This window comes from Sphingomonas sp. C3-2 (assembly GCF_033025475.1).
Classification (GTDB): Bacteria; Pseudomonadota; Alphaproteobacteria; order Sphingomonadales; family Sphingomonadaceae; genus Sphingobium_A.
Map to the genome: position 1 here is coordinate 739218 of NZ_CP130322.1, position 57143 is coordinate 796360.

The 57143-nt window shown below is 58.5% G+C and carries 53 protein-coding genes and 1 pseudogene (1 of these 54 only partly in view); 23 read left to right on the top strand and 31 right to left on the bottom strand.

The features are described from left to right. The 4 genes from QYC26_RS03570 to QYC26_RS03585 form a co-directional block, all read right to left on the bottom strand. Positions 1 to 991, bottom strand: the 5' end (the start) of a protein-coding gene (locus QYC26_RS03570; protein WP_317514023.1) for an arylsulfatase. The gene continues 1352 nt to the left of window position 1, outside the view; 991 of the gene's 2343 nt are visible here — the first part of the coding sequence; its start codon is at positions 989 to 991; its stop codon lies beyond the left edge, outside the window. A gap of 51 nt (positions 992 to 1042) precedes the next feature. Beyond that, positions 1043 to 2071, bottom strand: coding sequence for a zinc-binding dehydrogenase (locus QYC26_RS03575; protein WP_317514024.1), 1029 nt, complete (start codon positions 2069 to 2071; stop codon positions 1043 to 1045). 137 nt (positions 2072 to 2208) lie between these two features. Further along, positions 2209 to 2499, bottom strand: a complete 291-nt coding sequence (locus tag QYC26_RS03580) for a hypothetical protein (protein WP_317514025.1) — start codon at positions 2497 to 2499, stop codon at positions 2209 to 2211. 25 nt (positions 2500 to 2524) lie between these two features. Next, on the bottom strand, positions 2525 to 4684 hold the full coding sequence (locus QYC26_RS03585; RefSeq protein ID WP_317514026.1) for a TonB-dependent receptor: 2160 nt from the start codon (positions 4682 to 4684) through the stop codon (positions 2525 to 2527). Positions 4685 to 4966: 282 nt separating this feature from the next. Between QYC26_RS03585 and QYC26_RS03590 the strand changes: the two genes are divergently transcribed. Continuing rightward, positions 4967 to 6496, top strand: a complete 1530-nt coding sequence (locus QYC26_RS03590; protein WP_317514027.1) for a helix-turn-helix domain-containing protein — start codon at positions 4967 to 4969, stop codon at positions 6494 to 6496. Positions 6497 to 6558: 62 nt separating this feature from the next. Here QYC26_RS03590 and QYC26_RS03595 read toward each other — a convergent pair whose 3' ends face one another. Together QYC26_RS03595 and QYC26_RS03600 are read right to left on the bottom strand one after the other, a co-directional pair. Next, positions 6559 to 7119 (bottom strand): IS5 family transposase, encoded by a 561-nt coding sequence (locus QYC26_RS03595; protein WP_317514028.1) that lies wholly within the window; start codon positions 7117 to 7119, stop codon positions 6559 to 6561. A 29-nt stretch (positions 7120 to 7148) separates the two neighbouring features. Next, positions 7149 to 7280: pseudogene (locus QYC26_RS03600) on the bottom strand (transposase); the annotation flags it as partial. Between the two features lie 82 nt (positions 7281 to 7362). Here QYC26_RS03600 and QYC26_RS03605 point away from each other — a divergent pair. Further along, a complete protein-coding gene (locus QYC26_RS03605) occupies positions 7363 to 7788 on the top strand; it encodes a hypothetical protein (protein WP_317514029.1) in 426 nt (141 codons plus the stop codon). Positions 7789 to 7909: 121 nt separating this feature from the next. On the opposite strand, the gene QYC26_RS03610 is transcribed toward QYC26_RS03605, so the two are convergent. Next, complete coding sequence (locus QYC26_RS03610; RefSeq protein ID WP_317514030.1) at positions 7910 to 8449, bottom strand: hypothetical protein; 540 nt, start codon at positions 8447 to 8449, stop codon at positions 7910 to 7912. A 184-nt stretch (positions 8450 to 8633) separates the two neighbouring features. Here QYC26_RS03610 and QYC26_RS16775 point away from each other — a divergent pair, with 184 nt between their 5' ends. The 5 genes from QYC26_RS16775 to QYC26_RS03630 all read left to right on the top strand — a co-directional run bounded on the left by QYC26_RS16775 (position 8634) and on the right by QYC26_RS03630 (position 11677). Then, positions 8634 to 8876, top strand: a complete 243-nt coding sequence (locus QYC26_RS16775) for a helix-turn-helix domain-containing protein (RefSeq protein WP_411197624.1) — start codon at positions 8634 to 8636, stop codon at positions 8874 to 8876. A 70-nt stretch (positions 8877 to 8946) separates the two neighbouring features. Next, positions 8947 to 10020 carry a hypothetical protein gene (locus tag QYC26_RS03615; protein ID WP_317514031.1) on the top strand — a complete coding sequence of 358 codons (1074 nt, stop codon included), beginning with the start codon at positions 8947 to 8949 and terminating at the stop codon, positions 10018 to 10020. Between the two features lie 102 nt (positions 10021 to 10122). Then, positions 10123 to 10683 carry a site-specific integrase gene (locus QYC26_RS03620; RefSeq protein ID WP_317514032.1) on the top strand — a complete coding sequence of 187 codons (561 nt, stop codon included), beginning with the start codon at positions 10123 to 10125 and terminating at the stop codon, positions 10681 to 10683. A 35-nt stretch (positions 10684 to 10718) separates the two neighbouring features. Next, positions 10719 to 11060: a DUF3768 domain-containing protein gene (locus tag QYC26_RS03625; protein WP_317514033.1), complete on the top strand. Its 342-nt coding sequence runs from the start codon at positions 10719 to 10721 to the stop codon at positions 11058 to 11060. A gap of 2 nt (positions 11061 to 11062) precedes the next feature. Next, a complete protein-coding gene (locus tag QYC26_RS03630; RefSeq protein WP_317514034.1) occupies positions 11063 to 11677 on the top strand; it encodes a hypothetical protein in 615 nt (204 codons plus the stop codon). Here QYC26_RS03630 and QYC26_RS03635 read toward each other — a convergent pair. Further along, positions 11642 to 11905, bottom strand: a complete 264-nt coding sequence (locus QYC26_RS03635) for a helix-turn-helix transcriptional regulator (protein WP_317514035.1) — start codon at positions 11903 to 11905, stop codon at positions 11642 to 11644. The two genes, QYC26_RS03630 and QYC26_RS03635, sit on opposite strands and share 36 nt — an antisense overlap. Positions 11906 to 12013: 108 nt before the next feature. Here QYC26_RS03635 and QYC26_RS03640 point away from each other — a divergent pair, with 108 nt between their 5' ends. From QYC26_RS03640 to QYC26_RS03650, 3 genes are read left to right on the top strand one after another with little or no spacing between them, the layout of a single operon-like run. Then, positions 12014 to 13039, top strand: coding sequence for a lysozyme inhibitor LprI family protein (locus tag QYC26_RS03640; protein WP_317514036.1), 1026 nt, complete (start codon positions 12014 to 12016; stop codon positions 13037 to 13039). Then, positions 12985 to 14136: a DUF2939 domain-containing protein gene (locus QYC26_RS03645; RefSeq protein WP_317514037.1), complete on the top strand. Its 1152-nt coding sequence runs from the start codon at positions 12985 to 12987 to the stop codon at positions 14134 to 14136. The genes QYC26_RS03640 and QYC26_RS03645 overlap by 55 nt, the downstream gene beginning before the upstream one ends. Positions 14137 to 14160: 24 nt before the next feature. Beyond that, positions 14161 to 14574, top strand: coding sequence for a lysozyme inhibitor LprI family protein (locus tag QYC26_RS03650; protein WP_317514038.1), 414 nt, complete (start codon positions 14161 to 14163; stop codon positions 14572 to 14574). 167 nt (positions 14575 to 14741) lie between these two features. Here the strand turns inward: QYC26_RS03650 and QYC26_RS03655 are convergent, their stop codons facing one another. The 5 genes from QYC26_RS03655 to QYC26_RS03675 all read right to left on the bottom strand — a co-directional run bounded on the left by QYC26_RS03655 (position 14742) and on the right by QYC26_RS03675 (position 21466). Further along, positions 14742 to 15020, bottom strand: coding sequence for a hypothetical protein (locus tag QYC26_RS03655; protein ID WP_317514039.1), 279 nt, complete (start codon positions 15018 to 15020; stop codon positions 14742 to 14744). A gap of 109 nt (positions 15021 to 15129) precedes the next feature. Further along, positions 15130 to 15495, bottom strand: a complete 366-nt coding sequence (locus tag QYC26_RS03660) for an endonuclease NucS domain-containing protein (RefSeq protein ID WP_317514040.1) — start codon at positions 15493 to 15495, stop codon at positions 15130 to 15132. Between the two features lie 62 nt (positions 15496 to 15557). Next, the gene (locus tag QYC26_RS03665; RefSeq protein ID WP_317514041.1) at positions 15558 to 16304 is read right to left on the bottom strand and encodes a hypothetical protein; all 747 of its coding nucleotides are present in this window, start codon (positions 16302 to 16304) and stop codon (positions 15558 to 15560) included. Next, entirely contained in the window at positions 16304 to 18817 is a 2514-nt protein-coding gene (locus QYC26_RS03670) for an N-6 DNA methylase (protein ID WP_317514042.1), read from the bottom strand. The genes QYC26_RS03665 and QYC26_RS03670 overlap by 1 nt, the downstream gene beginning before the upstream one ends. Before the next feature lie 9 nt (positions 18818 to 18826). Next, on the bottom strand, positions 18827 to 21466 hold the full coding sequence (locus QYC26_RS03675; RefSeq protein ID WP_317514043.1) for a DEAD/DEAH box helicase family protein: 2640 nt from the start codon (positions 21464 to 21466) through the stop codon (positions 18827 to 18829). 617 nt (positions 21467 to 22083) lie between these two features. Between QYC26_RS03675 and QYC26_RS03680 the strand changes: the two genes are divergently transcribed. Beyond that, complete coding sequence (locus QYC26_RS03680; protein WP_317514044.1) at positions 22084 to 23604, top strand: hypothetical protein; 1521 nt, start codon at positions 22084 to 22086, stop codon at positions 23602 to 23604. Between the two features lie 530 nt (positions 23605 to 24134). On the opposite strand, the gene QYC26_RS03685 is transcribed toward QYC26_RS03680, so the two are convergent. The 7 genes from QYC26_RS03685 to QYC26_RS03710 all read right to left on the bottom strand — a co-directional run bounded on the left by QYC26_RS03685 (position 24135) and on the right by QYC26_RS03710 (position 31172). Next, positions 24135 to 25472, bottom strand: coding sequence for an anti-phage deoxyguanosine triphosphatase (locus QYC26_RS03685; protein ID WP_317514045.1), 1338 nt, complete (start codon positions 25470 to 25472; stop codon positions 24135 to 24137). A gap of 63 nt (positions 25473 to 25535) precedes the next feature. Continuing rightward, a complete protein-coding gene (locus QYC26_RS03690) occupies positions 25536 to 26195 on the bottom strand; it encodes a hypothetical protein (RefSeq protein WP_317514046.1) in 660 nt (219 codons plus the stop codon). Further along, positions 26195 to 26818 carry a 7-cyano-7-deazaguanine synthase gene (locus QYC26_RS16780; protein WP_411197625.1) on the bottom strand — a complete coding sequence of 208 codons (624 nt, stop codon included), beginning with the start codon at positions 26816 to 26818 and terminating at the stop codon, positions 26195 to 26197. Before QYC26_RS16780 ends, QYC26_RS03690 begins: the two co-directional genes overlap by 1 nt. After that, the gene (locus QYC26_RS03695; RefSeq protein WP_317514047.1) at positions 26815 to 28143 is read right to left on the bottom strand and encodes a nucleoside 2-deoxyribosyltransferase; all 1329 of its coding nucleotides are present in this window, start codon (positions 28141 to 28143) and stop codon (positions 26815 to 26817) included. Before QYC26_RS03695 ends, QYC26_RS16780 begins: the two co-directional genes overlap by 4 nt. After that, a complete protein-coding gene (locus QYC26_RS03700) occupies positions 28144 to 28515 on the bottom strand; it encodes a hypothetical protein (RefSeq protein WP_317514048.1) in 372 nt (123 codons plus the stop codon). A 387-nt stretch (positions 28516 to 28902) separates the two neighbouring features. Continuing rightward, positions 28903 to 30072, bottom strand: coding sequence for a site-specific integrase (locus QYC26_RS03705; RefSeq protein WP_317514049.1), 1170 nt, complete (start codon positions 30070 to 30072; stop codon positions 28903 to 28905). Between the two features lie 497 nt (positions 30073 to 30569). Beyond that, positions 30570 to 31172 (bottom strand): hypothetical protein, encoded by a 603-nt coding sequence (locus QYC26_RS03710; RefSeq protein ID WP_317514050.1) that lies wholly within the window; start codon positions 31170 to 31172, stop codon positions 30570 to 30572. Positions 31173 to 31226: 54 nt separating this feature from the next. Here QYC26_RS03710 and QYC26_RS03715 point away from each other — a divergent pair, with 54 nt between their 5' ends. Then, positions 31227 to 32933, top strand: coding sequence for a DUF2075 domain-containing protein (locus QYC26_RS03715; protein ID WP_317514051.1), 1707 nt, complete (start codon positions 31227 to 31229; stop codon positions 32931 to 32933). 389 nt (positions 32934 to 33322) lie between these two features. On the opposite strand, the gene QYC26_RS03720 is transcribed toward QYC26_RS03715, so the two are convergent. Genes QYC26_RS03720 through QYC26_RS03730 form a run of 3 tightly spaced genes read right to left on the bottom strand, consistent with a single transcriptional unit; the run spans position 33323 to position 38782 of the window. Then, on the bottom strand, positions 33323 to 36601 hold the full coding sequence (locus QYC26_RS03720) for an error-prone DNA polymerase (protein ID WP_317514052.1): 3279 nt from the start codon (positions 36599 to 36601) through the stop codon (positions 33323 to 33325). Next, positions 36598 to 38040, bottom strand: a complete 1443-nt coding sequence (locus QYC26_RS03725) for a DNA polymerase Y family protein (RefSeq protein ID WP_317514053.1) — start codon at positions 38038 to 38040, stop codon at positions 36598 to 36600. The genes QYC26_RS03720 and QYC26_RS03725 overlap by 4 nt, the downstream gene beginning before the upstream one ends. A gap of 31 nt (positions 38041 to 38071) precedes the next feature. Beyond that, a complete protein-coding gene (locus QYC26_RS03730; RefSeq protein ID WP_317514054.1) occupies positions 38072 to 38782 on the bottom strand; it encodes a hypothetical protein in 711 nt (236 codons plus the stop codon). A 250-nt stretch (positions 38783 to 39032) separates the two neighbouring features. Between QYC26_RS03730 and QYC26_RS03735 the strand changes: the two genes are divergently transcribed. Continuing rightward, entirely contained in the window at positions 39033 to 39785 is a 753-nt protein-coding gene (locus QYC26_RS03735; RefSeq protein ID WP_317514055.1) for an SDR family NAD(P)-dependent oxidoreductase, read from the top strand. 5 nt (positions 39786 to 39790) lie between these two features. Here QYC26_RS03735 and QYC26_RS03740 read toward each other — a convergent pair whose 3' ends face one another. From QYC26_RS03740 to glmU, 4 genes are all read right to left on the bottom strand, one after another. Continuing rightward, on the bottom strand, positions 39791 to 40807 hold the full coding sequence (locus tag QYC26_RS03740; protein ID WP_317514056.1) for an NADP-dependent oxidoreductase: 1017 nt from the start codon (positions 40805 to 40807) through the stop codon (positions 39791 to 39793). 124 nt (positions 40808 to 40931) lie between these two features. Beyond that, positions 40932 to 41330, bottom strand: coding sequence for a nuclear transport factor 2 family protein (locus tag QYC26_RS03745; protein WP_317514057.1), 399 nt, complete (start codon positions 41328 to 41330; stop codon positions 40932 to 40934). Between the two features lie 82 nt (positions 41331 to 41412). Beyond that, positions 41413 to 43236: a glutamine--fructose-6-phosphate transaminase (isomerizing) gene (gene glmS, locus QYC26_RS03750; RefSeq protein WP_317514058.1), complete on the bottom strand. Its 1824-nt coding sequence runs from the start codon at positions 43234 to 43236 to the stop codon at positions 41413 to 41415. A 7-nt stretch (positions 43237 to 43243) separates the two neighbouring features. Continuing rightward, positions 43244 to 44596, bottom strand: coding sequence for a bifunctional UDP-N-acetylglucosamine diphosphorylase/glucosamine-1-phosphate N-acetyltransferase GlmU (gene glmU / locus QYC26_RS03755; protein WP_317514059.1), 1353 nt, complete (start codon positions 44594 to 44596; stop codon positions 43244 to 43246). A gap of 86 nt (positions 44597 to 44682) precedes the next feature. On the opposite strand from glmU, the gene QYC26_RS03760 reads away from it, so the two are divergent. The 8 genes from QYC26_RS03760 to phoB all read left to right on the top strand — a co-directional run bounded on the left by QYC26_RS03760 (position 44683) and on the right by phoB (position 52714). After that, positions 44683 to 45366 (top strand): HAD-IA family hydrolase, encoded by a 684-nt coding sequence (locus tag QYC26_RS03760; protein ID WP_317514060.1) that lies wholly within the window; start codon positions 44683 to 44685, stop codon positions 45364 to 45366. A gap of 58 nt (positions 45367 to 45424) precedes the next feature. Then, entirely contained in the window at positions 45425 to 46648 is a 1224-nt protein-coding gene (locus QYC26_RS03765) for an ATP-binding protein (protein WP_317514061.1), read from the top strand. A gap of 81 nt (positions 46649 to 46729) precedes the next feature. Next, entirely contained in the window at positions 46730 to 47776 is a 1047-nt protein-coding gene (locus tag QYC26_RS03770; protein ID WP_317514062.1) for a substrate-binding domain-containing protein, read from the top strand. Between the two features lie 74 nt (positions 47777 to 47850). After that, on the top strand, positions 47851 to 49230 hold the full coding sequence (pstC, locus tag QYC26_RS03775) for a phosphate ABC transporter permease subunit PstC (protein WP_317514063.1): 1380 nt from the start codon (positions 47851 to 47853) through the stop codon (positions 49228 to 49230). Then, entirely contained in the window at positions 49223 to 50521 is a 1299-nt protein-coding gene (gene pstA / locus QYC26_RS03780) for a phosphate ABC transporter permease PstA (protein WP_317514064.1), read from the top strand. The genes pstC and pstA overlap by 8 nt, the downstream gene beginning before the upstream one ends. Positions 50522 to 50526: 5 nt before the next feature. Next, positions 50527 to 51294 carry a phosphate ABC transporter ATP-binding protein PstB gene (gene pstB, locus QYC26_RS03785; RefSeq protein ID WP_317514992.1) on the top strand — a complete coding sequence of 256 codons (768 nt, stop codon included), beginning with the start codon at positions 50527 to 50529 and terminating at the stop codon, positions 51292 to 51294. 13 nt (positions 51295 to 51307) lie between these two features. Beyond that, positions 51308 to 52012 (top strand): phosphate signaling complex protein PhoU, encoded by a 705-nt coding sequence (gene phoU / locus QYC26_RS03790; RefSeq protein WP_317514065.1) that lies wholly within the window; start codon positions 51308 to 51310, stop codon positions 52010 to 52012. 6 nt (positions 52013 to 52018) lie between these two features. Continuing rightward, on the top strand, positions 52019 to 52714 hold the full coding sequence (gene phoB / locus QYC26_RS03795; RefSeq protein WP_317514066.1) for a phosphate regulon transcriptional regulator PhoB: 696 nt from the start codon (positions 52019 to 52021) through the stop codon (positions 52712 to 52714). 76 nt (positions 52715 to 52790) lie between these two features. Here phoB and QYC26_RS03800 read toward each other — a convergent pair whose 3' ends face one another. Then, a complete protein-coding gene (locus QYC26_RS03800) occupies positions 52791 to 53792 on the bottom strand; it encodes an inorganic phosphate transporter (protein ID WP_317514067.1) in 1002 nt (333 codons plus the stop codon). After that, positions 53792 to 54499 carry a DUF47 domain-containing protein gene (locus QYC26_RS03805; RefSeq protein ID WP_317514068.1) on the bottom strand — a complete coding sequence of 236 codons (708 nt, stop codon included), beginning with the start codon at positions 54497 to 54499 and terminating at the stop codon, positions 53792 to 53794. Before QYC26_RS03805 ends, QYC26_RS03800 begins: the two co-directional genes overlap by 1 nt. A 116-nt stretch (positions 54500 to 54615) precedes the next feature. On the opposite strand from QYC26_RS03805, the gene QYC26_RS03810 reads away from it, so the two are divergent. Both QYC26_RS03810 and QYC26_RS03815 read left to right on the top strand, forming a co-directional pair. Then, complete coding sequence (locus QYC26_RS03810) at positions 54616 to 54951, top strand: hypothetical protein (protein WP_317514069.1); 336 nt, start codon at positions 54616 to 54618, stop codon at positions 54949 to 54951. 157 nt (positions 54952 to 55108) lie between these two features. After that, positions 55109 to 56008, top strand: a complete 900-nt coding sequence (locus QYC26_RS03815) for an SDR family NAD(P)-dependent oxidoreductase (RefSeq protein WP_317514070.1) — start codon at positions 55109 to 55111, stop codon at positions 56006 to 56008. 8 nt (positions 56009 to 56016) lie between these two features. Here the strand turns inward: QYC26_RS03815 and QYC26_RS03820 are convergent, their stop codons facing one another. Both QYC26_RS03820 and epsC read right to left on the bottom strand, forming a co-directional pair. Then, on the bottom strand, positions 56017 to 56364 hold the full coding sequence (locus tag QYC26_RS03820; RefSeq protein WP_317514071.1) for a DUF2794 domain-containing protein: 348 nt from the start codon (positions 56362 to 56364) through the stop codon (positions 56017 to 56019). Then, positions 56361 to 57059, bottom strand: a complete 699-nt coding sequence (epsC, locus tag QYC26_RS03825; RefSeq protein ID WP_317514072.1) for a serine O-acetyltransferase EpsC — start codon at positions 57057 to 57059, stop codon at positions 56361 to 56363. Before epsC ends, QYC26_RS03820 begins: the two co-directional genes overlap by 4 nt. Positions 57060 to 57143 lie beyond the last annotated feature (84 nt).

A 57143-nucleotide genomic window follows, 5' to 3' on the forward strand; every position in this document is an offset into this window, starting at 1 on the left:
TGATCTGTCGCCGCGCGGGCGTCAGGCTCGCCCAGGCGGGAATATAGGCGGGGCGCGGCGTCAGGCCTGTGTTGCCCGGAATGACGCCCATCCGTTTTTCCCGCGCCAGGGTTTCGGTCCTGACCTGGTCCCAGCCCTGGTCGAACATCCCCTTGAACCTGGCGATCCAGTCGGCGGGGGCCTGATGCGGAGCGTGCGCCGAGCCGGGGGCAAGGTAGATGAAGAAGGGTTTGTCCGCATCGGCTGCCTGCTGGTTGTGAATCCAGTCTAGCGCATCGTCGACCAGCATCTTGTCCAGCAGCTCGTCCTTCGCGCCGTGGACCGGCGTGGTGCCACGATAGAGGGTCGGCGAGAACTGGTTGGTCTGCCCGCCGACGAAGCCGTAGAAATATTCAAAGCCCAGCCCGGTCGGCCACTGGTCGAACGGCCCGGCGCGCGAGGTCGCGCCTGGCTGGATATTATGATGCTTGCCGAACATCGCCGTGTTGTAGCCGTTCAGGCGCAGCGTTTCGGCCACCGTCGCCGCGCTTTTGGGGATCACGCCGTTATAGCCGGGGAAGCCCATGGCGAAATCGGTGATCGCGCCCGTGCCGACCACATGGGAATTCCGCCCGGTCAGCAGTGCCGCGCGCGTGGGCGAACACATGGCGGTGGTGTGGAAGCGATTATATTTGAGCCCGCCCGACGCCAGCCTGTCCAGATTGGGTGTCGGGATCGGCCCGCCGAAGGTCGACGCCGCGCCAAAGCCGACGTCGTCGGTCAGCACCAGCAGCACGTTGGGCGCGCCCGCCGGGGCCTTCACCGTCTCGGCAGCGGCGGGAACGGACTCAGCGGCGGTCGGACCGATCTTGCCCGCGAAGGGTTGCAACGGCCTGGGCAGAATGACTTCGCCGCCCGGGGCCGCGCTGCCCTGAACGGGAACCCCGACGCAAACCAGGCCAATCAACGCCGTCGGCACGAACCATTGCCGTGAACCCAAACTGTGCCGCATTCGCCTCTCCATATTATCGCTTTGCCCCTTCAGCTTTTATTGGGGGGGCGGTTATGCTCTTGTCGGGTCGATCAGCACCTTGCACTGGCCGGTGGCCGTGCGCAGCGCCTCGAATGTCTCGGGCAGCTGCGCAAAACCGACCGTCTGCGTGTGCATCGGCGTAACCTTCGCCTCTCCGCGCGCGATCAGATCGATCACCTGCTCGAAATCCCTTTCGGTATAGCATTGGGCGAACTGGATGCTGACTTCCTTGCTGAAACCGACCAGCGGGGTAATGCTGTCCTCACCGAAACACACGCCGGCCACCACCACCCGGCCACGGACGCCCGCCAGCTGTATGGCCTGCTGGATGAGGCCAGGAATGCCGACGCATTCGAACACAACATGCGGGGAGCTGCCGGTCAACGCGCGGAAACGGGTGGCGACATCTTCCGCCTTTGGATCGATCGTCGCCGTCGCGCCCAGTTCCGTCGCCAGCGTCCGGCGGGTCACGGCGGGTTCGCTGACGACGACATGCGCCGCCCCCGCCAGCCGGGCGAACAGCGTGACCGCCGCGCCGATCGGCCCAGCGCCGATTACTAGGACCCCTTCGCCCTTCTTGATCGCTCCCATTTCGACCGCGTGATACGCGACCGCGAGCGGCTCGATCATGCCCCCTTCGTCGATCGAAACTCCGCTCGGCAACCGCTGGAGCATCGACGCGCGAGCAACGACGAACTCCGCATAGGCGCCAGGTCTGTTCGCCTGCGTGCCAGTGAACTGCACTTGCGAACAGAGCGCGGGCAAGTCCATGTCGCAAGCATCGCAATGACAGCAGGCGTGGATCGGCAGCGCCGTCACCCGGTCACCAACCCGCCAGTCGCCTTTGACCTCGCGACCGAGAGCGACGATCTCGCCCGCGAATTCATGCCCCAGCACGGTGCCCGTCGCTACCGCGCCGTACTGAGTGATATGGAGGTCGGAGCCGCAGATGCCAGCGCGCCCTACCCCAATGATAACCTCATCCGCTTCGGGCGTGGGATCGGCCATCGACCCCACCAAAAGCGGTTTCCCCATTTCCTGAAAGAAGGCAGCGCGCATGATCTCACTCCTCTATCTTAGCGCTGATACCCGACGCGCGATCACAGACCGCCATCAGCGGAAGTGCCACGAAATTGACGTAGTTTGTGTCGGCGGAGGCAAGGAGCAACATCCCGTCGCGGTCTCATCGGGGGGAGTCACAACGCGCATAGGATTCGATTTCTGCGCGGGTCTGCTTGCCGCTTTCGGTCGCCTCGCACCGGGTGAGCAGAACTTGGTGGCGGCGCTGCCGTGTCGGTAGGATTGATACCGACCGGAAGAACAGCGCCCGTGAAGCCTTGCTCGTTCACCCTCGCAGCGATCAGTTCGTCCGTCGCCACGTCTCGCGAGGCGGAAATGACGTTGCTACCCTCACATGCGAATTTGACGATGATGCCGCAGCCAATCTCATCACTGCCACCGGTCGCTATGACCGCCTTGCCCTTCAAGCCGCAATCCATCTGAGTATTCCCTTCAGAATTTCATGCTGATATCGACGCCCATGCTGCGGGGCTCGCCGAACATTGCCGCCGCGACATCGCCGAGCGCGAAATGGTTACGGTAATAGTTCACGTTGGTAAGGTTACGCCCCCACACCGCCACCCGCAGACCTTCGACGCCCAGCACATTGGTCAGACCCAGACGGGCGCCGAGCAGACCATAGGCATGTGTGATGATCTTGGGATCGCTGGCGACGCCGAAATATTTATCCTGCCACGCATAGTTGACGTTCGCCTCAACAATGCCGACAGACGTTTCTGGAGACTTGTAATCGGCACCTAGCGTGAAGCTGTTCTTGGGAGCATGCTGGAAATTGAAATTTGACGTTATGTCGTTACCACCCAGATCGACGACCTTCTTATATTTCGGGTTCGTGTATCCGTAGCTGCCGCTTATGGTCATCCCGTCGAACAGAAGCGCCATCAGATCAGCTTCGAAGCCCTGCGTTACAGCACTACCAGCATTGATGATATCGAAGATACGCGGGTTGAATGGATCGAAGACGTTGGTTTGGATATCCTTATACTTGCTATGATAGGCTGCGACGTTGAACCGAATGCGGCGATCGAAAAATTCTGATTTGAAGCCAGCTTCGTAAGACATCAGCGATTCAGGCTTGAATCCTGCTGCAAATGTCGCGGGTGTGCTAGCGGTCGGGTTGAACCCACCGGTACGGTAGCCCCGCGTGATTTTCGCGTAAACATTGGCGTCCTGATTGACGTCGAACTGGATCGTACCCGTGGGACTGAAGTCGTTGAATCCCTTTTTACCGCTGCCTTCCAGCACGAGCACGGTCGCACCGCCCGGCGGCGTGCGTGTCGACAGGACGGTTGCCTCCCGTTCATCGCGTGACCAGCGGGCGCCGACCGTGATGTGCAGCCGTTCGTCCATGAAACGAGGCGTCCAAGTCGCCTGGCCGAAGACCGCATAGGCCGTGTTCTCCCATGTCGAGTGCCGGGGATTGTAACCGCTTGGCATCAGGGAATTGTCGTCACCGAAACCGGATTCTCTGAAATAATAGAGGCCGCCGACATATTTGACGCTGTCATCGAATAAGTCGCCGATCAACTGCAACTCTTCACTGAACTGCTCCTGATTGGTCGAATTGGTATTTGAAAATGGCAGAAACGCTCGAACCGGACCGGGGTTATAAACCTGATTTGTATTGTCGTTCAGCCGCCGGTAACCGGTGATGGACTTGATCGTCAGGCTGGAATTGATGTCATAGATCAACGTCAGATTATGCCCCTGCACCTGCGTGTTGCCGGGTCGCAGGACGAAGAGGCCGGAGCTTGCAGTGCGAGACAGCGTTCCTTCGGCGGGGTAGAGCGGCACCGACTGGCTGAAGGTCGATGTGTCGTCGATCCATGACGAGTCGTAAGTGTAGCGCGCCTCGAAGGCGTCGGTCGGCTGCCACCGCAGCGCGGCCCGAACAGCCTCGCGGTCAACATCGCCGAAACGACCCTCGCCAGGACCTAGATTCCTGACAAATCCGTCCTTCTTCACGCGTAGATAGGTAAGTTCGGCGGCAGCCGTTTCGCCGAACGGGATGTTTATCGAGCTGCGCGAGCGGAACTCGCTAAAGCTGCCGAAACTTAGGCTCTGCTGGGCGCTAAAGTCACCGAGCTGCGGCGCCTTTGAGATGAAATTGATGGCACCGGCGGTCGCGTTTCGGCCATAGAGCGTGCCCTGCGGACCACGCAGCACTTCGATCCGCTCCAGTTCAGCCAACTCATTGGCTAGCCCTTGCCCCTTGGCGACATATACGCCGTCCACATAGACTGCGACGGGGTTATCACGTGTCTGGGTCGCCGCCGGTTCACCGATGCCACGAATAGTGACTCGCAGCGTCGTACCCGTGTTTGGATGCGGGGAAACCTGCATATTTGGCACCGCAGAGCTTAGGTCCGCGAGCGAAACGACACGCTTCGCTTCCAGAGCTCCGACATCCAGCGCCGAGATCGAGATCGGCGTATCCTGTAGCGATTCAGCGCGCTTTTGCGCCGTCACGACGATATCGGCCAGACCGCGGCTGTCGCCGTCCGCCTCTTGCGCGGCCAAGTCGGCGGATTGCGCGAGCGCCGGCGCCTGAAACGCAGCCGTCACCATCAGAGTCATCAGAAACCGCTTCATATCACCCCCTCCTCAGGATTTTTTTCCTCCGCCCAGTGTCTACGCTTGGGTCGGACGCTTAGTGACCATGCCGCTGATCCTATAAAGCGTGATCTCCTCCAGCATCCCCAATTATGATTATTCAAATTTTTATAAATTTCCGAAATTTTCTGATGAACGTATTATTAAATCTATCTTTTCATATCATTTGTAATGATCAGAAACTTCTATTTGTTTGTGAGTTACAAATATTGATCGCATGATCGATGATGAGACCCAATTTGCCGCGGAGGACAAACGCACATGGCGAGCGATTTCCAGCTTAATGACGACGAACGAGCGCGCCTTGAGGAGATTGCAAAATCGCCGCATTCTCCGCCGTCACTCGCGCAGCGATCGAAGATCATCTTGGCCTCGGCGCTTTCCAATGCGTCCGCCATAGACATTGCCCAACAGCACGGCGTGTCACCGGCAACCGTCCGCCGGTGGCGGCGGCAATTTTCAATTCTCGGATCGGAGGGCCTGGCCGATGCGCAACGATCCGGCGCGCGCCGCCAGATCAGCGATGCCATGCGGGCGAGAATAGCCGAGCTCCATGCCGCCGGGCGCGATACGCGTCGGATCGCGCGGAACATCGGAGTTAGCCAAAGCTCTGTCTCCCGTATCCTCCGACAGATGAAACCCGCCGTCGGTGCGAATACAGAGGCTCCCGCGCCGGACATCAGCGCACTAATACGGGAATTATTCGAGAGCCTTGCCGACACCACGCCGTTGGCCAGATTCCTCAAATCTCTCCAAAATAAAACAAATTCATTTTATTGCGGACTACTTGTTTTTTCCAATAAAAGCATGAAACCCAGCTTCATACTAGCCGATGGTCAACCATTGGAAGGTGAATTGCCGTATATTGAAAAATATTATAAGAAAGAATTACTATTATCACTTCCAGAAGGAAAAGTCATTACTTCAAGTGACTTATTTTCATACGATGAATTTCATGGAAGTGAATTATATCAAGAATATTTAAAGGAATATGGCGTTGGCCATATTCTCGGCATGGATATCGGTACAGTTCGCGGCGTTGCCGGAAATTTCCGGCTCGCGCGACTGGAAAGCGACGAAGACTTCGGGGCACGCGAACGCGCGTTGTGCGAGGCGCTGATTCCCTATTTGAGGGCCGCGCTGAACATCCTCGTCATGCGTCTCGACATGGAGGCGGAAAAGGAAGCCCTGTCGGCCACCGTGTCCGGGATGTCCGTGGGCAGTATTCTGGTCGATCCGGACGGCGTGGTCTTGGAGGCGAATCCACCTGCCTTGGCGATATTGGATCAACACGACGGCCTGATACTAACGAACAACAGGTTGGTCCTAGATGAACCGGCCAAATCCCGGCTACTTCATGACCTGATCCGCAAAAATGCTGAAAGGAAGAATAATTTCTCGGCATCGGGGTCCGCGCGTGCCATGATGGTTGAGCGCCCGTCAGGACGAGAAAGCATCAGCCTAATCGTCCGGCCCGGTTCTGGCGCGAAGCAATTGGCGATCCGGCAGACCGCACTTATCCATCTGGTCGATCCGGCGCGGCCCCGCACTTCCGTGATCGACGCCCTGATTCATTTGTACGGACTAACCCCCGCCGAAGCAAAGGTAGCGCTGTTCCTTTCCAACGGCAATTCCATCGCCGAAACCGCGCGCGCTAGCACGACGAGCCAAAATACGACCCGGTCCCATATCCGATCGATCTTCTCAAAAATGGGAATCAATCGTCAGTCGGAACTTATCAGAACCGTTCTGATCAGCGTTGCCATGCTTCCCATGCAGACTCAGCCCTAGAGGCTCACTCCTAGCCATGCCCCCTCACGCAGCCCATGACGGCGCCCGTCTCGTCGCGGTCCTTAGGCGGCGTGGACAAATTTGAGCCAGTATCTGGCAGTGGCAAGATGGACCATGCCGAGGAAGCTGTTGGCCAGTTGGTCGTAACGGATGGCGATCGCACAGTTGATCTTGAGGTGGCCGAACATGCGCTCGATGTGGTTGCGCTGCTTGTAGAGCGCCCTGTCGTATTCGATCTTCACACGGCGGTTTGACCTGCCGGGGATGACGGCATCGTCCTTCCGTTTAGCGAGGTCGGTCCGGATCGCGTCGGCATCGTACCCCTTGTCCGCAAGCAAGGCATCGGGAGCGCGTTCGGGTAGGCCGATCAGGACATCATACGCCTTGCAGTCTGCCGCCTCACCGTGCGTCAGGTGGAAGGCGACTGGTCGTCCGAGGGCATCAGCCAGGCAGTGAAGCTTACTGGTGAACCCGCCCCGCGAGCGGCCAAGAGCGCGTCGATGAGTCCCCCTTTTCCGCCCGCCGCCCGGACTGTGGTGCTGTCGATGCTGTAGTGACCGCTGTCCGCCATAATCTCGGCGAGCGTCACCGCCACGGTTTCCCAGACCCCGGCTTCGCTCCACCTCCGGAACCGGCGATAGATGGTGTTCCAACTACCGTATTTGGGCGGAACGTCGCGCCAAGGAGTACCGCACCGCAGCCGCCAGAGTATGCCGTTGACGATCGAGCGATTCTGCTCCGGCGGCCTGCCTCGTCCACGGTTCGCAGGCTCGATCGGCAGCAAGTCCTTCAGAACCCGCCATCCCGCCTCTGCATCGCGCCATCCTAATGATCGGTTTCATTCTCGGCGCAGGGGTCGCGTCGCGATGGATTATGGTCCTCGATATCAAGCGCAACATGGCAAAAGTAAAGCGCATCCGGTCAGGCCGGAAGTCGAACACCACCGCTCGCTGTTAGGTGCTGAATTAGGCGCCCCTCCAACGCCGCCGAATTTGTCCACGCGGCCTAGTCGCCAAGGCGAGGAACAGTACCGAAATGACAGAGAAGATTTGACCAACACCGTACTTTACGACGTCGCTGAGACCGAACATGCGCCCGATGCGGCTGCGCTGCTTGTAAAACGCGCACTTGCAGGCGACGGCTTGATCGGCCGGAATGACATCGCCCTTCCGATCAACAAGGTCGGTATGCGCTCAGACAAGCCTGATCAGGGCGCCATAGGCCCGGCAGCCCGCTGCTTTTCCGCCTCTCAGATGGAACGCAAGCCGAAGCCGTTAACATGCAGAATGTGAACGAATTGGGCCTCTATATCCCCGCCTCCGAGCTGAGCGGTGAACCGTGCTGTCCCCATGACAAAATAGCAATTTTGTCATGGGGACATAGGCGCTAACGGCGCATGAAGAGCTATTCAGCTTAACCTCTCTCTACGACATCCGAAAAACCTGGCTCAATCTCGCCCTGTTTCAGCCTTTGCGAAATCGGCGTTTGTTTGCCGCACTGGTAAATGAACCCAATAAGCAAATGAGGCGGAACCTTGTGTCGGTCCGCATACAGCATTTGATAGGCAAAAAGGCTGCGCTCGCGACGATCTGGGCCATCTCCCTGTTCTGAAAAGACTGACAGCAGCGCCCAATGGAACGGGTTCTCCTCGAAGGTTGGCCCCCTAGCTGGAGCATTACCGTCCTTTTCGACCACCTTTTTTATGATCTCAAGTTTGCCGCAGTCACGGTACGATAGGACCAACGCATATACGGCCCGCAGGAATTCTCCATTGCGACTGGTCTGTGGCGACAGTCCCCTACCTGTCGCCCCGCTGTGCCTTAGCCAATCATCGCAGATGCTTTCTATGCTCCGCATATAATCTTTTAACTGAAAACTCTTGCGCATTTTCAACGCTCCACTCCCCACATCGTTATCATCCTCAATCTCAGCACAGCATTTCAAAGGCGACATTATGTCGCATTTAAATACGCATTACTGTCACATTTAAATACGACAATTTCGGCATATTTAAATACGACGGAACTAGCATTACTGAACTGATATATAATCATTTTTTCCACCATGAAGGGCGAAAACAGAGAGTTGTAAATCCTGCGTTGTCAGTATTTTCTGACAAAAAAAAATGGAAATTTATATGAATAAACAAACTGCCAACGCAGCATTTCCTCTCGAGTTCGCGTCGAAAGCCTATCTCACGGAACGAGAAGTCTCCGAGCGCCTGAACGTGTCGATCAAATGGCTACAAAAAACGCGCTGGGCTGGAGGCGGAATCCCGTTCGCCAAATTCGGATCGAATGTCCGCTACCCTGTCACGGAGGTCATGGCGTTCGAACAACGCTCGCTCCGAGCCAGCACTAGCCACACGTCGGGCCAATAACCTCACCCACAATAATTTTATTCGCCTCGGAGCAGATGCGCTCCGGGGCGCAATGCAGGATGATATATATATGAAAAATGCCATGAAGCAGGCAATCCAGAGCCCCTCCGAACGTGCCACCAAGCGCAAACGCTTATGTAAAGCCAATAGCATAGCGAAAAACAGTGGATCTAATGGGGTAACCATATCCACCATTGATGTAATCAGCGATTTTGATGGAAAAAAATTTTCCAAACGATGCAGTGATTACAGTGTCGAAGAGTTGAATGATATTGCTAAAAGCGACTTTGATTTTTTTGAGAAAAAGGCCAAGACCGCTTGGGAGAAATACAACCCTTCTCACAAGAAAATGAAGCCGTTCCATTTGATGTTAAGGGATAGCAATATCAGCCTGCGCTCCCGTCTGTCCAATCGAAAGGCGCTCCTCGCATCATCAGCGGCAATGATGGAAACATATCAGGAGGCAATAGCCACTGCTCCTGGAAATGTCTTTTTCCTCACTTTCATCGTCCCGGAAGGGGTCACTGAGCAAGATAACCCGAACCCAAACATTAACGGGGTCCGGAGCAAAATATATCGGGCCATCAAAAAGCTCGGCGGTGATGCATTCATCAGCCTACAGGTTGAGACGTTTAGCAAAAAATTCAGCGGAGAGGATTTCAGGAGAATGGACCTGCACGGACACGGTCTCCTCTTCACCGATATGTCGCTTTCAGAGCTAAAAAGGGCAATCAACGAATTGAATGCACGAAAGGCGTATCGCCACTCTCATGGCGTGCGGGCAATTGTTGCAAAAGAGATCACTCCAAACACCGCCGCATATCTCGGGAGCTACACCACTCGCCCCCCGCGCTATGTTAAAAATATTGTTCATCTCAAAAACGATCCGAAAACCTTCAAATTAAGAGGAACAACGCAAGGTTTCACGGATGAAATGTCACTGAAAATTCTATACGCCCTCCATCAAATACCCATTAAAGATAGTGTATTCTCATGCGGAAATCATGGACGGAAAATAAAAGATATCTGGAAGGAAAAATATTTAGCAAACTCAAGTTCACGTCCATTAGATCATCCATCATATGACGTAGATCTCTCCACAAGAGTTCTAAAAAGAACAATCTTAAATATTAATAATCATTGATTTAATTTGACAAATTGCGCTGCATGTGCCATTATAGCATGCAGCGCAATACTGCGCCGATCATCAGAAAAATTTGGAATTCATATGGGGAGCCCTGCCAAGGTGCTGTCCGAAGCCGATGTCCGTCGGCTGTTGCAGCACGTCACCAATCATCGAAATGCACAGCGCAACCACGTCATCATATTGCTGAGTTTCAAGGCGGGATTGCGGGCATGTGAAATCGCCGGACTCACCTGGCCCATGATCCTCACCGCCTCCGGCAAGCTGGCGGATCATATCGATATCGCCAGCAGCATCGCCAAAATGGGATCGGGCAGACGCATTCCGCTCCACCCCCAGCTCAAAACAGCGTTGCGGCACTTGCATCAGACCATGGCCAAGCCGCTGACCGGCCCCGTCGTCCGCTCCGAACAAGGCGGACATTTGACCGCGCGCAGCGTCGTCAATCTGTTTGCCGAAATCTATGCCGCACTTCGGCTTGATGGATGCTCATCGCATTCGGGGCGTCGTACTTTCATCACACAAGCAGCGCGGCTTTTGGCCAAAACGGGTGGGTCACTGCGCGACATTCAGGAACTCGCCGGCCACCGCGCCATCACCACCACCGAACGCTACATCCAGGGCGACCGCGCCATCCAGCGCCGCTTGGTCAGCCTGCTCTAATTTCACCCACATTCTATAACGAAAGGAACCACGGTATGAACGACCGTGCATTGGAGACGTGCGCCCGCATCGCACAGCTCAACGACGCATTTCGCAAGACGGGGCGCGGCGGGCGCATATTGATGACCCAGGGTATCTATGCGCTGGGCGTCCTCGCTGGCATTGAGATCCTCCTGCTCATCCGCAATTTCGACGACTTCTCCGGCGAAAATGATCCCTATTTCGAGCGTGACATGGGCGCGTTTAGCTATGCTGGTCAGCGCATGCTGTGGAAGATCGATTATTACGACAGTGACATGCGTTATGGGTCCCCCGACCCCGCCAATCCCGATGTCACCACGCGCGTGCTCACCATTTTGCTCGCGTCCGAATATTGACCATGGACGCCGCTCTCACACAGGCGGGGCAGCGCGTTTCGCTAGCGGCCGCTGATGCCATGGCGCCCTTAGCCCAGGGCAAGCTCGACGGGTTGTGCGGCTTGTACGCCATCATCAATGCGCTGCGTCTGACGGCGTGGCCGCATAAAGTGCTGACTTACACAGATTCAAAAGCACTGTTCAGTTTTGGAACCAAATTTCTGCACCGCCGACGCCAGCTTAAACACGTCATTCGTGACGGCATGCCAGCTTCGCTATGGCGCGAATTGGCAGATGCGGTTGCTGCAGAGGCTGAACCGCGCGCGGGCATAGCACTGGCGGTGTTGCCCTATGATGCAGAGCCTAACAGCACCGACACGACGCAATTGTTCGATTTCATCCACTCGATGCTAATGGCCCAGCGCCCCGTGCTCATCGAGCTCGGCAACTGCTACCGCCATTATACCGTGATCGCAGGGATAAGTGCGGCGCGATTGGAGCTATTTGATAGCTGGGGTTATGCCCATATCCACCGCAACGCTTGTGGCTACGGGCCAGTGGCGCGTCAGCGGCACGCATTGGCGCACGCTATGGCCATCTACTCAGCTTACCCCACCCCGCTTCCGTCCTTTAGGTAAGCCATCAACAAGCTTTACGTTTTCGTGAGAAAACAGATCAGCCAACTGCACGTGCAGTACGCTAGCAAGACGTTCAAGCACATCGACCGTGGGATTTTCTTCACCACGTTCGACGCCACCCAAATATGATCGGTCGACGCTCGCGTCAAAAGCCAAGCGCTCCTGTGAAATGCCACGCTCAACGCGCAACCGCTTCAAGTTCAAACCGACAAGTTTGCGTGCTCGCATAATGAGACATGCAGACTTTTGACGGCCATTAAACCACTGCCTATATCCATCATATTAATTAGGAAATGCTGATCGGCTTTCGGCCGCTCAGCGACCATGGGGGACAAAATGAATACCGACGAAAAGCGCTGCCCAAGCTGCGCTGAAACCATCAAGGCGGCCGCGTTGATCTGCCGCCACTGCCAACATCCCTTCGATGCCACCGAAGTCGCGGCGCTTGCCGCCGAAGCGGAACAGGCACGAGCAGCGCACACTGCGTTGCTCAAGAAACGGCTGCTCATCGCCGCGGCGATTGCCGCTGTCGCCGTTCCCGGCGGGATCTATCTGGGCAAGTCGCTCTTCCCCGCCCCCACTCCGAGCATTGCGCAAGCTGGCCAGTGCGCCGCCAGCGACATTGCCGTCAGCCTCGCACCCGGCATGACCACCGGCGTGGTGGAGCTCAGCGCAGGGCACGGCAATCAAATCGTCAAAGCTGCAATGCCCGTTCTCTGTGTCGAGACGTCCGCGCTGAACCGTATCCATGGCAATGCCACCGGCCGCTTGGAAATGGACATCTCCTTCGACCCGGCGGGAACGATCCAAAGCTATCGCCGCTTCACCGATTTTTATAACCCACAAAAACCGGTTCCGGCGCCAGCCATGATGCGCTTTGGCACACTGCGCTGGGATCCCCAGTCGAAGCAGGACGCGTTGTCGGTAACCTGGCTGAGCAAGCAGGAACTGACCGCGCGTTACGGAATTGCAGACGCCCTCCCCGCCGCACAGCCCTTCACCGTCACCGACATGCCCGAGCAGGGCGAAAACGATGAGCCTGGCGAAGAGCGGTCCGCGGAATATCAGCAGTGCATGGACGAGAGCGAAGGCGTGACCGTCACGATGATGGACTGTATTGCGATCGATCTCGGCCCCAAGGACGACCTTCTCAACACGCGCTACAAAGCGGTCATCGCGGCTTTGCCCGATGCTAAGGCCGAACAACTGCGCGCGCTCCAGCGCGATTGGATCCGGCAACGGGACCGGCTTTGCGACGAAAAGCTCGAAGAACCGGGCGGCACGCTGGGCCAGGTCATTCGCCGCGAATGCCTGCTCACCGAGACCAACAAGCGCATCGCGTTTCTGAACCGCTACCGCTGAGCGTCAGCGCCCCACTCCATCACCGGGCATTCGCCCCAATGAGGATTTCCATGAAAAAGAAATGGCTTTTGGCCGCTGGTGCGGCTTTGACGATCCCGCTTGCCTGGTATTTTGGGTCACCGCACTGGACCGTCTATCAAATGACGCGTGCCGCCGAGGCTGGCGATACCGACCGCCTCTCGGCCTATGTCGACTATCCTGTCCTGCGTGAAAATATCAGTCGCGACTTCAAGACGCATCTGGCCCAGCGCGCCATCAACGAGGACATGTCGGGTTTTGCAGCGCTCGGTGCCACGCTCGTCATGGGGATGACCGAGGGAATCGTCGACACCCTGATTTCACCAGACACACTTCAAGCGGTCATGCGCAAGGAACCTGGCAGCGAAGCGCCGGCACCTTTCGGGCTTCAGATCGGCGATATGTCCTTGACCCGCGACAGCCTCAATCAATTCCGCCTGCGTCAGAGCGATGGTGGAGCGCTAATCTTTTCCCGCCAAGGATTGGGTTGGCGTCTTACCGGCATCCGTCGTTCTGCCGATGGCGCCGCGCCCGGCAATGCTACGGTCAATGCGGCGCCCAGCGCCCCGCCCGCCACATCGTCCACGGACGCACAGGATCTCTCGGCCATCTTGCGCTTTGCGGATCCCGCCAATTGTCGACCGGGCAAAGAGCTTGAGGCAGCATACGAGAAAATCCTCACGGCGGACGGAGAGGTCCACACCCAGCCGGTAACGCTCGCGGCGGGATGGACGCCCCTCCCGCTCAACACGCGCTATCCGCAGATGCCCGACGATGAGCCCGGAACCCGGCGCGTGGAAACCACATTGCATCTGCCCGCAGGAACGATGTGGAACGGGCTTCAACTGAGCGCCTTGGCAGCCTCATATATCGGCATCCCCGATATCGATTCCTCCTATACCCGCGAGCTTCACTTCAAAGGCGATGCCGCCACGATCCGCAGCACGCTCAACGGTCTCGGGTTCAATATCGCGCCAGGATCCGCGCCGACCCATATCGAGGATGATGTCTGCGGTGGCAGAATCCAGCTCAACGACACCGGCAATGGTGCGGTCCTTCAGTGCAGCCTTGGTTGCTGAACTCTACCCTTGATGAGGTAAACCATGATCAAGACGATGATGATCGCGCTGCTCTTGAGCGCCCCTTCGCTTACCCTGACGCACGCCGATCCCACGCCCGCAATCACTGCGCGTTATTCTCAGGCCTATGACGATTGCATCCATCACGGCGAACGAACCGGCGAAATGGCGATGCCTGGCTATGTCTGCAACGAGCGCGAATATGCGGTGCAGGATGCCCGCCTCAACCAAGCCTATAAGATGGTGATGACGCGGCTGACCGAACCACGCAAAGCCGAACTCCGGACGCTTCAACGTCAATGGATCGGGCAGCGGGATATGGTCTGCGCGCGGCGCGAGATCGCGGAAGGCGATGTCGAGGGCTATGTCGGCGTCAAGCTCGAGTGCCTGATGAACATGACCATCGCACGGACGATCTTTCTCGAACGGTACCGTTGATCAACGGACGAGGGTGCGATCGCACCCTCATCTCCTTCACACAGGTAATCAGCCTTCGCTTTCGGTGTCCATGGGACTTTCGCGACGGTCGGCTTCGGAGCCGCTTAGCATCGATTCCGGACATTAAGCGGGAGCTAATCTACCGTAGGCAGACGCCAACAACGCAGTCATCTTCCACGTCCATTTCGATTATCGAAAACACCGACAAAGCCGTGTCCCGGAGCCTTCACCGAGACACGGTCTCCGATGGAAAGCAGGTTGAGCGTGTTGCTATACCAGCTACCGCCTCCCGCGCAGATGAAGCCATAGCGGCGGCCTTCATCCCAGCTGCGGGTACTGCCGTGCCCGAAACAGGCATAGAATTCGCCATTCCATGGCTCCCGCTCGCGCGTACCACGCTTGGTCTGCGTTACAACATTGACCTGCGTTTCCACCGGATCGAGCAACCATGCCCGGCTGAGCAGTTGCTGATCGCCGTGAACGAAAATCTGGAAGCAGAGGACGTTGATCGGGATGCCGCGCTGATTGAGGTATTCGACAATGCGTTCGCTGCTGTCATCGAGGTGCGTGGCAACGATGACAATCTCGTGGTCTTGGTTCGTCGAGCGGTTGGCCGAAGTACGCCTGGAAATCAGCAGCCAAGTTACGGCTCGGCGCGAAACGGGCGTAGATCGCGGCTATCTCGTCCGCTTCCAGCCCTTCCACCCAGCAGGCATAATCAATGGCTTGCGCAACCACCTCGCGGGGCGTGCGGTCGCGCTTCAGTTCGATCAGCACGAGCGCGCCGTCCGGGGCAATGGCGAGCAGATCGATGATCCCGCCGTTACCTGTCCGCCCCTGCCGTCCGATCAACATCCATTCGTCCGAAAGGATACGCGACGCAGCGACGATCATGTCTTCCAGCGCGCGCTCGCTGGACAAGCGCGCTTCGGCGAGCGGCTAGGGTCTGTCGCTGACCGTCCAAATGGCATTGCGGATGGGCATCAGGCTCCCTCCAGCTCGTCTTCGATCTGGGCCAAGGCGGCAACTTCAGCATGTAGCCCTGTCATCACGTCTTGGCCGGGATGGTCTCCCAATGTTGCAACATCAAACGTTGAACAATGGCGAAGATCGGCCATCGACATGTAAGCCTTGTGAATGAAGTTGGCGGAAAGCTCCTCGGCAAAGGTGCCATATTGAAGTTCTTCGGCCTGAGCGCTTTCAGTCAGGAAGCGCCGATAGAGTTCGGAGATGACGGGCTGCATATGGTCCTCGATGTTGCGGACCTCGCGCATCATGTCGGCAATTTCATCATCGATCGCTTGCTGGTCGTTGAAAAACACCGTGCCGGTCGGGTGAGCGATCTTATTGCGGCGCTTCACGAATTTGGCAAACTCGCCGACCTGCTCGTTATTGCAGCCGATCAGCTTCAGGAACCGGAAGATCTGCGATTCCTTCAGCTTTTCATAGAACTTGAAGGGGCTGTCGCACTCTGTGATCTTGCCCTCGTCCTCGGCACGAAAGCCAACCATGGCCATGTGGAAAGCCTCAGGGCGGGCAAGCCTGATTTGCCAAATCGAGAAGCTGACAAAGCTCATGTAAAGCAGGTGGAATGCCAGACTGGCGAACTCGTAGCGGCCCTGCTCATAGTTGCTTTGAAATGCCGACCACAGAAATTGTAGGTAGCTCCCTTCGCCCTCAGCTGCCATCGAGTAGGGCAGGTAATCGTTGAGTTCGAGCGCCTCTTCCATCAGGCAATGCCCTCCTCAGCCCCGCCCCAGACCCGGGCGATGGCGGCTTCTATCTTCTTTTCGAACCGGGCAATCAGTTCGCGGTTGGCATCGACAAGCCCCTGCTCGTCCTTAAGTTCAGCCACGATCGCTTGCTGGGTTTCGAGCGATGGAAGTGGCACTTGGTGGTCTTTAAGAAGGCTAAAATGCCTTCGGTAGCCATCCGTCGGCAGCGGGTACGCTTGAAGATAATAGGCGAGGTAGGCTGCGCTCAAATCGCCGACTGGTTTCAGTATTTTGATGCCGTCTGCGCCCTGCACAAACGGTTGATCGACGAACTTGATGACACAAGTATGATCACCGAACACCACTAATCCATCGGCAGGTTCGATCACCGCATCGGCACTGTCAGTCCAACCCGCAATGAACTCCTGCGACTGGTCTATGATCGGAAACTGGCCGGATTCGCGATACTCGCTGGTTTGCAGCTTCGCAGGCGGCGTGACCGTTGTTACGATTTCCTTGATAGCGCTAACTGGCCAGGCGGAATCGATGGGGATGTGGGGGCGGTAGTTTTCGAGGACGGTTCGGGCGCCGTCGATGACCTTCTGATAGCCCTCAATCTCCGCCACAATTTCGCGCTGCATCTCAAGCGGCGGAAGGGGTATCTCGAAGCGTTCGACGAAATCCCTTGGGACACGCTGAAGCCCGCCTGTGCCCGTCATATTGGAGATAGCTGGAGTGCGAAAACTCGGGTGCATGACGCAATGATAAACCCATTGAGCAAGAACTTGCTCGCTAGGACGAAGGACGTAAAACTCGCTGGAGCCGAAGCCGACACCATTCGTCAAACCTCGCGCAATCCCGGCTTTCCCGTTCTCAAAGCACGGCGTGACTTTCGCCAGCAATACATCGCCATTAGCAAAATAGGTGTAGCTCGCGCCCACTTCACCAAGTGGCTTCATTTCGCCGGGGACGAAGTTGATCCGGTGCTCATTAAGAACGGCCATGGGGACGAATGAGACCATTGTCTCAAGGGGAAGGCCGCCAATTTGCGATTTGCGCGGGTTGATGACGCAGACATCGCCGATCGGAACCCGTGGAACTGCAAATTCAGCCCGTGTTGCTTCCCGATACCGTTCCCCGCTCAGATTGTATTGACCGTCCTCACCGATCCGCGCCCTCTTGACTGCAAATCCCAGTGACGATTCCAGCGCCACCTCGTCCCCTCCGCGCACGGCATCCAGCCAAGAGCCCAGCCCGGCTTTTACCTGTGGCAATTGGCTACCCTTCACCGCGCGGCGCTGCGCGCCGAGGCCAAAGCCGTCATTCTCGATCTTGAAGAAGGCAATGCTGTCGCTTGCCTTGGCCACGGCGCGGTCGAGGATCAGGATCGAGGTCTTTACGCCCGAATAAGGATTGAAAACACCGGCGGGTAGCGAGATGACGGCGGCCAGATATTTTTCCACCAGCATCCTGCGCAGGTCGCAATATGCGCTCTGGTTCTGGAAGATGATGCCCTCGGGTACGACGATCGCGGCGCGGCCTTTGGGGTTCAGATGCTCAGCGATATAATCAACGAAAAGCACTTCGCTGCGCTTTGACGGCACGCCGAACCGGTTGTGCGGCTTGATCCCGCCCTTCGGCGACATGAAAGGAGGATTGGCGAGGATTACGTCAGCTGTTTCGCTCCATTTGCCTTCGCTGCTTAGCGTGTCGTATTCTTCCACCTTGGGATCGGCAAAGCCGTGGAGATAGAGGTTGACGAGTGACAGCCGCACCATGTCAGGCGATATGTCATAGCCCTTGATGTTGCTGGCCAGCCGTTGCCGGTCTTCAGTCGTCAACAAGTCTCCGGAATAGCGTAATGGGCTGTCTAGCGTCGCTTCCGCCACGTCCACTTCCACGCCCGTGCCATTGCCGCTCGCATCGGTCGAATTGGCTTTCAGGATATGCTTGTAGCTGGAAATCAGGAACCCAGCGGTGCCGCAGGCAGGGTCAAGGATCACCTCGTCTTTTGTCGGATCGATGATCTCCACCATGAAATCGATGATGTGGCGCGGGGTGCGGAACTGTCCCGCATCGCCCTGACTGCCCAGTACCGACAGTAGATATTCGAACGCGTCACCCAGCCGTTCGCTGTGGTCATATGTGAAGGCGTTAATCTCGCGCAGAAAACTGCGCAGCGTTTCTGGATCGCGGTAAGGCAGATAGGCGTTGCGGAATATTGAGCGGAACAGCTCTGGGATGCCCGGATTCTCGACCATCTTGGTCAAGGCCTCGGTGTAGATATTGAGCATTTCCTGCCCGCCGACGCCGGGCGCAACGAGCTTGGCCCAGGCATACCGCTCGAATTCCCCCGCGAAGAAAGTGCGCGCGCCGCCCATTTCCTCGGATTCGAGGTCCATGTCGTCCATGAACTTGTAGATCAGGGCGATAGTGATCTGCTCGACCTGACTCTTAGGGTCGGGCACCTTGCCGACCAGAATGTCACGGCAGGTGTTAATGCGGCGTTTGGTATCACTGTCTAGCATGGGGCGCTCTTAGGGGAGGAAGCGGTTAAGGGACACATAGTCCTTGATATATTCCGGTATGCGCTTGCGCCATTCTGGCGGCACTTCCTTCAGGTCTTTCATTCCAAAGATCGGATTGACGTTGAGTTGGGTAAAGTGACCTTCGTCGATGGTTTTACGGACGCCCGCATCCTTGATGTAGGCATCAAAAAAATACCGCATCTGAGCGATCCGGTCGGCCTCTTCGGGCTTCTGGTCGAGCAGGAACTTCTGGAACTCGTCGTCGATCAGCTCGTCCTTCGATTTGAAGCGCGGGATGTGGCCGAACGCCTTTTCGATGATTTCGCGCACTGTCAGGCGGCGATCCAGCCCGGCAGCACGGCGCAACTTGTCGAGCGTGAAGAACTCGTCGGGCTTGTCGAACAGATGATCCATGACCCGGCGGACAGCAGCTTCCCAGTTTTGCTGCTCGACTATGGCGGCAAGCGCCGGATCGGCGCGGGCCATGTCCTCGAACTTCTGGAACAGCTCGCGGTCCACCCGCATGCCCTCTAGGCCGATTTGCTGCTCGTTTTGGCTGGTGATGCTATCAGGCTGGAATGTTTCGAAGCCCTTGAATGTGCGGCGTGACGATTCAACCGTTGATGTGAACGGCTGGGCACCGGGTTTGGGCAGCTTCAGCTCTTCATTATAGTCAAACTTTTCTTCGAAGAATTCGCAGTTGGCGAAGAAGTCGAACAGCCGGAATTCGGTCTTCTCCAGCGAGGCGATTTCAGCCTTGCGGGCGGGATCGCGCATCTCCTCAGCGAAGCGATGCTTGCGGGTACCGCGACCTTTCATCTGCACGAAGTCCGAAGGGCTGAAGATCGGCCGCATCATTGCTAGGTTCAGAATGTCCGGGCAATCGTAGCCGGTAGTCATCATGCCAACGGTTACGCAAACGCGGGCCTTGCTCGTGGCATAGCTTTCATCGAAAGTACTACGTCCGCCAAGGTTGTTGTTCGCGAACTGGACCGTCATGGTCTGGGCAGTCGGGACCTCGCTGGTTACCTGCATAGCGAAGTCGGACTGGTATTTTCCCGGCCAGATATCATCGGCCATTTCATTCAGAATTTGCGCAATCTTGGCGGCATGGTTCTGGCTGACGGCGAACACGATGGTCTTGCCGAATTCCCCGGTGACTGGGTCACGCAGTCCGTGGGTGAGAAGGGTCTCGCACAGAACGTCATTGGTCGCGTCGGCGAAGAACTTCTTCTCGAAGTCCCGACCGGCGAAAGCCTCCTTTACCTCGTTACCGTTCTCGTCGGTCGCTTCTACGACGAAGCCTTCGTCGGACAAGAGCTGAGTGGTAATCTCGGTTCTAGCATCAACGACATAGGGGTTGATCAAGAACTTGTCGCGGACTCCATCGAGCAGCGAATAACGGAAGGTAGGCTCGCTTCCTTCGCATCCGAAAATGCGATAGGTGTCGAGCATCATGCGGCGTTCCGTATCACGCGGATCACGCGTGGCGGTGCTGCTCCGCGACTGCTTCAGATAGTCCTTTGGCGTGGCCGTGAGTCCGAGCTTGTAACCTACAAAATACTCGAAAACCGCGCGCGCGTTTCCGCCTATGGATCGATGGGCTTCGTCCGAAATCACAAAATCGAAATCTGTCGGCGCGAAAAAGCGCCGGAACTTGTCATTGAACAACAGCGATTGAACGGTTGTAACGACAATGTCCGCTTTTCGCCAATCGTCGCGCTGCTCCTTATAGATTACGCTGGTGAAATCATTCTTCAGAAGGGCCTTGAAGGCCTTGTCGGCCTGAACTTCCAGCTCGATCCGGTCGACGAGAAAGAGAACCCGCCGTGCATTGCCAGTCTTGAGAAACAGCTTGATGATCGCGGCAGAGGTCAACGTTTTGCCGGTACCGGTCGCCATCTCGAACAAGAAGCGCACGGCGCCGCTCTTGGCCGCGCGCTGCACAGCCTGAACTGCCTTCCTCTGGTACTCACGCAGAAGACGCAGCTTGGTTTTTTCGATGAATGAAGGGCGTTCAGTTTCATTTTTCCAGCCCGCTTCGTTGGCATAACCGGGCATCTGCGTCAGCGCTATGTAGTCGCGACCGACGATCTCGCTCGCTAGGCGCTCGGCATCAGGCTGGAAGGCGTGATGATCCTTTATCGCGCCTGGGCCAGGAAACTTTGTGATGACGCTCGGATTGCCCTGCTTGAGGTCCCATAGGTAGTGAATGTTGCCATTGGACAGGATCACGAAGCGTGCGTTCTGCTCGCGTGCATAACGCCTCGCTTGCTCTTTCGCTGCCAGTGGGTTTTTCCCCTCGGACTTGGCTTCGAGAACGATCAGAGGGCGACCATCAGTGTCGAGCAGGAGGAAGTCGATGAAACCGTTCTTGGTTGTCTCAAAATCCTGTCCGAGCGCATTGATCTGGACCTCTGTAATCTTGGTGTTGGGTTCCAATACGATATTTGCAGGACCCGCATCGCAGTCGAAGAAGCGCCATCCAGCCTCCTCAAGAAGCCGATTAATCTTGATCCTAGCAGTCGCCTCTTTCGCCCCCACAGATCCCTCACGCAAAATAGCCAGCCGTCTCCTACGCTGGGCTCTCTTTTGCGGCAAGCGATCAAATTCCTCTCTAAAGGCCGTTGTTTTTTCGAGACAATGCACTTCTAGTGCGCTTTATCGGGGAATGACTTTGGGTTGGTCAGGTGCGAAACCGAACGGTTGACGGCAGCATGAGAAACTCTTTGGCGAACCCATCTCTCCAAGCGTTCGCTATTGCGATCTGCGCTACTGAAAGGGGCCGTTCCAGATTGTCCGACTTTCCTGCCAATGGGCGATCTAAACGGACGCAGAAAATATACCTGCTTTCGGGAAACCAAAAAATCGCCTTGAACTGCAAAGAGGGGGCGCCTGTGATGGGCAGTGCCTAGGACAAAGCCACCCAGTCTTGAGCATCGAGGATGATAAAGCTGACGGACAGCAGCTGGGAACGGAAAATCGGAGGCTGAGCGACTGAAATGGGTCGGCCGCTGCCGGAAACGAACGCCGCATCGTGGGACTTTGCCGGCTGGCAGGTTCGCCGCAATGTGCGCCCCTGGCTCTGCTGCGCCCACAACCAGAGACTGGCACGCCGTTCCCCCTGTAGCCCCCCTCTCGATGACTTTCCACAAAGCCACTAAGAATGAACCCCTTGCATTCATATAACCTTCAAGAAACTTAGGTTTTTATCTCCGGTCGCGCGGATAGAAAAAGAACCAATACATAATCGAGAGGGGAGCCTAATGAACATGAAGTACGCTTCGGTAAGCTTGCTGGCGTTCAACCTTGCTGTTGTTGCCTCCAGCGCGTCGGCCCAAGGTCTGGGCCTTGCCGATCTCAAGAAGGTCGGCCAGGTCGACGAGCGCTACCAAGCTTATAATGTCGAGATGGTCGAGGTCACCGGCGGTCGGTTCTGGGCTCCCTATGGCGGGCCAGCCGGCGAAGTTTATCGCGAGCGCCCACCAATCGACCTCACGGATCAAAGGTTGATCCATCTCGCTCAGCATTTGGGGCCCAGCCTCATGCGCGTCAGCGGCACATGGGCGAACAACACCTATCTATTGGCGGACGGCGAAAAGCTGACCACGCCGCCCAAAGGCTATATGCAGATCCTGACGCGCGAGCAGTGGCGCAATGTCATCGCCTTTTCCAAGGCAGTCGATGCGCCGATTGTGACGAGCTTTGCGGTTGGAGCGGGCACGCGTGGCGTGGATGGCGTGTGGAAGACTGATCAGGCGCAACGGTTGGCCGACCTGACCCAGGCATTGGGCGGCACGATCTACGCCGCTGAATTCTTCAACGAACCCAATATGCCTGCCGCCACCATCGGCATGCCCAAGGGGTATGGCGCCACCAACTACGCAACGGATTTCAGGCTGTTCAAGGATTGGGCGAAAAAGACCTTGCCTGATATGAAGATTCTTGGCCCCGGAGGCGTCGGGGAAGGAGGGCTTATGCACCAGCCCCCCGTTAACGCTTTCGGCACACCTGTCCGCACCGAAGACATGATGAAAGCCAATCCGAACAGCGTCGATGCGGTGTCGTATCATTTCTATGGCACCGTTTCGCAGCGGTGCGCCGGGATGAATATCGGCACGGCCGTGAAGGAAGAGGCGCTTACGCCTGCATGGCTGGACGCAACGCTGCGCGATTACAATTTCTACAGCACGCTGCGTGACCAATATGAGCCGGGCAAGCCAATGTGGAACACCGAGACCGCACAGGCGGCGTGCGGCGGCTCTCCCTGGGCGTCGACCTTCCTCGACAGTTTCCGCTATGTGAACCAACTTGGTGCGCTGGCGCAGAAGAGCGTCCAGGTCGTTATGCACAATACGCTGGCGGCGTCGGACTATGCCCTGATTGATCAGGATACGCTAACGCCCCGCCCCAATTACTGGGCGGCGGTGCTATGGCGCAAGACCATGGCCAAGACCGTACTTGAAGCGCCGCAATCGCCCATGTCGAATTTGCGCGTTTATGCTCAGTGCCTGCCCGGCACCAAGGGCGGTGTGGGTCTGGTGGCGCTGAACACTGGTGGTGCGCCGCAATCGCTGGCGGTTGGTCGCAAGGCGCGCAGTTGGGTGATGACCGGGCAACCGCTTGATACGCGCAATGTGCTGGTCAACGGCCGGGCGCCGTCTATCGACGGCAGGGGCATGCTGCACGGGCTTGATGGCGTGCCGGTGCGCGGCAAGCTCTCCATCCCCGGCCAGGCGATCGCCTTCGTGGCGGTACCCGACGCCGCCAATCCCGCTTGCGGTTAAGCCTTTACCATCAACCGCATAGGAAATGCCCTTCCCTCGGCGGGACCGCAAGCGGTTTCCCGCCGGGGCGTTCCTGATAACCAGAGGCGGGCAAGGACGGAACTACGATCGGGAAGGGTCGAGAAGCGTTGTGCCCCTAACTGTGGATGGAGGATCAGATGGGGCTGCATGGACCGCGTGACGAACCGGACGCCGTACTAAAGGGCGGTGTTAGATTAGCAGACGGTCGGCTGCTGGGGAGCGAAATTTGGGCGCGGAGCGGCCGGAAAGGGTCGGCTGCTGCCGGAAACGAACGCCGCATCGTGGGACAATGGCGACTGTCGGCTCAGCGGCGAGTACCCCAGGAAAGCCGACGCTCGCTTCGCAGCGGCGCGAATTCAGGTTGGCGGCTTGCCCTTGGACAAACCGGCCGTATATCCCCGCGGCTCAGAGCGTCTGGCTAAACCGAAACCGGTTACTGGCCAACCTGCCAAACATTCATCGTCACAAACGCCGGACCAGAACGAACAAGAATCGACGTCACCATTGGATTAGAGCTTGTCGAAAACGGAGCCCAAACGGGGTGCAAATAACCGTTCGTAGGTCTTGAGAAGATAGTTGTCTGTCATTCCAGCAACATGATCGCAGATTACCCTTAAGTCGCCTCCCGACTGCTGGTATTTCTTCAGCGCATCGGCAGGTAGCAAGCGCTTGGGATCCGATTGCAAGGCCTCGAAGACCGCCACCACCATGCCTTGTCCCTTAAATTCAAGGTGCTGCACATTGGGGCTTTTGATGACCTCATCGACGACCAGCTTCTGCAAGACATCCAAGAAAGCGCGTTCCGGCTGACGAACTCTGGCGCGATATTTCAGGAGCGGCTCGATGAATTCCGTTCGCTCATCATATTCCACGGCAGCGATAAAGTGGTGCACCAGCCGGCCAATATAGCGTTTGCGCTGCCCGCTCTCGCCAAATAGGCCTTGGACCATGCGCGAAAAGACGGTGTCTTCATTTTCGTCTGGATACCGTTTTTTCAGCTCTTCGAGGAGCGAAGGGCATTTGCCTTCCACGGCTGAAACGAACCGCTCCTTGGAAATGAGATGCAGCGCAATGGCGTCTTCAAGGTCGTGGACGCCGTATGCAATGTCGTCAGCGGCATCCATGATGCTGCAATCGAGCGATTTGTGGCGTGGCTTGTTATGCTTGCTTTTGTCCCCGTCCCATGTCTGAAACTCGCGACGGTCATGGTCGGTCAGCGGCTTGAGAATCCAATCTACAATCTCTTGCTCGCTGTCGAGATAACACTTGGGGGGCTTGCTGGCATCGGTATCGATGATCCGCAGCGTGGTTGGCTTTTCGGCCAGTTTGGGAATGATATCGGGATTGCGAGCCTGAAAGAATGGCACAGGATATTTCAGAACGCCCAGCATCGCCCGGCGAGTTAGGTTTGCGCCGGCGCCCTTGGAAAAATCCTCAAGCCGGGCAAGGATACGCAAGGTTTGCCCATTGCCTTCAAAGCCCTGATCTGCGGGCATGCAGTAATTGAGCGCGACTTCGCCGCCATGCCCGAACGGCGGGTGACCGAAGTCATGAGTCAGGCCGATGGCCTGAATCAGAGCGCGGTCCGGCAGAAGGCTGCTTGCCGGATGCTGGGGGAAGGAAAAGCCCAACTGTTTGGCGATGCCGCTGGCGATCTGCGCCACTTCCAGCGAGTGAGTCAGACGGGTGCGATAGAAGTCGCTATCTCCGAGATTGAGGATCTGGGTCTTCCCCTGCAGCCGGCGGAACGAGGCCGAGTGCACAACCCGCGCATAGTCAATTTCCTCATCGCTGCGGGAATCGTCAGCCTGACGCGGAGAGGTCTCACGCCGCTCGCTCCAACTCATATGGTCTCCAACCTGCGCTGCGGCTACACCTTTGCCCACTCGGACAGTTCAGCGAACGCAATCTTAAAATACTAGCTCAAGTTGCGGTCGAACTGCACCAGACTCACGAGACCAAACCCAAGCATCGAACTCTCTTCGCGAAATTGAGAGAAGGTCGGCCGCAAAGCAAAATGAGAGTTTTAGGAAATCGTAATCGCTATCTCGCAAGCCGGCTTTCGCAGCAAACGTTCTGATGTGCCTATCCACGGCGATGGAATCGATGCCAACCAGGCAGCACATATAATCAACTGTCTTTGGTCCAACACCGCTTAACGACTGCAAATCGCTTCTGAATCGAGTTGTTCCGAGGGCCTCGCGAATATCAGCCGTCGTATCCAGTCCCTCGCGGTGCATGAATCTGACCAGCCGGTCAAATCGAGATATCTTCACGGGATGTTGCCAATCCAGGAAGTCACCGCCGCGCCCGCCCTCAACGAGAGGCAGCAGGGTGCTGATCGTGTCGACGTTCGGGAACAAGCGCAAAATGCGTTCCACGCGTGGCAGAACCACCGCACGATAATTCAACCCTGCTTGCAATATCGAATCCGCGAGGACTGCGCCTACATGCCCGTAATCGGCGCGTCGTGCGCCAGAGGCAGACGGAGCCCCTTCATTCGAAGCGAAATCAGCGACCTGCCGCGCCGCCTGCAAGATTCTTCCTCGATTGGGCTGCGCTTGAGTCACTACGATAGTCCCGTTTGGTGGAGGGCGCTTAGGCGCTCAACGCAATTAGGGCAAGCTCCGCAAGGGAGTGTGCTGGCTGCCTGGCACGAGAATGTCCGCCCGATCGGAACGCCGAGCCGTAACGCTTCTTGCGTGACGTCAGCTTTCGATGCGTAGCGGAACGGCGACGTAAAGCGCACTGGCCCGATGTTCTCGGTCAGCCCGTCGAGCTTGTTCATGAATTCTGCCGTACAGTCTATCTCTTTAGCATGATTGCTATTTATGAAACCGGTAAACACATCGACGATGTTTAGGGTTTGAGCTCTTGCTGCTGACGCGGCATAGAACAAAAGGGTTCTATATGGAACGTAAAGATCGTCATCTTTAACGTCGTCATGCCACAGATTTGCCTCTTCAATCAGACGTGAAGTGGACCCTCGAAAAATATCGGATATGTCAATCCTTTCGGGACATCTCATATCGCGCGGAAGCACCTCGTTAACTCGGATCCACTCCGTTTCCACGCAGTGCTGACCGTAGTCAAAAAACAAGGGATAGACAGCCTTCCCACTAGCATGCAGCGAATATGCGACAGTAGTAGAGTCCAGCCCACCCGATGCAAGGAGCATTACTTCTCTATTCATCCAGCAGAACCCCTTTCGATCCGCCCCAGAGCTTCGAAGACCGCGTTAAGGCTAATATCGAGATCAGCTGAGTAAGAAGCGCTGCCATGGACGACCATCGTATTGCGATTTTCGTGACGAGGGTCGTATGTGATGACGGGCTTACCCATTTCCATGGCCATTCCAATCTCCACCAACGTACCGGGGTCTCGATCGATGGGAATCGCGAAAACCGCAGCACATTCCCGGAGTAGTTCAACATCGTTGAAGAAAAAGGAGGCAAGGGATTCGAGAGGCGCATCGGGGGCTGCCTCCCCGTTTTCCTGAACAGGTCGTCTCACTCGAAAATTGTGATATCGCAATGCCGAAAGAGCGGCATCTATGTCTCGATGGTTGGCGTACGAAAAATCCGGTGCAGCGAGGTATATCGGGAACATCGGTCGCACGTGCCATGGCAAGGTCACGCCCCCCAGCTGCCGCACATTGTCGACGGTGAGCCTGAATGCGCGCTGCACGTCGCGCCGGAAGTCGTCAGGCCAAGTTGTCTGGGAGTAAACCGTTGCAACTTGCATGCCGCGCCAAGCAGCGTCCCGCACGGTGCCGTCGAAGCAACCGAAAACGGCTGTGAACGCGTCCCCCACGCCCACAGAGTTGACCGTTACATCGAGCGTTGCGGTTATGCGCTCCACTGTGCCGTTTCGAAGGTCGAAAAGTCTGCTTCCACCTCGATTCTCTTTCAAAAGAAGATGAGCAACTCCGACCTGTCGCGCGAGTTCGAGAAGGGGGGATACGTCCTGTGACGCTAACCGCATGAATAGCTCGGATGAAGTAGAAAGGACGAGACGGCTTACACGCCCGTTTGCAAGCTCCCGTAAACTGGCCTCTCCCATGTCGTACGCCGCGTCCAAGGTGACGCACGCGTTAGGATCAGCCGCTTGCAACACCTTGCTGAGATCGTAGCGCCCCGGGAATACCACAATCCGTTCGAATTCCATCAGCGTTGCAACATCACCGATGGAAGAGATTATTCGTTCGCTACGAAGAATGTCTTCGTATCCTTGATGCCCCACTTCTTGGACGTCAGCGATTGCAATTAGATTGGGCGCGCCGGTCACTTCGCCAAGCAGAACAAACTCTTCGCAGCCATGCTCCAAGAGATATTTTCGTGCCTGCTCCACCAAATATGCGGGGCAAAATGCACCGACCGAGTACGATTGGCCAACTGCCCAAAGACCTCGTGCTGCGTGGACAATGCCGCCTAGCCTAACTTTTGCTTCGACGTTTCGGCTGGGCATGGTGAAGTCGATCGTGACTTCACCTACGATGATGGGAGTCGACGCCGGCATTTAGTTAGCCACAAAATCTGCGTGTACCTTCGGGTTTGCGCCATTTGACGAGTGGGTCACTACGCCGGTATAAGTGAAGCCATCTTCGATGCAGCCAGCAAGATAGTTAAATCGGGTAGGAATCGATCCTACGGTTTCCGTTCCTGCGACAGCTACAACTCGCCCTCTAACCTCAATTGTCAGTTTGGTGCCAACGGGAGGAACACTTCCGTGATTTGCATAGAATTGATGGCTCGCCACATCTTCTAGAATCGCGGCAAACGCTTGGCCGCATTTATCGGATCCGCTTGCGCCGCCTGAAGCTCCAGCACCCAAATCGGATTTAGGAGAACCGGAATAATCACTGAAATTTCCAGATCCGCTGCTACCCATCGCCCCCTCCTCTGTGGATTTTGTGACGCTATCCGAGGGAGTAATATAAAGGCAACAGCTAGTTAGCGGCACAGCGCTTAGTTGGCGACTGCTGACGTGACCCCGTCTAATTCCTCCAGATAGGTATCGAAAATACGGTGCATGGGATGCCCGCTGCCGGAGTGCGGACAGTCCACACCTGGGCTTCGGGATTTGCCGTCTGAACGGCAAAGAAGGGTTGCCCCCTGCCCAGCACCATCACATCCAAAGCCACCAGCGAGCCATCCTCCCTTCCCCATGTCAAAAGTCAGAAAATGTCATGGGCGCGCTTGCACCTTCACTGGCACGTTTGGAGGAAGTTCAGCGGGCGCACGCTCGACAAAAATTTACGGAAAGGAATGTAATCCGTCACATAAGATCCTCTACAATTTCTCCGATTTGATTAGCTGCTGCTAAGGCGGGATCCGCATCCACATGCGCGTAACGCAAAGTAGTTTGCGCCTGTGAATGGCCCAACAACCTCCCAATTATTGGAAGGCTTGCACCTTGCCCTACCGCTATGCTCGCCGCGGTATGCCGGAGATCGTGTAGCCTCACTCCCTCAACCCCAGCGTCTTCACAGACCCTCATCCATGGCTTACGTAAATTTACCATCGGCTTGCTCGCGACTTGACCAGGAAAAACAAAATCAGATCCCGCAGCAATCTCTCTTTGGCGCTGGAGCAATGCCAAAGCGGCATGACTCAAATAGATCGCCTTTTCTCCAGTTTTGCTATCAGGCAAAATGAGAATCCGGCGCTCCCAATCAATCCAGGACCATTGAGCCGTTAGCAACTCGTTTAGACGTGCTCCGGTCAACAACAACAAGTGCATGACATTCGCCGACGAAGGAAGTAATTTACCTTGCGCCACAAGCTTTTTAATAGATATTCCTACCCGCTGAATTTCTTCAGCTGCTAAGTATCGAGTTCGAGGCTTTTCATCATATCGCTGTATATAGCGACAGGGGTTACTCCCCGCCTCGCGCCATTCCCAGACCTCTGCGAGCGTCATTAGACGCGAACAGAGTGCAAGAACGCGGTTTGCACGGTACGGCGCATGTTTCATGCTTTTGTGAAATTGATCAATTTCTCCGCGTGATATCCCATCGACCGTCCGCCTTCCAAATTTAGGTCCGATAAGGTCACGCCACTGACTTTGATATTCCTGTCGCGTTTGCGGCTTTCGAAGCTGAAGATACTCGCCCTCAAAGCGAATCCAGACATCATTTAGCGTTGGTGCGCTACGACGCTTAAACTTTTCCCCTTGCGGATCCTCCCCACGCGCAACGGCTGCCAAGACCTGTTGCGCCATCCCTCGGGCCTGGTCGCAAGTAACCTGCCCATGTCCACCCAACGAAATCCAGCGCTGTTGAGCTCCCCTTCCGCCCCCGTTCGCACGATACTTCACGACGTATTTCTTACTACCGCTAGGCAGAGCCTTAACCCCAAAGCCAGCGATCAGATCGTCCCAGAGAAATACTGGCCTAGCCCCAACACACTCCAACGTATCGACAGACCTTTTCGTTATCTTAGCCACGCACCCCTCCGCCTACAGCGAATTCTTGCTACCAAGAGCTCAGCCATCTAGCAACCACATAGCAACCACCACCAAGAGAAAAGCAGATATGAAAGTGGGAAGCCCGAGGATGAGAGATTAAAATAAATTATTCATTTTCTGCATGTTATGCTATTTTATAGAAAGCTGTAGAAACACAGAAAAGCGAGAAAAAACTGACTTTTAATCAGTAGGTCGCTGGTTCGAATCCAGCACGGCTCACCACCATTTCCAAGGGCCTCGCAGCGATGCGAGGCCCTTTGCTTTTGCAGTGCCCACCACATTCCCCTTCGCACTCACTCTTGCGGGCAGGAACGTTCGCTAGGCGCACTTCTTGGCCGCTTAGGAGCTCGATCGCGACGTCCAGAAGCTTGACACTAGCTAACAGCCATCGTCGACCGGCCTGAAGGGCGGCGCCTAGAACTTTCCTACCGTCCCGTGCACTGCAGAGAATGACGGCTACCGTCAGCAGCGTACCTTCATCCGCGTTCCATCTCGTACTCGTCGAGCATGCGATAGCGGATGCGGATCTCATCCGCATCGCTTCGCAGCTTGCTGCGGTCGCTGAAGGGCGTGGCTGGGTCCTCGGCTCGCGCTTCCAAGATGCGGGCGCGCAGCAACTCGTCCGGACCACTAAGCGTGCCGACCGCTTCTAGCTCTTGTTCCGCACCATCGTAGTCACTCTGGGCGAGTTTGATTCGCGCCTCAAGGCCGGCAACTGCACCCACCGCTCCTCGCGCCTTCAGGAACTCAATGTCCTCACGTGCCACGCGAAGGTCACCCGCCTCGGCCGCTGCGACCGCGCGTAACCGTCGAATGAAGGTTTGCCCGCCCGAGCCCCGTTGCAGCACGTCGGTCAGCATTGTCTTAGCTCGACTAAAGTCTTGGTCGCGCCGCATGATCAACATGGCCTGCCTGCCGTCGGCATAAACCTCCTGGCGATTGAGCGAGCTAAGGGTGCGAATGACCCGCTCCGCCCCGCTCCAGTCGCCCTGTGCAATAAGCATACCCGCTTGCACGTCGAGCAGGACCGGATTCCTGCCGATGTATGCCTCCTGGCGCGCGAACTGCCTGAAGCTCATGCGTTTATAGAGTTCCTAATTCCACGAATGGGCCGGCGTGCGGACCTAATCCTGTTGGTCGATGGCGTTGTCTTTGTCATTGAATACAAGCTCGGGGCGATCCAATATGACCGTTCTAGTCTTGACCAAGTCTATGGATATGGGCTCGATCTCAAGCACTTCCACGAGCCAAGTCACAACCGGACGATTGTTCCCATATTGGTCGCCACCCACGCGCCTGATAATTACGGGCGACCGTTTCAATGGGATGATGACAGGCTAGGACGACCATTGGGCGTGAACCCTGAAGGGCTCCTGCCGGCTATTCATCATATGTGCCGTGTCTATGGCGGCGCCGATAATGATGCAGTGGCCTGGGAGGCCGGGCGCTATCGGCCGACGCCCACGATTGTTGAGGCGGCCCAGGCTCTCTATCGCGGTCATGCGGTTGAGGAAATTTCCCGCTCGGAGGCCGGGGCGGAAAATCTTACCCATACAGCCGACTATGTTGCCAACGCGATCGAGTTAGCCAAGCGCGACCGTCGTAAGATCATCTGCTTCGTTACAGGGGTGCCAGGCTCGGGAAAGACCCTCGCCGGCCTCAATTTAGCTACTGCGCGACAGCGCGCGCACAGCGATGAGCACGCAGTATTCCTTTCGGGGAATGGCCCCTTGGTCGATGTATTGCGTGAGGCACTTGCATTGGATGCAGTGGCAAGAGCACGCGAGGACGGCGTCAAAACATCCAAGACCCAGGAAGATCGTCGCGCCGCCGCATTCATCCAAAACATCCATCATTTTCGCGATGACGCGCTCGCCTCGCGCGATGCCCCGGTTGAGAAGGTTGCGGTATTTGACGAGGCCCAACGCGCTTGGGATGTCGAGCAGACGTCAAAGTTCATGCAGCAGAAAAAGGGACAAATCGGCTTTTCCATGTCAGAGCCGGAGTTCCTGCTTTCCGTAATGGACAGGCACGAGGATTGGTGCGCGATCATCTGTTTGGTTGGCGGCGGCCAAGAGATCAACACCGGGGAAGCCGGCATCGAGGAATGGCTGCGCGCGCTGGAGCGTAGCTTCCCGCATTGGCAGGTACATCTTCCCGAGAGCTTAGCTCATCCCTGCCAACTGACCGACGAGGTATCGACGCCCGCGCTTCATCTAGCTACTTCGCTGCGATCGTTCCGTGCAGAGCGCCTGTCTGATTTCGTGGGTCATGTGATTACCGGCAATGCCTCGGCTGCGAGACAGGTCAACAAGGAGCTGACCAACTTTCCGCTCTACGTCACCCGCGACTTAGATCAGGCGCGGCGTTGGCTACGTTCCAAGCGTCGCGGCGCCGAGCGAGCCGGGTTGTTGGCCTCGTCTAATGCGGCGCGTCTCAAGCCTCATGGCGTGTTCGTGAAAGCTAAAATTGAGCCGGCTAAGTGGTTCTTGGCCCCCAGCGACGACGTGCGATCTTCCGATGCGCTAGAGGACGCGGGAACAGAGTTTGACGTCCAAGGACTGGAGTTGGATTGGACGTGCTTGTGCTGGGATGCAAATTACCGCCGCGTTGGTGATGGATGGCGGGCTTTACAGTTCAAGGGCACGCGCTGGCAGGCGGTCAATGACGAGGCGCGTAAGGCATATGTTGCAAATGCCTATCGTGTTTTGCTTACCCGTGGCCGGCAAGGGATGGTGGTGTTTGTACCCGAAGGTTCAGATGAAGATGCCACACGGATGCCAACCGTCTATGACGACGTCTATTCCTTCCTGGTGGAATGTGGGTTTGCCCCCTTGTAAGGGGGACGGCCCTCCGCCTCGGTGCTTGAAGGTGTTGGCGATTGTTAGCCTTTAGCGCCCCTAAGTCGCCCCACCTATTTCCCCTCGCATGCCTTCGGGGCTGGTAGGGGTGGCTACGGGGGATCGGGTTTCGCAGGGGCGCATTTTGGACGATCACCTATTACGAAAATCCCTGTAATCGGCTAAATTCGGGCTTCTGCGGGGTTCTACGAAAAGCTGCAAACCGGGCTTTTAATCAGTAGGTCGCTGGTTCGAATCCAGCACGGCTCACCACCATTCCCAAGGGCTTCGCAGCGATGCGAGGCCCTTTGCTTTTGCAGCACTCATGTTCGCATGCGCTCTGGCTGAGATCAGGCCTTAATTGACGCCCTTTCGGCGGCGGGTTCAGATCAATGAAAATCGCGCGATTTTGGGATGACGCGAACATCGCGGGGGTGCTTGCGCAACTGACGGGGCGCCTGCGGATGGCGAACTTCGTCCCCTGGCGAAGCGCAGGCTGTCTTGCTTCCGCGATCGTCGAGCATCTCCAGCATTGCGCTGCGGTCGAACACGCGGTTGACCATGAGATGGACCACATCTTCCTTGCTGCGCTGGATTACCCCTTCGATCACCATCAGCCGTGCAGACATGACCGCACGGCGCTGACGCTCCATGTCACGTGACCAGAGCAGGGCATTGGTAATTCCGGTCTCATCCTCGATGGTGATGAACACCGCGTTGCCCTTGCCGGGACGCTGGCGGATCAGCACGACACCGGCAACACGCAGTTTGCGACCATCCGGCGCATGATTGGCGGCGTTGCAGCTTGTCACACCTTCGCGAGTGAGGACTTCGCGCAGGAACTGCAGTGGATGCCCTTTCAGCGAAAGCCGGACGGTCTGATAGTCTGCCACAACCTCTTCAGCGCGTGTCATTGCAGGCAGGTTTGCATCCGGCTCACGTCCCAGTTCAGGGGCTTGCGCGGCGGTAAAGAGCGGGAGTTGGTCGGGAGGATTGCGACGCGCTTCCCACAAGGCCTCGCGCCGGGTGAGGCCAAGCGAACCCAATGCATCGGCGTCGGCCAATTTGCGCAACGCTGCCGGGGGAAGCGCGGCCCGCGCCGCCAGATCCTCCAGCGACACGAAACGACCTGACTGCCGCCCGGTCTCAATCGATACGGCCCAGTCCCGGCGAAATCCGTCGAGCCGCGAAAAGCCGAGCCGCAGCGCCAGCCCATTATTATCGTCGCGCGGTTCGAGCGTGCAGCCCCATGCGCTAGCATTGGCATCTACGGCGCGCACATCCACGCCGTGATCGCGGGCATCACGCACCAGTTGGGCGGGGGCGTAGAAGCCCATGGGCTGGCTGTTTAACAACGCGGCGGTGAACACCGCCGGATGGTGACACTTGAGCCATGAGGACACATAGGCCAGCCAGGCGAAGGCCTGCGCATGACTTTCAGGAAAGCCATATTCACCAAAACCACGGATCTGTTCGAAACACCGCTCGGCGAAGTCCTTGCTATAGCCGCGCGCAGTCATGCCACCGACCATCAATTCATGGTAACGATCAACCGTGCCGCGATTGCGGAAAGTGGCCATGGCGCGCCTGAGTCCATCGGCCTGCGCGGGTGTAAATTCGGCTGCCACCATCGCCAGCTTCATGGCCTGCTCCTGAAAAAGGGGGACGCCGAGCGTCTTGCCCAACACCTCGCGCAGTTCATATGGATCGTGGGGAGGTGCCGGCTGCGGATAACGCACCGCCTCTTCCTCGTTGCGGCGACGCAGATAGGGATGGACCATCCCACCCTGGATCGGCCCCGGCCGCACGATTGCCACCTGGATCACCAGGTCATAGAGTTCGCGCGGCTTCATGCGCGGCAGCATGGCAATTTGCGCGCGGCTTTCGACCTGAAAAGTGCCGATGCTGTCTGCGCGCTGCAACATCCTGTAGGTATCTGCATCCTCGCGCGGGACAGTGGCAAGGCTGAGGTCGCCAAGATCATGTCGGCGCATGAGATCGAAGCTCTTGCGGATGCAGGTCAGCATGCCGAGCGCTAGTATATCGACCTTCATCAGGCCGAGCGCGTCAATATCGTCCTTGTCCCATTCGATGAAGGTGCGGTCTGGCATGGCCGCATTGTGGATCGGCACCAGTTCATCGAGCCGTCCCTGGGTCAGAACAAAGCCACCGACATGCTGGGAAAGATGCCGGGGAAAGCCCAGAAGCCGATCGACAAGCGTCTTGAGGCGGGAGATCTCAGGGTTGGCGCTGTCGAACCCGGCCTCGGCCATACGGCTCTCGGGCACGTCGTCACCCCAACTCCCCCAGATCGTGGAGGAAAGCCTTGCGGTCACGTCTTCCGTCAGGCCCAGCGCCTTGCCCACCTCGCGCAGCGTGCTGCGTGGACGATAATGGATGACGGTGGCCGCGATCCCGGCGTGCTCACGTCCATAACGGGCATAGACATACTGCATGATCTCCTCGCGTCGCTCATGCTCGAAATCGACATCGATATCGGGCGGCTCGTCACGTTCTTCGGAGAGGAAGCGAGAGAATAAGAGTTTTTCGTGAACCGGATCGATTGGCGTAATGCCTAGGAAATAGCAGACCAGCGAATTGGCGGCACTGCCACGCCCCTGGCAGAGGATCGGCGGATCAAGGCTGCGCGCATAACGCACAATGTCGTGAACAGTGAGGAAATAGCAGGCATAATTGCGCTTGCGGATCAGCGCGAATTCCTGATCGAGCACGACGCGGTACGCCTTGGGCAAACCGTCCGGAAACAAGGCAAGCCCGCCCTCCTCTACCAGATGCTCCAGCCAGCCTTGCGGCTCCCATCCGGCAGGAACGGGCTCAAGCGGATATTCGTAGCGCAAGTCATCAAGAGAAAAAGAAATCCGAGCCAGAAACGCGGTGGTGGCCGCGATCGCTTCGGGGCAGGCGCGAAACAAGCGGGCCATTTCATCAGGCGACTTCAAATGTCGTTCGGCATTGGGCGCAAGGCGCTTTCCCGCCGTGTCGATGGTCACACCCTCGCGAATACAGGTGAGGATATCGTGCAGCGCGCGCCCACCGGAATCGGCATAAAGCGCATCATTGGTGGCGATCAGCGGCACGCCGAGCGAGGCCGAAACCATCCGCGCTTCTTCCAATCTGCGCGCATCCGTGCCCGCCCGCAGCATCGTCACCGCAAGCCATAGTCGATCAGGACAGGCGGCCTTCAAGGCGCCAAGGGTCCTGCGATCCGGCTGCGTGACAATCAGCGCAATGTCTTGCGCGTGCTCCAGCAGGTCCGATAGGTAAAGCGTACAATCACCCTTGCTCGTGCGTCGGTTGCCCAGCGTCAGCAGGCGGGTCAACTGCCCCCAGCCATGCCGGGTCATTGGATAAGCGACGATATCTGGTGGGCTCAGCCCACTTTCGGGATCAGGTGCAAAGACCAGCCTTGCTCCCACGGCCAGCTTCAAATCGCTCGCCGCGCCACCAATCTCACGCCAGGCCATATGCGCGCGGACCACTCCGGCCACCGTGTTGCGATCGGCAATGCCGATGCCCGCCATACCCAGTTGCTGCGCGCGCGCGACCATCTCGGCGGGATGCGATGCCCCTCGCAGGAAGCTGTAGTTGCTGGCGGCCAGCAATTCGACGAAAGGCACAGCACCCTGAAGGGAGCCCCCCGCCCTCATGCGAAGAGGCCGTGCATGTACCAGTGCGGATCAGGCTTTTCATCGTAGAGCCCGTGGCGGAAGATCCAGTATCGCCGCCCAAGAACATCTTCCACCCGGTAATAGTCGCGGGTCAGCCCACCTTGGTCAGCACATTCCCCGCCTTTGTGACGCCACCACTCGTTCGCAATCCTTTCTGGCCCTTCGTAAAGCCGCACCTCATGCAACTTGCGCCGCCAGCGAAAGCGGTGGGGCGGCCCATCGGGCACTTCAGCCAAGACCTCCACGCGCTGGGGCGGATCGAACAGGAAGAGCGGGCGCATCGGCGGCTCGCCTTCGGGCGGACGTGGCCATGGCACTGGAACGCGCTCACTCATCGCAGGCAAGGCCAGTTGCGCCTGTTCGGGCAAGTGGCTCTCATGCGGCGCAAGGCGGCGCAGGCTGCCTGCCCCAAGCCGGGTGCTGAGCCGCTCGACCAGTTCGGTCAGCGCAGCGTCGTCCTTTTCCCCGCCGCCAAGCTCAGGCTGGCTGGCGGCCAGAGGGTCGGTCGCGGGCAGGAACAGGCTTATGCGCTCATAGCCAAAGCCAGGATCGAGCGGATCGGCCAGGCTGGCAATACGCTCATCAAACAGACGCAGAACCAATGCAGGATCGCGGCTCGGGCGCCCGGTTTCGATGTCCAGCCGATGACGCGCACCGTCACTTCGGTAAAGGGTCAATGCAAACCGGCGACCACCCAGCGCGCGTTCTGCAAGGGCGCCTGCCGCCTCTTGCAACAAGTCCATGAAAACCGCGCTGATCGTACTTTGCAGTGCGACGGGTTCGGCGAAACGGCGCTCGAAATGAAGCGGCTCGGGATCTCTCAGGGCATCGATGGGGGCCTGTTCCGCGCCGGTCAGGCGTTGCAGAGCGCTGACGGCGCCTGCCCCGAAACGCGCGGCAATGCTGGCCGTGGGGCGCACTACCAGATCGCCGATACATCTGAGCCCCGCCCTGTTGAGCGCAAGGATGGAATCCGGATCGAGCCCCAGCGCGATCACCGGCAGGGCGCGAACGGCCGCCCGTTCGTCGACAACAGGCAGAGTGCCGTATCGGGCCAATGCCTGCGCTGCTTCCGCCGTAGAAGCGACTGCCCAGCGCAGCGTCATGCCCATGTCCGCCGCAGCGTCCTCGACCTGAGCACATAGCCCTGCCTCACCGCCGAAAAGATGATCTCCCCCTGCAATGTCGAGCGTAATCCCATCGAACGAGGCCAGCGTAACGCGCGGCGACCAGTCAAGGCAGCGGCGCGCCATGCGTTCGAGCCAGTGGCGGTCTGCCCCTTCGTCCATTTCAGTGACGATCAGGTCAGGCTCAACGGCTCGTGCATCGGCCAGTGTCGCCCCCGGCACGATGCCCAGCGCCTGCGCCTTGGCGTCCACCGCCGCGAGCCTCAATGCCCCTCTGACCTTGGCGACCATGGCCAGCGGCAAAGGTGTATCGCAGTCTGCCTCAGGCGGCGCGGGGTTTTCTCGCCCATGCCGGCGCATCTCCCCGATCCGCCAGCGGTCGGTCGAGAGGAACGGAAACCATAGCGCGAGATACCGGCGCTTCACGGAACTTGCATCGATCACGGTCCCACTCCAGCCGCCAGTCGAGGCCGCAAGGGCCGGATCGCTGGCGCAACAGGGTCAAGTCGAACGTCGGTTGTCCTGGGGCATTGCCGGGCAATGCCCGCGACGGCGCGGCCGCCACCTGCCAGCGCGTACGTGCGGCACTGGGCGAAGGGACGGCATCCATGCGCAGCAACAGCAGCGGCACGCCGGATTTCTCGGCCGCCAGAACCAGTTTGCGACTAGCGGTCAGGTCAAGCGTGCGCATGGCGCCCCAGCCTTCGAGAATAACGGCCCCCAATCTGCCGCAGTGCAAGGCCTCGGCTGCGGCACGCAGCAGCGCAAGCGTGTCAGGCACCACGCCCACCAGCCCATGCTCAGGCGCACCGCCCAGTTCGGCCCAGCCGCCTGCCTGCAGGATGCCCGAGGTCTTGAGCCAGCGCCGCTCCCGCAACCAAAGGATGGCCTGTTTCGGACTGTTTGTGCTCCCACACATTCCCATGGCAACTGCCATGGCGAAGCCCGCCGCAGAACTGGCATCGTCAGGCTCCGCTGCATAGATTTCATGCACCTGCCCATAGCCCAGCCCGCCTGCCAGAGCCTCGTCCAAAGACGTGACGCCGCTCGCCCAGAAACCTGTTCCGGGCGTGTCAGGTGGCAGAGGAAAGGCAGGGGCGACTCGCATATGTTCTTATTATGTTCCACGTGAGCGCCAATCAAGAACTACTCGGATGATGACGCATCTGAGAAACACCGTGACGATATCCAGAACCGTTCCAAGGGGTGCATCTGTTCGCTTTTATCGCTATCCCGCCCCCTGTGTCGGACTGGCAAACAAGTTTCTTCGGGGAGCCGGAATCATGAATCGAACAATATTGGTCACAGGCGCCACTGCAGGCATTGGCGCTGCGACGGCTCGCAAGTTTGTGGCGAATGGATGGAAGGCGATCATCACCGGGCGCCGCGAGGATCGGCTGCAAAATCTGGTCGCCGAACTGGGCCAGGAGCATGTGCACCCGGTCTCGTTCGATATTCGCGATGAAGCCGCGATTGCACAGACGCTTGCAAAGCTGCCCGATGGATTTCGCGATATCGACCTGCTGATCAACAACGCCGGGCTTGCGCTCGGCACGGCCCCTGCGCAGGAAGCCCAGCTGGATCAATGGCGCCAGATGATCGATACCAACATCACCGGCCTGGTAACGATCACCCACGCGCTGCTTCCCCGGCTTATCGAGCGCAAGGGGATGATCATCAACCTCAGTTCGGTCGCCGCAACTTACCCTTATCGCGGTGGAAACGCCTATGGCGGCACAAAGGCCTTTGTGCGCCAATTCTCGCTCGGTCTTCGGTCCGATCTGCACGGCACCGGCGTGCGCGTCACCTCGATTGAACCCGGCATGGTGGAAACCGAATTCACGCTGGTGCGCACCGGCGGTGACCAGACGGCATCGGATACGCTGTATCAGGGCGCCAATCCGATGACGGCGGAAGACATCGCCGATACGCTTTTCTGGGTGGCAAGCCAGCCCAGCCATCTCAACATCAACACGCTGGAACTGATGCCGGTGACGCAGTCCTTTGCCGGTTTTCAGGTCGCGCGCGACAACTGAAACGCTCAGTCGGGTGTGAGCCGGAGCAACTGCTTGCCCCGGTTCGCACCGCTGAACAGTCGCAAAAACGTATCGGGAATATTCTCGAACCCCTGCTGAATATCGGTGCGATACCGCAATTCTCCCGAAGCGGTCCACGACGTCAGATCCGCGCTGGCTGCGGCGATCCGATCGAGATGGTCGAGCAGGATGAAGCCGCGCATCGTTCCACGCCTGGTCACCAATTCCATCAGATTTCTTGGGCCGGGCACGGGTGCTTCCGCATTATAGCCGGACACACCCCCACACAGGACGATCCGCCCGAACCAGGCAAGATTGGCAATCGCGGCTTCGAGGATAGTCCCACCAACATTGTCGAAAAACAGATCGATACCATCGGGGCATAGCGCCTTCAGGCGCTCCTCAACATTTTCCGCCCGGTAATCAATGGCCGCATCGGCACCATACTCATCGACCAACCATCCGCATTTTTCGGTGCCGCCGGCAATCCCGATCACCCGCGCGCCAGAAAGCCGGGCAACCTGAAGCGCCACGGAACCGACAGCGCCCGCAGCCCCGGAAACCACAACCGTATCGCCAGCGCGAACCGCGCCGACATCGCGAATCCCGACATAGGCGGTGAAACTGGCCCCGCCAAAAAGGCCGAGCGCCTGTTCGGGCGTTACACCGGTGGGCACGAGCGAAGGTGGCTCCTCGCCTGCGCGACAGGCAACCGCATAGTCCTGCCATCCATAGAGGCCGCGTACCAGCGCGCCTTCCGGATAGGCCGGATTTCGTGACGCAACCACCTGATTGATGCTGCTGCCACGCACCGGCTCTCCGATCGCGATCGGCGGCATATACCCCGGGACATCATCCATCCAGCCGCGCTGCGCGGGATCGAACCCGAGCATGACGGTTCGAAGCAGTATCTCGCCCGCATCCAGATCGACGATCGGAACCGGCTCATCACGCCGCTCGAAATCGGCCGCCGTAACCATCCCGTGCGGGCGCCGCGCAAGGCGCCACTGCCGGTTTATCAAATGATCTGTCCCCACCGTCACCCCCTCCGTATATATTTTACGGCACAGTGCGGCATGCGCGCGACGCTGACCAGCACTGAAACGGAGTGAGGAGAGACAGTGTGTTTATGCGCGTGGCCTGATATTATTTCCCCAGCCAGAACGCCCGCGACTTCGCGGAATCCGGCATCTCGACGACAGAGCGGATTTTGCCGTTCTCGATTTCGAAGATGAAGACGATGGCGTTCCGATAGACACGGCCGTCGAGCAGCTTGCCCGTGACATGGGTGAAAACGACAACGCGGTCTTCCTCCGCCGTCACCGATTGATGCTCGAACTCCAGCCCGCTTTCAAAGACGTTGAGTTCTGCCAGCATCGTCTCAAGCGCCGATCGATCCCGGACGCCTGCCATCTCCCAGTCTCCCGGAACGGTCCAGGTGACGTCCGGCGTCATCAGATCGAGACTCTTTACAAGGTCACCGCTCCGCTGGCACTCGAAATAGCGCGCAACTACCTGCTTCGGCGTGTCCAACTGATCGCCCAACGCATCCTCCCCTTATTGTTTTGATTATGCTGTCGCTGATGGCGGGCAGGCAGACACACACTACCCACCCCCACCTCAGCGATTATTCGACGGTAACAGACTTCGCCAGATTGCGCGGCTGATCGACATCGGTGCCCTTCAGGACCGCGACGTGATAAGCAAGCAACTGCACGGGCACCGCATAGACCAGCGGCGCGATCAGCGGATGGACGACAGGCATTTCGATCGTTGCCAGAACGTCATCCCCCGCCTGCGCAATACCGTCGGCATCGGAGATCAGGATCACCTTGCCGCCGCGTGCCTGCACTTCCTGCATGTTCGAGACCGTCTTTTCGAAAAGCGGGCCAGATGGTGCAAGGACGATCACGGGCACATGTTCATCGATCAAAGCGATCGGGCCGTGCTTCATTTCGCCGGCGGCATAGCCTTCGGCGTGAATATAGCTGATTTCCTTGAGCTTCAGCGCACCCTCAAGCGCCATCGGATAGTCGGGACCACGGCCGAGATAGAGCACGTCGCGCGCGGGCGCGACGAGAGGAGCGATCGCGAGAATATCCTCATCATATGCAAGCGCCTGGTTGAGCGCCGCTGGCGCCTCGGTCAGGTGGCTCACAATCTCGCGTTCCTCGTCCGCCGACAAACGCCCCTTGGCGCGCGCAAGATTGGCAGCCAGCGCCGCGAGCACCGCCAACTGGCAGGTAAAGGCCTTGGTCGATGCCACGCCGATCTCGGGCCCCGCATGCGTTGGCAAAAGCAGATCGGCCTCGCGCGCCATGGAACTGGTGGGCACGTTGACGACAACCGCAATCTTTTGCCCCTCAGTCCGTGCATGACGAAGCGCGGCGAGCGTATCGGCCGTTTCGCCAGACTGCGAAATAAACAGCGCAAGACCGCCTGGTTCCAGAACAGGCTGGCGATACCGAAATTCCGACGCGACATCGAGGTCGACGGGCACGCGCGCAAACTGCTCGAACCAGTATTTGGCGACCATGCCCGCATAGAAGCTCGTGCCGCAGGCCACGATCGTGACGCGGCGGATCTCACCAAGGTCGAAATCCATGTCAGGCAAGGCGACCTGATTCTCGAGCGGGCGCAGATAGCTCTGCAGGGTCTGCGCGACGACCACCGGTTGCTCGTAGATTTCCTTCTGCATGAAATGGCGATGATTGCCCTTGTCGATCATCGCTCCCGTCACGCCGGAATGCGTGACCGGGCGCTCGACGGGATTATTGTCGCGATCAAAGATCTGGACCTTGTCGCGCTTGACGACCGCCCAGTCCCCTTCGTCGAGATAGGCGATCTTCTGCGTCAACGGCGCCAGCGCAAGCGCGTCCGACCCCAGATAATTCTCCCCCTCGCCATAACCGACGACAAGCGGAGCCCCCAGTCGCGCCCCGATCAGCAGATCAGGATATTCCCGGAACATGATGGCGAGCGCAAAGGCACCGTGGAGACGCGGCAAGACCGCAGCCACCGCTTGTTCGGGCGTTGCGCCGCGCTCGATTTCGCGGGCGACGAGATGACCGACCACTTCGGTGTCGGTCTGGCTGGCGAAATGGCGGCCTTCGGCGATCAGTTCGTCGCGCAGTGGCTTGAAGTTCTCGATAATGCCGTTGTGGACCAAAGTGACATCGCCCACGACATGCGGATGCGCATTATCTTCGGTCGGCGCACCATGCGTCGCCCAACGGGTATGGGCGATGCCGCTGCTTCCCGGAAGCGGATTGGCGGCCAGCTTTTCAGCCAGATTGTTCAGTTTGCCTTCTGCGCGACGCCGGTCGAGCGCGCCATTATTGATGGTGCAAACACCTGCGGAGTCATATCCGCGATATTCAAGCCGACGAAGCCCGTCCACCAACCGACCCGCCACATCGCCCTGGCCGAGAATCCCGATAATTCCGCACATATTACGCTTATCCCGCCTTCTTTGCCTGCATTGCCGCACGGAAACGTGCGGCCCAGCCGGGCTTAACATCCTGTTTGCCCCGCGCAACGCCGAGTGCATCCGCCTCGACATCGCGGATTACCACCGAACCTGCGCCGACAATGGCACCATCGCCGATCCGAACCGGCGCAACGAGCGCGCTATTCGATCCGATAAAGGCGCCTTTGCCAATTTCGGTCCGATATTTGAAATAGCCGTCATAATTGCAAGTGATCGTACCCGCGCCAATATTCGCGCCCTCGCCAATCTCCGCATCGCCAAGATAGCTAAGGTGGTTCGCCTTGGCGCCCTTGCCCAGAACGGCCTTCTTGACCTCGACGAAATTGCCCACCTTCGCCTTTTCACGAAGTACGGCACCGGGACGCAGGCGCGCATAAGGGCCTACTTCCGAACCTTTTTCAACAACAGCGCCCTCAAGATGCGAAAAGGCGCGGATCGAAACGTGATCCGCCACATGGACACCGGGGCCGAAAACCACATTGGGCTCGATGGTAACGTCGCGGCCCAGCACCGTGTCATAGGCGAAATATACGGTGTCGGGTGCCGTCAGCGTAACACCGTCGGCCATGGCCGCGGCGCGGCGACGTTGCTGCCAGCTCGCCTCGACCGCCGCTAGCTCAGCCCGGCTGTTGACCCCTGCGACTTCCCAGGCTGCACCCTCGATAACAGCGCTCTGGCGACCATCAGTCGCCGCGAGCATGACAATATCGGGAAGATAATATTCCCCCGCCGCATTGTCGTTGCCGACCCGCGCCAGCAGCGCAAACAAATCGCGTGCGCGAACAGCCAACAATCCCGAATTGCACAGCGTGACGGCACGCTCCTCGGCAGAGGCGTCCTTGAACTCGACCATCTTGGCAATGGTGCCGGCATCATCCGCGACAATTCGGCCATAGGCTGCGGGATCGGTCGGTCGAAACCCTAGGACGACCGCAGCCGGAGCATCCGATGCGTTCAACCGCTCGCGCATGCGCTGCATCGTATCGACCGAGACAAGCGGCACGTCCCCGTACAGGATCAGAATATCACCATCGAACTCCTGAAGCGCCTCTTCCGCCTGCTGAACGGCATGCCCGGTGCCAAGCTGCTCGGCCTGCACCGCAATACGTACGCCGCGTCCTGCAAGGGAGGCCTCGATCTGATCGCGCCCCGAGCCGACGACGACGACCTTCTCCGTCGGCGCCAGCGTATCGATGCTCGCCAACAGGTGATGCAGCATCGGACGGCCCGCAATCGGATGCAGAACCTTGTGCCGGTCCGATTTCATCCGCGTCCCCTGCCCTGCGGCAAGAACGATGGCGGCAATCGGCGGCAGCGACATGCATTTTCCTCTCAACAGAAAGTCAGAAGCTGCGCATTGCCATGACTTGCTTGCCAACGCCACCCTAGGCGCGGCATGAGGCGGGCATGAACGATTTCCCCTTCGACATTGTCGGTTTCGATCTGGATGGCACGCTGCTCGATACCAGCGTCGACCTTGCAAATGCGGTCAACCACGCCCTTGCCCATGCCGGGCGCGCGCCGCTGAGCGTCGAAGAGGTAAAGCCCATGATCGGGGGCGGCGCCAAGAAAATGCTCGAACGCGGCCTGGAAGCAACGGGCGGCTATACGGAGGAAGAGATGGAGGATCTCTACCACCGGCTCCTCACCTTTTACGAAGCCAATATCGCGGTGGGAACGGTGCCCTTTCCCGGCACGCTTGCCGCACTGGACCAACTCGACGCCATGGGCGTGAAGCTGGCCGTCGTTACCAACAAGTTCGAACATCTTGCGCAGAAGGTGCTTGTGCAACTCGGCCTGCGCGACCGGTTCGTCGCGCTGATTGGCGGGGATACGATGGGCAAGGGCAATTCCAAGCCAAGCGCAGCGCCCATTCACGAAATGATTGCCCGCGCGGGCGGCGGACGTGCGGCCTTTGTCGGAGATTCCATTTTCGACACGCTGGCAGCGAAAAATGCCGGTATTCCTTCGGTCGCCGTCTCTTTCGGTTTCCTCATGCAGCCGATTGAAGAACTCGGCGCCGATGTCATTATTGATCATTATGACGAACTGATCCCCGCGCTTGCGAGGTTGATGCCGCAATCTGCCTGAAAAGCCCAACGCACGAAAATTGCGGTGACACTCTGCCAAATCCGCTAAGGGAAGCAGCATGAAGCTGCTCGATTCCCCGTGGACCACCACCGCAGTCGTCATCGTCATATTGGCCGCAGGAGTCGGTTGGGGCGTGGGAGGCAACTGGGAATCAGCGCTCGTCACGCTGCTCGGCGGAATGGCCGCGATCCTGATCGCACAATATCCGTTCAAATTCGAAAATGATAACACAACGCCGATATTGAACGCCGAAGAAAGCGCGGGCCGGGCCCGCGTCAAGGTGATCGAGGCGCTGAACGACCCCGCGCTCATCATCCGCCGCGGGCGCATCATCATCGCCAACCCGGCGGCACTCGCGCTGTTCGGCAACCATATCATGGGAGAGGACGTCCGCGTCGCCATTCGTCACCCCGCCGCCGCGGAACATCTGATGGCGAGCACCCTGCCCCGCGACGATCGTGGGATCGAGTTGGTCGGCCTCGGATCGCTTGACCAGCACTGGCTGATGCGTGTGGTCGACATCGGCGATGAACGCCGGCTGGTGCACCTCATCGATCGCAGCGAAGCCTATGTCGCCGAGCGGATGCGCGTGGACTTCGTTGCCAATGCGAGCCACGAACTGCGCACGCCGCTTGCCGGCATCATCGGTTTTATCGAAACGCTGGACGAGCCGGAAGCCGGTAGCGACGCCGGAACCCGCAAGCGCTTCTTGGGCGTGATGATGAAAGAGGCCCGGCGTATGCAGACGCTGGTGGATGACCTCATTTCCCTCTCCCGCATCGAAGCGGACAAATATCGTGCGCCCGACGATGCGGTCGATCTGGTACCACTGGTTCAGGAAGTCAGCCGGGTGACGAAGGATCGCCCCGGCGCGGATCAGCGCGAAATCCTCGTCGAGATTGACGAGAAAACGCCTCCTGTGGCCGGGGACCGGGCACAGCTATCCCAGTTGCTACACAATATCGTCGGCAATGCGTTCAAATATGGTCGTCCAGGCACCCCCATCCGCATCTCTATGGCAGGAAACGGTAATGCGATGGTGAGACTGTCGGTCGAGGACGAAGGCGAAGGCATCGCCCCACACCATATTCCGCGCCTCACAGAGCGCTTCTACCGCGTCGATTCGGGGCGAAGCCGTTCACTCGGAGGCACCGGCCTTGGCCTTTCAATTGTTAAACATATTGTCGAACGGCATCGCGGAAAACTCGATATCGCAAGCATTTCCGGTAAGGGCACAACGGTGACAGTCACGCTTCCTGCCGCTTCGGAGCGCATGTCATAAAAGTGAAATACATCTGCAACAAAAGGCCAACCTGACGCTGCTAGCGCGGCGCCGCGCCACAAACGTGGCAAGGAGATCAGAATGTTGAAGAAGTTTGCACTCATCGCTGTTTCAACGCTCGCGCTGTCCGCTTGTGGCGATCAGGGCGCGACCGGTGCGTCCGCAGCCCGCGACCAGATCAAGGTCGTCGGATCGTCGACTGTCTATCCCTTTTCAACTGCGGTTGCCGAACAGTTCCAGCATAAGAATACCGGCTTCAAAGCACCCGTTATCGAATCGACGGGCACCGGCGCTGGCATGAAGCAGTTCTGTGCCGGGCTCGGTGCCACGCACCCCGATATTGCGAACGCATCGCGTCGCATCAAGAAAACTGAGTTCGACGATTGCCAGAAGAATGGCGTGAAGGATGTCGTCGAAGTCCAGGTGGGCATTGATGGTCTGGCATTTGTAGAATCGGTCAAGGGACCGGCGATGAAGCTGACCCCCGAAGACATCTACAAGGCGCTCGCTGCCAATCCCTATGGCAAGCCCAACACCACCAAGACCTGGAAAGACGTGAACGCGGCACTGCCGGCGATCCCGATCCAGGTGTACGGCCCGCCGTCGACCTCCGGCACGCGCGATGCTCTCGCCGAACTGATCCTCGAAAAGGGTTGCGACGCAAATCCGGAAATGAAGGCGCTGAAGTCCGAAAACGCTGACAAGCACAAGGATCTGTGCACCCGCGTCCGCGAAGACGGCGCCTATGTCGACTCCGGCGAAAACGACAATCTCATCGTGCAAAAACTGGGCGCCAACCCGAACGCCATCGGCGTCCTTGGATACAGCTTCCTTGAGGAAAATCTGGCAACCGTCCGCGGTATCGAGTTGAACAATGTGAAGCCGACCTACGACACGATCGCCGACTTCTCCTACCCCGGCGCGCGGCCCCTCTACATCTATGTGAAGGCCGGTCACTTGAACGCCATCAAGGGCCTTCGCGAATATGTCGGCGAATGGGCAAGCGCCTGGAACACTGGCGGCTATCTGGCCAAGCGCGGTCTGATCGCATCCCCCGAAGCGGTTCGCAAGGCCAATGCGGACACCGTCGCCAATATGACGCCGCTCGACGGCGCTTCGCTCAAATAATCAAACCGAACTTTTTGCGGGTCGGATGGATATCCAGCCGGCCCGCATAATTGCAAGAAAGGCTGAACCCCACAGTGTCCACGCTCGCACTCCTGTTCCTAGTGCTGGGGCTCGGCCTTATCGCCTGGGTCAGCGCCCGGATGCGCGCCGCGCGGTTTTCCGTCAGCGCTGGAAGCACGCGCCCGCATTCATTGCCGGCCTATCATGGCTGGTATGTATGCCTTTGGGCGGTCATCCCGACGCTGATCTTCCTGGTCGCGTGGTCGATTGTGTCGCCGGGGCTGGTGACCGATTCAGTCCTTTCCACTTCGGTGGCCGCAAAGCTACCCGAGCTCGCGGTTGAGCGCGCCTCCATTCTCGCCGAAGCCCGCGGCATTGCCCAGGGCACGATCACGGCAGCGTTCAATCCGCTGTCGACCGAACTCGCGCCCGCTTATCGCCAGGCACTGACGCTTTACGGCTCGATCGGCACCGCGATTGCGCTGATCCTGGCCTTCGCCGGCGGCGCCTATGCCTTTACCCGGGTGAAACCAGACTTCCGCGCCCGTACGCGCGTTGAGCGGCTGGTGATGGGTGCACTGCTTCTCGCCTCGCTCATCGCGATCCTGACCACGATCGGCATCGTCGCATCGCTGCTCTTCGAATCCGTCCGCTTCTTCAGCATGATTTCGCCCGTAGAGTTCCTGTTCGGTACGAAGTGGAGCCCGCAATCGGCAGTGCTCCCCGGCCAGCAAAATGCCTTCGGCGCGGTTCCGCTCTTCTGGGGCACGATCTTCATCGGCGCGATCATCGCCATGGCCGTCGCCATTCCGCTCGGCCTGATGAGCGCGATCTATCTCACACAATATGCCAAGCCCTCCACGCGTCGCTGGATGAAGCCGATTCTCGAGATTTTGGCGGGCGTGCCGACCGTGGTTTACGGCTATTTCGCGGCCCTTACCGTGGCGCCGGCGCTCCGCGATCTGGCGGTCGCCATAGGCATCAGCAACGCATCGTCGGAATCCGCGCTTGCCGCCGGTGTCGTAATGGGCGTGATGATCATTCCTTTCGTGTCATCCATGGCAGACGATTCCATCGCAGCGGTTCCGCAGGCGATGCGCGACGGCTCACTCGCCATGGGCGCAACCTCCTCCGAAACCATCCGCAAGGTGCTGCTGCCGGCCGCCCTGCCCGGCGTCGTCGGCGGTGTGCTGCTCGCGGTAAGCCGCGCGATCGGTGAAACGATGATCGTGGTGATGGCTGCTGGCCTTGCTGCCAATCTGACCGCCAATCCGTTCAGTTCGGTCACCACCGTCACCACCCAGATCGTTCAGTTGCTGACCGGCGACCAGGAGTTCGACAGCGCCAAGACGCTCGCCGCCTTCGCGCTCGGCTTGGTCCTGTTCATGATCACCCTCCTCCTCAACATCGTCGCCCTGCGCGTCGTGAAGAAATATCGGGAAGCTTATGACTGACATTACGGCAAATTCCGCGCCGATGTCGGATGCGCCAAAGGCTGCACGCCAGCCGACCGACTGGAACACGCCCGCAATGCGGAAGCGGATCCAACGGCGCTATGCGGCGGAACGCCGCTTCCGGGCGCTCGGCTTCATCTCGGTCGTCATTTCGGCCGCGTTCCTTGCCTTCCTGCTGATCACGATGGTCGGCAATGGCGCACGTGGCTTCACCCAGACCGAAGTGCGCCTTCCGGTGAACTTCGCGGCGTCGACGCTGATGATCGACCCGGCAACTCTGCGCGGAGACAAGGCCGACGAGGCACTGGCAGCTGCCGATATTCAGGGCGCCACAGATGCCGCCGCCAAGGCCGCCTTTGGCGAGAATGGCGACACATATATTTCGGAAAGCGCCTGGCTTGCCGTGCGCGATGCGATCAAGGCGGATCCCGATATCCTGTCGAAGCAGGTGGAGATCGAAGTTCCGGCATCCACGGCGGTCGACCTCGCGGCAAAGAGCAAGGGCGATGCTGTCGGTGAGGCAGCCTATGCCGCGCTGCAAGCGCAGGACCGGGTCAGCACGGGCTTCAATGCCGGTTTCCTGACTGGTGCCGATGCAACCGATCCGACCCGCGTCGGCGTCTGGGGCGCGCTCAAAGGCTCGCTTCTGACAATGGTCGTCACGCTCCTTCTGGCCTTTCCGATCGGCGTTCTCGCGGCCGTCTACCTGGAAGAATATGCGCCGCGTAACCGCTGGACCGATCTGATCGAAGTCTCGATCAACAATCTGGCTGCGGTGCCGTCGATCATCTTCGGATTGCTTGGTCTCGCCGTGTTCCTCAATGTCATGCATCTACCACGCTCGGCCCCGCTGGTGGGTGGCCTGACGTTGGCGCTGATGACCATGCCTGTAATCGTGATCGCCGGCCGCAACGCCATCAAGGCCGTGCCGCCATCGATCCGCGACGCAGCACTCGGCATCGGCGCTAGCCCCGTGCAGGTTGTGTTCCATCACGTTCTGCCGCTTGCCCTGCCCGGCATTCTGACGGGTACGATCATCGGCATGGCACGTGCCCTTGGTGAAACCGCGCCACTGTTGATGATCGGCATGCGCGCCTTCATCGCGACCTCGCCCGGCGGTATCACCGATCCGGCAACCGTGCTTCCGGTCCAGATCTTCCTCTGGTCAGATGAAGTGAGCCGCGGCTTTGTCGAAAAGACCTCTGCCGCGATCATCGTTCTGCTCGTCTTCCTCCTGACGATGAACGGGATCGCAATTTATCTCCGCAACAAGTTCGAACAGCGCTGGTAATGGATATGACGATGACCAACCCCAAGATGACCGCGCGCGACGTGAGCGTTTTCTATGGCGAGAAGCGCGCGATCAACAATGTCTCCATCGATGTGGAGATGGATAATGTGACCGCGTTCATCGGCCCGTCGGGCTGCGGTAAATCGACCTTTCTGCGCACGCTGAACCGGATGAATGACACCGTTTCTTCGGCACGGGTCGAAGGCAGCATCACGCTAGACGGTGAAGACATCTACGAATCCTCGATGGACGTCGTGCAACTCCGCGCCCGTGTCGGCATGGTGTTCCAGAAGCCGAACCCCTTCCCCAAGACGATCTATGAGAACGTGGCTTACGGCCCCCGCATCCACGGGCTTGCAGCCGGACGCGCGGACATGGACAACATCGTCGAGAACGCGCTTCGCAAGGCCGGCCTGTGGGATGAAGTAAAGGACCGGCTTTCGGACAGCGGCACAGCGCTTTCAGGCGGCCAGCAACAGCGCCTGTGCATCGCGCGCGCCATTGCAGTGGATCCGGAAGTGATCCTGATGGACGAGCCCTGCTCGGCACTCGACCCGATTGCGACCGCCAAGATCGAGGAACTGATCCACGAACTGCGTGGCCGCTATGCGATCGTTATCGTGACGCACAACATGCAGCAGGCTGCGCGCGTTTCGCAGCGCACGGCCTTTTTCCACCTCGGTACGCTGGTGGAATACGGCGAAACCTCTGAAATTTTCACCAATCCGCGCGAAGAGCGCACCAAGGATTACATTACCGGCCGGTACGGCTGAGGAAGGCGGGGATATGGGTACGGGAAGCGAACATACCGTAAAGGCTTTCGACGAGGATATCGGCAAGCTGCGCGGGCTGATCTCTCAGATGGGCGGCTATGCCGAGGAATCGATCAACGGCGCCATCGAAGCACTGGTGAAGCGCGACGATGAAAGCGCGCGCCGGATCGTGGCCGCCGACCGCAAGATTGATGCGCTTGAGGTCGAGATCGAACGACTTGCCGTGCGCGTGATCGCACTGCGCGCGCCGATGGCCGATGACCTTCGCGAGATGGTCGCTGCGATCAAGATCGCCGGCGTGATCGAGCGTATCGGCGATTATGCCAAGAACATCGCCAAGCGCGTGCCGCTGATCGAGAACCACCGATCGATCGAGCCGGTTTCGCTCATCCCCGCAATGGCGCGGACAGCAACCGAGATGGTGCATGATGTGCTGGATGCCTTTGCTGCGCGCGACGCAAAGAAGGCCGCCGAAGTGGTCGAGCGTGACCATATCGTCGACGACTTTTACAACAGCATCTTTCGCACGCTTGTAACATTCATGATGGAGAACCCGAAGATCATCGGGGAGGCTGCCCATTTGCTGTTCGTGGCGAAGAACCTCGAACGCATTGGCGATCACGCAACCAATGTTGCCGAAATGGTCTATTATGCGGCCACCGGCGATTATCTGGGGGACCGTGAGCGCGGCGAAGACCCCACAACTGTCACGGAGTAAAACGGGATGCGCGCCGACATGCTTCTGGTTGAGGATGATGCGGCGCTCGCCGAACTCCTCATCTACAATTTCGAACGGGAAGATTTCACCGTTCGCCATACCCCCGATGGCGAGGAAGCTTTGCTCCTCGCCCGGGAATCGACGCCCGATATCGTACTGCTCGACTGGATGGTCGAAAGCCTGTCGGGCATTGAGGTATGCCGTCGCCTGCGCCGCGCAACCGACACAGCCAATGTACCGATCATCATGCTGACCGCGCGCGGCGAGGAAGAAGACCGCGTACGCGGGCTCGAGACCGGCGCCGATGACTATGTGACAAAGCCCTTTTCCCCGCGCGAACTCGTTGCCCGTGTCGGCGCGGTCCTGCGGCGGGTTCGCCCTGCTCTGGCGGGCGAAACGCTGAGCTATGCCGATATCGAAATGGATACGGTGGGCCATAAGGTGAAGCGCGGTGGCGAGATCGTGCCACTGGGGCCGACGGAGTTCAGGCTGCTCAAGCATTTCCTCGAACACCCCGGCTGGGTCTTCTCGCGCGAACGCCTGTTGGATAGCGTCTGGGGGCGTGACAGCGAGATCGAGCCGCGCACCGTGGACGTTCATATCCGTCGTCTGCGCAAGGCGATCAATGTGGGTGGGCGCAGCGATATCATCCGCACCGTCCGTTCGGCGGGCTATGCGCTCGACAGCGAAGGCGCAGCCTGAACCAATTGCCCCCGAAATAAAAAGACCCCGGAGCCATGGGCCCCGGGGTCTTTTTTTATGTCTGACACTGCAGCGTTCAGAACAGCGTAGTGAGTTCCAGAAACAACCAGCCGATCAGTGCCGCCATGGGAAGCGTGACAAGCCAGGCAACAAGGATGCTGCTGGCGACGTTCCAACGAACCGCCGACACGCGGCGCGCAGCGCCCACGCCCACGATAGCCCCCGTAATGGTGTGCGTCGTCGAAACCGGGATGCCAAGCCACGTCGCGCCGAACAGCGTGATCGCCCCACCCGTTTCCGCACAGAAGCCCTGTGCCGGGGTAAGGCGCGTGATCTTGGAACCCATGGTGTGCACGATCTTCCAACCGCCCATGAGTGTCCCGAGCCCCATCGCGGCCTGGCAGGTGATCACCACCCAGAAAGGCACATGGAATTCACCGTTGAGCATGCCCTGCGAATAGAGCAGCACGGTGATGATCCCCATGGTCTTCTGCGCATCATTGCCGCCGTGTCCGAGCGAATAGAGTGAAGCCGACACGAACTGCAGCTTACGGAAAGACTTGTCCGCCGCCTGGGCAGAAGCGCGCTTGAACAGCCAGGACGTGATCAGCACAAGGACAAGTGCAAGAACGAGACCGATTGTCGGCGAGACAAAGATGGCAAGCGACGTCTTGATGACGCCGCTCCACACCACACCGTCAAAACCGGCCTTGGCAACACCCGCACCAAGGAGGCCGCCAATCAGCGCATGGCTGGACGAGGACGGAATACCGAGCGCCCAGGTGATAACGTTCCAGACGATCGCGCCCATCAAAGCGGCGAAGATCACTGCGGGGGTGACGATATCAGCGGATACGATCCCCTTCCCGACGGTTTCGGCGACATGAAGGCCGAAAAACAGGAAGGCGATGAAGTTGAAAAAAGCGGCCCACATCACCGCATATTGCGGACGGAGCACGCGCGTCGCGACGATGGTTGCGATCGAATTGGCCGCATCGTGCAAGCCGTTCAGAAAATCGAACAGCAGCGCAATGCCGATCAGCGCAACCAGCAGCGGAAAGGCGATTGTCGGATCCATCAGGCGTGATCGATCACAATGCCCTGAATCTCATTGGCGACGTCTTCGAAGCGATCGACGACCCGTTCGAGATGGCGATAGATCTCACGCCCAACGATGAAATCCATCGCATTGGCGGTGCCGTCCTTCTGCGCATGGAAGAGGGCCTTCACCCCGGCTTCGTGCACAATGTCCGATTCCGCCTCGATATGGACGATCTGTTCGGTCAGCGTGTGAAGCTGTGGGCCATTGGGACCGATCTTGCGCATCAGCGGCATGGCTTCCTGCGTAAGGCGAGCCACACGCGCGATCTGCAAGCTCATTTCGCGCATCTGCGGCTGAAATTCGGTGACTTCGAAAAGCTGGATGGCGGTTGCCGTCTTGTGCATTTCGTCAATGGCGTCATCCATCGAACCAATCAGATCGGTAATCGCACTGCGATCGAAAGGGGTGATGAACGTACGGCGCACCAAGCGCAGCGTTTCCCGGATAATATCATCGGCCGCGTGCTCGTGCGCGTGGATTTCGTCGCAATATTGACCGATTGTGTCGCCACCCTCAAGCAGCTTGACCAGCGAATCGGCGCCCTTGACCAAAGTTTCCGCATGTGCGTCGAACAGGCCGAAAAACCTGTCTTCCTTAGGCATTAGCGCCTGGAACCAGCTCAGCATTGGATACCTTTTGTTTGTTGATTGCGTCGCGAATAGCGCCTCAATGGATGAGCGCAAGTGCGCGCATGTGGATCAATCTTCCGTGAGCGACGTTTCCTACCAGCGCTTTGGTCGCGTTTACCGCGGCAAAGCTTCGATGCGGCGACACCGGCCGCACCAATAAGGAGGTTGCGATGAAAACATTCCTGATCAGCGCGGCACTGCTGCTTGGCAGCGCCGCCATGGCGCAGGAGTCTCCCCCGACTGAGCCGGCACAACCGCCTGAAGCGACCCAACCCGCGTCGCCCGACATGATGCCCCCCCCATCCCCGGATGCTATGCCGGCGCAAGATCCTATGGCAGCCCCGCCATCGCCCAACGAAAGCGCGATGCCTGCAGCGGGCGCCAAGCAATTCGGCACTCCACCGACTGTTGACCAGAAATATCCGCCGCCGCCGGCTAAGGCTGAATATCCTTGGTGCTCAAAAAGCGTGACCGACGGCTGCAAGCAGCGGCGCAATCCGAAATAAGGCCTGCCGGAAGGGCAATGCACTTCCGGATGTGCTGCCGACGCCCCTCCCTTCTTCCTCTCGGGAGGGGCGTTTTATGCCTTCCAGACAAACACGCTTGCCTTCACGTTCGCAACGAATAGTCTCTCGCCCGCAAAAATGAGGGGGAGATGCCGCAATGACCATCAACTTCAACGACCGCGTAGCGATCGTTACCGGCGCAGGCGGGGGCATTGGACGCATATATGCGCTCGAGCTCGCAAAACGCGGAGCGAAGGTTGTGGTCAACGATCTGGGCGGCGCGCGCGATGGAACGGGCCATTCCGACGCCGCGCTGCAGGTGGTGGAAGAAATCCGCGCTAATGGCGGAACGGCCATGGCCAATGGCGGCAGCGTTACAGAATTCGCTCAGATGCAGGAAATGGTGGCCAAGGCGCGTGAAGCCTGGGGCGGCGTTCATATTCTCATGAACAATGCCGGTATTCTTCGCGACAAGAGCTTCGCCAAGATGACGCCGGAAGATTTTCGCCTGGTCGTCGACGTCCATCTCATTGGATCGGCAAACTGCGCCAAGGCGGTGTGGGACGTGATGAGGGATCAGAATTATGGTCGTATCCTCATGACGGCCTCTTCCACAGGGCTGTACGGAAATTTTGGCCAAGCCAATTATGGTGCCGCGAAGCTGGGACTTGCAGGGTTGACCAAGACGCTCCACCTCGAAGGCGCGAAGTATAATGTCAGGGTGAATACGCTGGCGCCCGTTGCAGCAACGCGAATGACCGAAGACATTTTCCCCGAGGAAGCCTTTGCCCAGTTCGGTCCCGAAAATGTGGCACCAGCAGCGCTATTTCTCGTTTCCGAGGATGCGCCCAGCAACGTGATCGTCGGCGCAGGCGGCGGGGTTTATCACGCCGCCTATATTACCATGACACCGGGAGTTGCGCTGCCGGAGCAAGAACGCACTCCCGAAGGCATTGCCGCCGCGTGGGACCGCATTATCGACCGCGAGGGTGAAATCGTGCCGCAATCGGGCATGGAGCAATCGATGGCGATATTGAATGCATTGAAGCGCGGCTGAGAAACGCGTCAGTCGGCAACCAGTTTCAGGAGGCGTCGTTCGACGGGAGCCAAGACCGAAGGCAATTCATGGCCCCTTTTGAGCATCAGCCCGGATTCCCCGACAAGCGCCCACATGCCCTGCCGCTGCCGTAGTGCCGGACGCTTTTCGATACGGAACTCCGGGCGCTCGGATGCACGCCTAAATGCCGCAAACACAGCGACATCATGACCAAGATGGATCGCATAATCGCGCCAGTGGCCGGCTGCGACCATTCGACCATAAAGATCAAGGATACGCATCAGTTCGAGCCGCTCGAAGCCCACTTGCGTGGGCGCACGCCCGGATATCGGAAAGGGCGTGACGATCCCCGTCATGCGCTGTCGCGCTGCGCTCCGTTATCCGCCTTGCCCTCTCGCTCGGCCATCAGCAGATCAAACCGCTTCTGCAGCGTTTCGAGTTCGCAGCGCATGATCTCAAGCTTTTGCGTAGCCGGATCGAACAGATCGCTGCACGGCGTGCCATAAGGTACAAAGCCGCGCTGATATTCGGTGGCATCGACCAGCGTTTGCCGCGCTGGAATACCAACCATCACCGCCCCTTCGGGGACATCCTTGGTGACCACGGCATTGGCACCGACGCGACCGCGCGGACCAACGGTGATCGGTCCCAGCACCTGCGCGCCCGATCCGATGATCACACCGTCCTGCAAGGTCGGGTGCCGCTTGCCCGCGACGCCATTTGCCGGATTCGTGCCCCCCAGAGTCACGCATTGGTAAATGGTCACATTGTCCCCGATTTCGGCGGTTTCACCGATCACCGTAAAGCCGTGATCGATGAAGAGGTTTTTGCCGATCCTGGCACCGGGATGAATGTCGATGCCCGTGAAAAAGCGCGACAGATGGTTCACGAAACGCGCGAGGAAAAAGAGATCGGCTTCGAACAGCCAATGGGCAATACGATGCATGCCCACCGCTAACACGCCGGGATAAAGCAGAATTTCCCATCGCGACCGCGGCGCAGGATCGCGCGCCTTGATCGAATCCAGATAGGATATGAGCTGTGCCAGCATGTGGCATACCTTCCCTGTTCTTAATCGCCGCAATTTAGTAGCCGACGCGACAGAATACCAGTGGCGCTGAAAGTTGACCTCCCC

What these genes read in the sequence shown, in the direction of transcription:
- QYC26_RS03685 (WP_317514045.1), bottom strand. Translation starts at nt 25,472, where the DNA reads ATGAGTTGGAGCGAGCGGCGTGAGACCTCTCCGCGTCAGGCTGACGAT.
- QYC26_RS03695 (WP_317514047.1), bottom strand. Translation starts at nt 28,143, where the DNA reads ATGCCGGCGTCGACTCCCATCATCGTAGGTGAAGTCACGATCGACTTC.
- QYC26_RS03635 (WP_317514035.1), bottom strand. Translation starts at nt 11,905, where the DNA reads ATGCGAGCACGCAAACTTGTCGGTTTGAACTTGAAGCGGTTGCGCGTT.
- QYC26_RS03760 (WP_317514060.1), top strand. Translation starts at nt 44,683, where the DNA reads ATGAACGATTTCCCCTTCGACATTGTCGGTTTCGATCTGGATGGCACG.
- QYC26_RS03605 (WP_317514029.1), top strand. Translation starts at nt 7,363, where the DNA reads ATGGATTATGGTCCTCGATATCAAGCGCAACATGGCAAAAGTAAAGCG.
- QYC26_RS03770 (WP_317514062.1), top strand. Translation starts at nt 46,730, where the DNA reads ATGTTGAAGAAGTTTGCACTCATCGCTGTTTCAACGCTCGCGCTGTCC.
- QYC26_RS03810 (WP_317514069.1), top strand. Translation starts at nt 54,616, where the DNA reads ATGAAAACATTCCTGATCAGCGCGGCACTGCTGCTTGGCAGCGCCGCC.
- QYC26_RS03765 (WP_317514061.1), top strand. Translation starts at nt 45,425, where the DNA reads ATGAAGCTGCTCGATTCCCCGTGGACCACCACCGCAGTCGTCATCGTC.
- QYC26_RS03645 (WP_317514037.1), top strand. Translation starts at nt 12,985, where the DNA reads ATGCCTGCTCACCGAGACCAACAAGCGCATCGCGTTTCTGAACCGCTA.
- QYC26_RS03610 (WP_317514030.1), bottom strand. Translation starts at nt 8,449, where the DNA reads ATGTCGCCTTTGAAATGCTGTGCTGAGATTGAGGATGATAACGATGTG.
- QYC26_RS03625 (WP_317514033.1), top strand. Translation starts at nt 10,719, where the DNA reads ATGAACGACCGTGCATTGGAGACGTGCGCCCGCATCGCACAGCTCAAC.
- QYC26_RS03585 (WP_317514026.1), bottom strand. Translation starts at nt 4,684, where the DNA reads ATGAAGCGGTTTCTGATGACTCTGATGGTGACGGCTGCGTTTCAGGCG.
- QYC26_RS03725 (WP_317514053.1), bottom strand. Translation starts at nt 38,040, where the DNA reads ATGGTCGCCAAGGTCAGAGGGGCATTGAGGCTCGCGGCGGTGGACGCC.
- QYC26_RS03640 (WP_317514036.1), top strand. Translation starts at nt 12,014, where the DNA reads ATGAATACCGACGAAAAGCGCTGCCCAAGCTGCGCTGAAACCATCAAG.
- QYC26_RS03820 (WP_317514071.1), bottom strand. Translation starts at nt 56,364, where the DNA reads ATGACGGGGATCGTCACGCCCTTTCCGATATCCGGGCGTGCGCCCACG.
- QYC26_RS03590 (WP_317514027.1), top strand. Translation starts at nt 4,967, where the DNA reads ATGGCGAGCGATTTCCAGCTTAATGACGACGAACGAGCGCGCCTTGAG.
- QYC26_RS03700 (WP_317514048.1), bottom strand. Translation starts at nt 28,515, where the DNA reads ATGGGTAGCAGCGGATCTGGAAATTTCAGTGATTATTCCGGTTCTCCT.
- QYC26_RS03670 (WP_317514042.1), bottom strand. Translation starts at nt 18,817, where the DNA reads ATGCTAGACAGTGATACCAAACGCCGCATTAACACCTGCCGTGACATT.
- QYC26_RS03575 (WP_317514024.1), bottom strand. Translation starts at nt 2,071, where the DNA reads ATGCGCGCTGCCTTCTTTCAGGAAATGGGGAAACCGCTTTTGGTGGGG.
- QYC26_RS16775 (WP_411197624.1), top strand. Translation starts at nt 8,634, where the DNA reads ATGAATAAACAAACTGCCAACGCAGCATTTCCTCTCGAGTTCGCGTCG.
- QYC26_RS03800 (WP_317514067.1), bottom strand. Translation starts at nt 53,792, where the DNA reads ATGGATCCGACAATCGCCTTTCCGCTGCTGGTTGCGCTGATCGGCATT.
- QYC26_RS03630 (WP_317514034.1), top strand. Translation starts at nt 11,063, where the DNA reads ATGGACGCCGCTCTCACACAGGCGGGGCAGCGCGTTTCGCTAGCGGCC.
- QYC26_RS03710 (WP_317514050.1), bottom strand. Translation starts at nt 31,172, where the DNA reads ATGAGCTTCAGGCAGTTCGCGCGCCAGGAGGCATACATCGGCAGGAAT.
- pstA (WP_317514064.1), top strand. Translation starts at nt 49,223, where the DNA reads ATGACTGACATTACGGCAAATTCCGCGCCGATGTCGGATGCGCCAAAG.
- glmU (WP_317514059.1), bottom strand. Translation starts at nt 44,596, where the DNA reads ATGTCGCTGCCGCCGATTGCCGCCATCGTTCTTGCCGCAGGGCAGGGG.
- phoB (WP_317514066.1), top strand. Translation starts at nt 52,019, where the DNA reads ATGCGCGCCGACATGCTTCTGGTTGAGGATGATGCGGCGCTCGCCGAA.
- pstB (WP_317514992.1), top strand. Translation starts at nt 50,527, where the DNA reads ATGACGATGACCAACCCCAAGATGACCGCGCGCGACGTGAGCGTTTTC.
- phoU (WP_317514065.1), top strand. Translation starts at nt 51,308, where the DNA reads ATGGGTACGGGAAGCGAACATACCGTAAAGGCTTTCGACGAGGATATC.
- glmS (WP_317514058.1), bottom strand. Translation starts at nt 43,236, where the DNA reads ATGTGCGGAATTATCGGGATTCTCGGCCAGGGCGATGTGGCGGGTCGG.
- epsC (WP_317514072.1), bottom strand. Translation starts at nt 57,059, where the DNA reads ATGCTGGCACAGCTCATATCCTATCTGGATTCGATCAAGGCGCGCGAT.
- QYC26_RS03665 (WP_317514041.1), bottom strand. Translation starts at nt 16,304, where the DNA reads ATGGAAGAGGCGCTCGAACTCAACGATTACCTGCCCTACTCGATGGCA.
- QYC26_RS03650 (WP_317514038.1), top strand. Translation starts at nt 14,161, where the DNA reads ATGATCAAGACGATGATGATCGCGCTGCTCTTGAGCGCCCCTTCGCTT.
- QYC26_RS16780 (WP_411197625.1), bottom strand. Translation starts at nt 26,818, where the DNA reads ATGAATAGAGAAGTAATGCTCCTTGCATCGGGTGGGCTGGACTCTACT.
- QYC26_RS03680 (WP_317514044.1), top strand. Translation starts at nt 22,084, where the DNA reads ATGAACATGAAGTACGCTTCGGTAAGCTTGCTGGCGTTCAACCTTGCT.
- QYC26_RS03735 (WP_317514055.1), top strand. Translation starts at nt 39,033, where the DNA reads ATGAATCGAACAATATTGGTCACAGGCGCCACTGCAGGCATTGGCGCT.
- QYC26_RS03720 (WP_317514052.1), bottom strand. Translation starts at nt 36,601, where the DNA reads ATGAGGGCGGGGGGCTCCCTTCAGGGTGCTGTGCCTTTCGTCGAATTG.
- QYC26_RS03815 (WP_317514070.1), top strand. Translation starts at nt 55,109, where the DNA reads ATGACCATCAACTTCAACGACCGCGTAGCGATCGTTACCGGCGCAGGC.
- QYC26_RS03615 (WP_317514031.1), top strand. Translation starts at nt 8,947, where the DNA reads ATGAAAAATGCCATGAAGCAGGCAATCCAGAGCCCCTCCGAACGTGCC.